Below are 57671 nucleotides of genomic sequence, written 5' to 3' on the forward strand. Positions count from 1 at the left end.
CTACTACCTCAAGCCCATGAACTGCCCGATGCACAACTTGATCTTCGACGCGCGCGGGCGTTCGTACCGTGAACTGCCGCTGCGTATGTTCGAGTTCGGGACCGTGTACCGGTACGAGAAGTCGGGCGTCGTGCACGGCCTGACCCGGGCCCGCGGCTTCACCCAGGACGACGCGCACATCTACTGCACCAGGGAGCAGATGGCGGACGAGCTCGACTCGACGCTGACCTTTGTGCTGAACCTGCTGCGCGACTACGGCCTCACCGACTTCTTTCTGGAGCTGTCCACCAAGGACCCGGAGAAGTTCGTCGGCTCCGACGAGGTGTGGGAGGAGGCCACCGAGACACTGCGCAAGGTCGCGGAGAAGCAGGGTCTCCCGCTGGTCCCCGACCCGGGTGGTGCCGCGTTCTACGGGCCGAAGATCTCCGTGCAGGCCAAGGACGCCATCGGCCGCACCTGGCAGATGTCGACCGTCCAGCTCGACTTCAACCTGCCGGAGCGCTTCGACCTGGAGTACACCGGTCCTGACGGCACCAAGCAGCGCCCGGTCATGATCCACCGTGCGCTCTTCGGGTCGATCGAGCGGTTCTTCGCGGTGCTCCTGGAGCACTACGCGGGCGCGTTCCCGGCCTGGCTCGCGCCGGTCCAGGCGCTCGGCATCCCGATCGGCGACGCGCACATCCCCTACCTCCAGGAGTTCGCCGCCAAGGCGAAGGCCAAGGGGCTGCGGGTCGAGGTGGACGCCTCTTCCGACCGGATGCAGAAGAAGATCCGCAACGCACAGAAGCAGAAGGTGCCCTTCATGGTCATCGCGGGCGACGAGGACATGGCCGCCGGCGCGGTCTCCTTCCGCTACCGCGACGGCTCGCAGGAGAACGGCATCCCGGTCGACGAGGCCATCGCGAAGATCGCGAAGGTCGTCGAGGAGCGGGTGCAGCTCTAGACGAGGCCCTGGCAGGGGAGCGGGTCCGGCTCCTGCCGGAAGCGGGACGGCGGCGGCGACACGGTCAGGGGCCCGGGGGGAACGATCATTCCCCCGGGGCCCCTTCCGCAGGTCCGCCGACGGTCGCGGGGACGGGCCCCGAGGGCACGTCCCGTAAGGGTGAAGTCATATGCTGCACAGCATGACGCTTGAGCCGGAGCAGCAGATCGGAGTGGGGACGCAGGACGCGTTCCAGCGCCTGTGGACGCCCCACCGCATGGCGTACATCCAGGGCGAGAACAAGCCGACCGGGCCGGGGGCCGAGGACGGCTGCCCCTTCTGCTCCATCCCCTCCATGTCGGACGAGGACGGGCTGGTCATCGCCCGCGGCTCGCGTGTCTACGCGGTGCTCAACCTCTACCCGTACAACGGCGGGCACCTGATGGTGGTGCCGTTCCGCCATGTCGCCGACTACACCGAGCTGGACGACGCGGAGAGCGCCGAGCTGGCCGTGTTCACCAAGCGGGCGATGACCGCGCTGCGCAAGGCGTCCGGCGCGCACGGCTTCAACATCGGCATGAACCAGGGGACCGTCGCAGGGGCCGGAATCGCCGCGCATCTGCACCAGCACGTCGTGCCGCGGTGGGGCGGGGACACCAACTTCATGCCGGTCGTCGGCCACACGAAGGTGCTGCCCCAGCTCCTCGCGGACACCCGCAAGATGCTGGCGGAGGCCTGGCCCGCATAACGCGGGCCAGGGCCGGCCGAGAGCCGCGGGCCGCCGGCCGGGTCGCCGCCCGTGAACTCACGCGTCGTACAGATAGGCCGCGCCCACGCGTCGTACGGACCGGCGTCGTACGGACCTGCCGCCGCCCACGCGTCGTACCGCCCGGCCTGCCGCCTACGCGTCGTACAGATCGGCCTTCCGCGGCGCCGCGTCCTGGACCATTCCGCTCACGATCATGGAGCGGTTGCCGAAGCGCTCGGTGTCCACGCCGTTCTCCTCCAGCACCTTCATCGCCGCCGCGTGCGTCACACGCAGCACCGGAGTGGCCGCGCGCATCGCGTCGTCCGCCATGAACCGGTGCCGCCAGGGCTTCTCGGCCCAGGCGTGGCGCAGCCCGAAGGGCTCCGGGAGCACCAGCTTGCCGCCGAGATAGTCCAGCAGCGGCGGGTACCAGGTGAAGGGCGCGCGCACCGCGAGCCGTACCACCTCCGGGGTCTCCACCAGCGGAAGCGCCCGCTCGGTCGTCTCCCAGAAACGGATCGTCTTGCTCACCGTGACCGTCTTCGGCGCGGGCTTGGTGGTGAACAGAGAGTGCACAGGGCCCAGTGCATGCCCCGTCACCTCGATGCGCAGGGTCTCGTGCAGCACGGTGACCGTGATCATCATGGTGATCACCAACTGGCCGTCCCAGAGCGTGAACTGGACGCCCAGATAGTGGCGGTTGCCTCCGCCGAACTGCTGGTGATTGCAGATCCGCTGTATCTCGTGGCCCTTGACCTGGTAGGTCTCCACGTCCTGGCCCTCCGGCCTGGACACCGCGGCGGCGTTCTCACCGACCGGCGACACGATCCAGTGTTTGACCGACGGGGTCGGGAAGCCGCCGGAGTTCAGCGGGCCGCGCTCCAGCATCTTGAGCTTGTCGTGGACCGCCCGTATGACGTCCCAGCTGCGGAACTGGTTGATCTCCTTGCCCGGCTCCTTGGAGACCAGTTCCTCGGCCAGCTGCCAGCTGCCCCAGCGGGTGCCCATGCCCAGTATCCCCTTGGGGCCCGCGTAGAAGACGGAGTTCGACTGCTGCTCGGCGGTGAGCTTCTCCAGCCCCTGGCGCAGTTGCTCGCGTGCCGTCTCGTTGGGGTGCCCCGGGACCGCCTCGGGCACCTTCGCGCCGATGCCGCCGCCCGAGAGCAGGGTGTCCCAGCTGGCGCGCATGTCCTTAGCGGTGGACTCGCAGATCCGCTTGGCCAGCAGCCAGCCGACGACCGGGGCGACGATCATGCCGCGGATGTAGTACGCCCACAAGCCGCCGAACGGCAGCCGGACCACGAGGATCACGGCCAGTACGCCGACGGCGGCGAGCAGCAGCGTGCCGATCGCCCCGGCGCGCTTGTCGGCCGCGCCGGCGATCGTCCGGCGGAGCTGGAAGACGCCCATCCAGAGAAACAGCCCCGGCAGGAAGAGCAGCCCGAAGACCGCCATCACGGCGGTGAGCTTCTTGTCCCGCTCCTTGCGGATGCGGGTGGCGGCCAGACAGTGCTCGACCACCGACTGGGGCTCGGTGCCGAAGGACTGGATGAGCGCCGCCCGCGCGCCGCCGAGCATCCGCACCTGCACGGCCCGCGAGAACGCCTCGCCCAGATTCGGCTCGAACAGCGAGATCTTGCCGGGCTTCACCTCCGACTTGTGCCACTCACTGTTGGCATTGAGCAGGTCCTTGACCGGGCTGTCGCGGTACGCGGCGGAGGCGAGCGCATGCGTCGCCGCCGTCTGTCCGGCCGAGCCCAGGAGCGGGACCTGTGCCCCGGGAGTGAAATCGAAACCGTCGTTCGCCACTACCGCCCCCATCGCCGCAAGCTTCCGCACTGCGGCCTGTTCCCAACTACCGCGCCCCGCACACCTTCTGAGCTGGGGCACCACAGCGTATCGGGGGTGCGGTGCCCACGTCCTGCGAGAAGGAAATGCCGCCCGCCACGCGGTGGCCGGGCGGGCGGCACCTCCAACTATGACCCCTGTCCCACCTGTTCACGGTGCTTCTCGGCCTGCTGCGGCGGCATCGCCTCATGGCGGGCGTAGGACCTGCTGAACTGCCCGGTCCCGTGCGAGATCGACCGCAGATCCACCGCGTAGCGCCCGATCTCGATCTCCGGCACCTCGGCCCGTACGAGCGTGCGCCCCCCGCCTGCCTGCTCGGTGCCGACCACTCGTCCGCGCCGCCCGGACAGGTCGCTCATCACGGGACCCACGTACTCGTCCGAGACCAGCACCCGCACCTCGGCCACCGGTTCCAGGAGATGGATCCGGGCATCGCCCGCCGCCTCGCGCAGCGCCAGCGCTCCGGCGGTCTGGAAGGCCGCGTCGGAGGAGTCCACCGAGTGCGCCTTGCCGTCGAGCAGCGTGATCCGCACGTCCACCAGCGGGTACCCGGCCGCGACCCCGCGTGCCGCCTGGGCGCGCACTCCCTTCTCCACGGACGGGATGAACTGCCGCGGGACCGCGCCGCCCACGACCTTGTCGACGAATTCGATTCCGGAGCCCGCGGGCAGCGGATCGACCTCGATCTCGCAGATCGCGTACTGGCCGTGCCCGCCGGACTGCTTCACATGCCGTCCGCGCCCGGCCGACCTCCCGCCGAAGGTCTCCCGCAGCGACACCCGGTGCGGGACGACGTCGACCTGGACGCCGTACCGGCTGCGCAGCCGCTCCAGCGCTACATCCGCATGCGCCTCGCCGAGGCACCACAGCACCACCTGGTGGGTCGCCTGGTTCTGTTCGAGACGCATCGTCGGATCCTCGGCGACCAGGCGCGCAAGCCCTTGGGAGAGCTTGTCCTCGTCCGCCTTGCTGTGCGCCTGGATGGCCAGCGGCAGCAGCGGGTCGGGCATGGTCCAGGGCTCCATCAGCAGCGGGTCGTCCTTCGCCGACAGGGTGTCCCCGGTCTCGGCGCGCGACAGCTTCGCCACACAGGCGAGATCTCCGGCGATGGCCTGGCCGAGCTGGCGCTGCTGTTTGCCGAAGGGTGTGGAGAGCGCGCCGATCCGCTCGTCGACGTCATGGTCCTCGTGGCCGCGGTCGGCCAGTCCGTGCCCGGACACATGCACGGTCTCGTCGGGGCGGAGGGTGCCGGAGAAGACCCGTACGAGCGAGATCCTGCCGACGTAGGGGTCGGAGGCCGTCTTGACCACCTCGGCCACCAGCGGACCGTCCGGATCGCAGCTGATCTGCGGGCGCGGCGCGCCCTGCGGGGTGGTGACGGCAGGGCAGGGGGGCTCCAGAGGGGTCGGGAAGCCGCCGGTGATCAGTTCCAGCAGTTCGACCGTGCCGAGGCCCTGCTTGGCGCCCTCGGGTGCGGGGGCGGCGGCGAGCACCGGGTGGAAGATGCCGCGTGCCACGGCTTTTTCGAGATCCTCGATCAGCGTCTTGAGGTCGATCTCCGCGCCGCCGAGGTAGCGGTCCATCAACGTCTCGTCCTCGCTCTCGGCGATGATCCCTTCGATCAGCCGGTTGCGGGACTCCTCGATCAGCGCGCTCTGCTCGGGATCGGGTGGGGTCTCTTTTCGCTCGCCGGAGGAGTAGTCGAAGATCTTCCGGGAGAGCAGTCCGACCAGACCGGTGACCGGGGCATGGCCGTCGGGGTGCTGCGCGCCGTACTGCGGCAGGTAGAGCGGGAGCACGGCATCGGGGTCGTCACCGCCGAAGATGCGACCGCAGACCCGGGTCAGCTCCTCGAAATCGGTGCGCGCCGTCTCCAGATGCGTGACGACGATCGCGCGCGGCATGCCGACGGCCGCACACTCCTCCCACACCATCCGGGTCGCGCCTGCGATGGCGTCGGCCTCCTGGGCGGCCGACACAACGAAAAGGGCCGCGTCCGCGGCTCGCAGACCGGCCCTGAGTTCCCCGACGAAGTCGGCGTATCCGGGGGTGTCCAACAGATTGATCTTGTACCCGCCCCATTCGACGGGGACCAGCGACAGCTGTACGGAACGTTGCTGGCGGTGTTCGATCTCGTCGTAGTCGGAGACCGTCCCGCCGTCCTCGACCCGGCCCGCCCGGTTGACCGCTCCGGCGGTCAGCGCGAGGGCCTCGATCAAGGTTGTCTTTCCCGATCCGCTGTGGCCGACCAGCACCACATTCCGTACGGATGAGGGCTGGTCGGCCGTAGCCGCCCTGCCGGCGGCTCCGGGGTGTGCATTCTTGTCGCCCATGATTCTTGCCTCCCGATCGAATTGCCCGGTGAGGAGAGTGGGGCCGCGGGGTGCGGGGGGAGCCATGAGGGAGGTGTCCCGGACGGCGTCCGGGGGCAGCTCCGTCGATGCCCCGCGGTCGTCTTTCGAGCTTTCCACTCTCGTCACGGTGCGTCCATACGTCGTACGCGGCGGCGGGAGTCGGGTGCCCGGCGGTGGAGCGCCCCGGTCCTGGCTACGATGGGCCAGCCGGTGGCCAGTGGGGCCGCGCGGCACCGACCCTCGGGAAGGCCATGCTGAACAAGTACGCGCGTGCATTCTTCACGCGTGTCCTCACACCGTTCGCCGCGTTTCTGCTCCGTCGTGGGGTGAGCCCCGACGCGGTCACCCTCATCGGCACAGCCGGGGTGATGGCGGGTGCGCTGGTCTTCTTCCCCAAGGGAGAGTTCTTCTGGGGCACGATCGTCATCACGCTGTTCGTCTTCTCCGACCTCATCGACGGCAACATGGCGCGCCAGGCCGGGATTTCGAGCCGTTGGGGGGCCTTCCTCGACTCGACGCTCGACCGGGTCGCCGACGGCGCGATCTTCGGCGGCTTCGCGCTCTGGTACGCGGGCACGGGGGACGACAACGTGCTGTGCGCCGTCGCGATCTTCTGTCTGGCGAGCGGCCAGGTCGTGTCGTACACGAAGGCGCGCGGCGAATCGATTGGCCTGCCGGTCGCCGTCAACGGTCTGATCGAACGGGCCGAGCGACTGGTGATCTCCCTGGTCGCCGCGGGGCTTGCGGGACTGCACGGCTTCGGGGTGCCCGGGATCGAGGTGCTGCTGCCGATCGCCCTGTGGATCGTCGCCGTCGGCAGCGCCGTGACGCTGGGGCAGCGGGTCGTGACCGTACGACGGGAGTCCGCGGAGGCCGACGCCGCCGCGGCACAGGGGAGCGAGGCTGAGGCGACGTGATGCGGGACCGGCTGACCGACCGGCTGTACGGACTTGGCTGGAGCACGGTCAAGAAACTGCCCGAGCCGGCCGCCGCCGTGCTCGGCAGGACCATCGCCGACATCGCGTGGAAGCGGCGTGGCAAGAGCGTGCTGCGGCTGGAGGCCAACCTTGCCCGCGTGGTGCCCGACGCGGGCCCCGAGCGCCTCGCCGAGCTCTCCAAGGCCGGAATGCGCTCGTACATGCGGTACTGGATGGAGTCCTTCCGGCTGCCCACCTGGAGCGCCGAGCGCGTGACCGACAACGTGCAGATCAAGGGCGCCCACCGCCTCACGGACGCGATGGCGTCGGGACGCGGCGTGATACTCGCGCTGCCGCACCTCGCGAACTGGGACCTCGCGGGCGTGTGGGTCACCAGGACCCTGGGCATCCCGTTCACGACCGTCGCCGAGCGGCTCAAGCCCGAGACGCTCTACGACCGCTTCGTGGCCTACCGCGAGAGCCTCGGCATGGAAGTGCTGCCGCACACCGGCGGCTCGGCCTTCGGCACGCTCGCCCGGCGGCTGCGCTCCGGCGGCCTCGTCTGCCTGGTCGCCGACCGTGATCTGTCCGCTTCGGGCATCGAGGTGTCGTACTTCGGCGAGACGGCCCGGATGCCGGCCGGACCGGCGATGCTGGCCCAGCAGACCGGCGCGCTGCTGCTTCCGGTGACGCTCTGGTACGACGAGGCACCGCTCATGCGGGGGCAGATCCACCCGCCCGTCGAGGTGCCCGAGTCGGGCACCAAGGCGGAGAGGACGTCCTCCATGACACAGGCGCTGGCGGATGCCTACGCCACGGGAATCGCCGAACACCCGGAGGACTGGCACATGCTCCAGCGGCTGTGGCTCGCGGACCTGGATCCGCGCGACGAACCGGACTCGACCGGGCAGCGGATCCCGCAGGGGGAACAGGCGTGAGGATCGGCATCGTCTGCCCCTACTCCTGGGACGTGCCGGGCGGCGTCCAGTTCCACATCCGGGACCTGGCGGAACATCTGATCCGGCTCGGCCACGAGGTGTCGGTCCTGGCTCCGGCGGACGACGAGACACCCCTGCCGCCGTATGTCGTCTCGGCCGGCCGTGCCGTGCCCGTCCCGTACAACGGCTCGGTCGCCCGGCTGAACTTCGGCTTCCTCTCAGCCGCTCGCGTACGGCGCTGGCTGCACGACGGCACCTTCGACGTGATCCACATCCATGAGCCGGCCTCGCCGTCGCTGGGCCTGCTGAGCTGCTGGGCGGCGCAGGGCCCGATCGTCGCGACGTTCCACACCTCGAACCCCCGCTCGCGGGCCATGATCGCCGCGTATCCGATTCTCCAGCCCGCGCTGGAGAAGATCAGCGCCCGCATCGCGGTGAGCGAGTACGCGCGGCGGACGCTGGTGGAGCACCTGGGCGGCGACGCGGTCGTCATCCCCAACGGCGTCGACGTCGGCTTCTTCGAACAGGCCGAGCCGAAGGCCGAGTGGCAGGGCGGCACCATCGGCTTCATAGGGCGCATCGACGAACCCCGCAAGGGTCTGCCCGTCCTCATGAAGGCGCTGCCGAAGATCCTCGCGGAGTGCCCGGACACACGGCTCCTGGTCGCGGGCCGCGGCGACGAGGAGGAGGCCGTCGCCTCCCTCCCCGTCGAGATGCGCAAACGCGTCGAATTCCTCGGCATGGTCAGCGATGAGGACAAGGCGCGACTGTTGCGCAGCGTCGATCTGTACGTCGCGCCCAATACGGGCGGCGAGAGCTTCGGCATCATCCTCGTCGAGGCGATGTCGGCGGGCGCGCCTGTCCTCGCCTCCGACCTCGACGCCTTCGCCCAGGTCCTCGACCAGGGCGCGGCGGGCGAACTCTTCGCCAACGAGGACGCGGACGCGCTGGCGTCGGCGGCGGTACGGCTGCTGGGGGACCCGGAGCGGCGGGCCGAACTGCATACGCGGGGCACCGCGCACGTACGCCGATTCGACTGGTCGACGGTCGGCGCGGACATCCTCGCGGTGTACGAGACGGTGACGGACGGCGCCGCGTCGGTCGCGGCGGACGAACGGTCGGGATTCCGGGCGCGGTTCGGACTGGCGCGGGACTGAGGCCGGCGGGCTCGCCCCGGGGCCGTCGGGCGTTTGAGGTGTGAGGCGAGCGGGCCGGACGTCCCGGCGCGCGGTGGGTGCGCGGGGCGTCCGGGGCGGGGGGCAGGGCCCGAGGTCCCCGTTGGGTAGCCTTGCCGCCCGTGACCGTAACCCTCATCTGGATCGTCGTCGCGCTGATCGCGATCGGCCTGTATCTGAGCTGGACCGCAGGCCGGCTCGACCGGCTGCACGCCCGTATCGACGCCGCCCGCGCCGCGCTCGACGCCCAACTCCTGCGCCGCGCCTCGGTCACCCAGGAACTCGCCACGTCGGGCGTGCTCGATCCGGCCGCGTCGATCGTGCTCTACGAGGCCGCGCACGCCGCCCGGCAGGCGGAGGAGGAGCAGCGCGAGGTCGCCGAGAGCGAGCTCAGTGCCGCGCTGCGGGCCGTCTTCGGGGAGGCGGCGCAGGTCGAGGCCGTACGCCAGGTGCCGGGCGGTGAGGACGCCGCAGGAGAGCTCGCGCAGGCCGTACGCCGTGTCCCGATGGCGCGCCGCTTCCACAACGACGCCGTGCGCGCGGCCCGTGCGCTCCGCCGCCACCGCAAGGTTCGCTGGTTCCGGCTGGCGGGCCACGCGCCGTTCCCTCTGGCCTTCGAGATGGACGACGAGCCGCCGATCGCGCTGGCCGACCGTCCCGGCAGCTGACCGAGGCCCTGACAGCGGTCAGCCGGCCGACCGTTCCGGCAGCTGACCGAAGTCCTGACAGCGGTCCGGGACCGGGAGGTCGAAGGTCCGCCCGGCGCCTGACCTTCGAAAACGATCCACCGGCTCCGCATTGGCCCTTGCTGTGGACTGGTGCCTGCCTGTCTCATCGGTGAGGCATCAACTTCTTTCACCGAGTGAGGTCTCTCCGTGTCCAGCATCCTTCCCACCACTCCGCAGGCCCCCGAGACCGGCACCGCGCGCGTCAAGCGCGGCATGGCCGAGCAGCTCAAGGGCGGTGTGATCATGGACGTGGTCAACGCAGAGCAGGCGAAGATCGCCGAGGACGCGGGCGCCGTGGCCGTCATGGCCCTGGAGCGGGTCCCCGCCGACATCCGCAAGGACGGCGGCGTGGCCCGGATGTCCGACCCCACCATGATCGAAGAGATCATCGAGGCGGTCTCCATCCCCGTCATGGCCAAGTCCCGGATCGGCCACTTCGTCGAGGCCCAGGTCCTGCAGTCCCTCGGCGTCGACTACATCGACGAGTCCGAGGTGCTCACCCCGGCCGACGAGGTCAACCACTCCGACAAGTGGGCCTTCACCACCCCCTTCGTCTGCGGCGCCACCAACCTCGGCGAGGCCCTGCGCCGCATCGCCGAGGGCGCGGCCATGATCCGCTCCAAGGGCGAGGCCGGCACCGGCAACGTCGTCGAGGCCGTCCGTCACCTGCGCCAGATCAAGAACGAGATCGCCAAGCTGCGCGGCTTCGACAACAACGAGCTGTACGCCGCCGCCAAGGAGCTTCGCGCCCCGTACGAGCTGGTCAAGGAGGTCTCCGAGCTCGGCAAGCTGCCGGTGGTCCTCTTCTCGGCCGGTGGTGTCGCCACCCCCGCCGACGCCGCGCTGATGCGCCAGCTCGGTGCCGAGGGCGTCTTCGTCGGCTCCGGCATCTTCAAGTCGGGCGACCCCGCCAAGCGCGCCGCCGCCATCGTGAAGGCCACCACCTTCTACGACGACCCCAAGATCATCGCGGATGCCTCCCGCAACCTGGGCGAGGCCATGGTCGGCATCAACTGCGACACGCTGCCCGAGGCCGAGCGCTACGCCAACCGGGGCTGGTAATGACCACTCCCGTCATTGGTGTCCTGGCTCTCCAGGGCGACGTACGGGAGCATCTGATCGCCCTGGCCGCGGCCGATGCCGTGGCCAGGCCGGTCAGGCGGCCCGACGAGCTCGCCGAGGTCGACGGCCTGGTGATCCCGGGCGGCGAGTCCACCACCATGTCCAAGCTCGCTGCGCTCTTCGGCATGCTGGAGCCGCTGCGCGAGCGGATCGCCGCGGGCATGCCCGTCTACGGCACCTGCGCCGGCCTGATCATGCTCGCCGACAAGATCCTCGACCCGCGCTCGGGCCAGGAGACGCTGGGCGGCATCGACATGATCGTCCGCCGCAACGCCTTCGGCAGGCAGAACGAGTCCTTCGAGGCGGCAGTCGAGGTCACGGACGTGCCCGGCGGACCCGTCGAGGGCGTCTTCATCCGCGCCCCCTGGGTGGAGTCGGTCGGCGCCCAGGTCGAGGTGCTCGCGGAGCACGACGGCCATATCGTCGCCGTCCGGCAGGCAAACGCCCTCGCCACCTCGTTCCACCCGGAGCTCACCGGCGATCACCGGGTGCACGGCCTCTTTGTGGACATGGTGCGCACAGCCGGGTGACCTGATCCCGGTAGGATCTCTGCCGAACGCAGCAGGAATGGGTTACGCGAAGGAGACAGGCAGATGTCCGGCCACTCTAAATGGGCTACGACGAAGCACAAGAAGGCCGTGATCGACGCCAAGCGCGGCAAGCTCTTCGCGAAGATGATCAAGAACATCGAGGTCGCTGCCCGCACGGGCGGCGCCGACGTGTCCGGCAACCCCACGCTCTTCGACGCCATCCAGAAGGCCAAGAAGAGCTCGGTCCCGAACAAGAACATCGACTCCGCCGTCAAGCGCGGTGCCGGTCTCGAGGCCGGTGGCGCCGACTACGAGACGATCATGTACGAGGGTTACGGCCCGAACGGTGTCGCGGTGCTCATCGAGTGCCTCACCGACAACCGCAACCGTGCCGCATCCGACGTGCGCGTCGCCATGACCCGCAACGGCGGTTCGATGGCCGACCCGGGCTCGGTCTCGTACCTCTTCAACCGCAAGGGCGTCGTGATCGTCCCCAAGGGCGAGCTGACCGAGGACGACGTGCTCGGCGCGGTGCTGGACGCGGGCGCCGAAGAGGTCAACGACCTCGGCGAGTCCTTCGAGGTCCTCAGCGAGGCCACCGACCTGGTCGCGGTCCGCACCGCGCTCCAGGACGCCGGCATCGACTACGACTCCGCCGAGGCCAACTTCGTCCCGACCATGCAGGTCGAGCTGGACGAAGAGGGCGCGCGCAAGATCTTCAAGCTGATCGACGCGCTCGAGGACAGCGACGACGTGCAGAACGTCTTCGCCAACTTCGACGTCTCGGACGAGGTCATGGAAAAGGTCGACGCCTGACCCGCGGACAGTGAACGGGCCGACGGGACCCGCCCACCCGTCGCCCGACCACCGCCCCTCAACGGGTGCTTCGCACGCCCTGTCCGCCCGTCGCCCGACCACCGCCCCTCAACGGGTGCTTCGCACGCCCTGTCCGCCCGTCGCCCGGCCACCGCCCCTCAACGGGTGCTTCGCACGCCCTGTCCGCCCGTCGCCCGACCACCGCCCCTCAACGGATGCTCCGCACACCCCTCCTGAGAGTCGGCCCGTCGCTTTGTCAGTGGCACCGGATAGCCTGCACAAACAGGCGATCGAAGGAGGGGCGGGGTGCGGGTGCTTGGCATCGACCCAGGACTGACGCGCTGCGGTGTTGGCGTGGTCGAGGGTGTCGCGGGCCGTCCCCTGACCATGCTCGGCGTCGGTGTCGTACGGACCCCTGCGGACGCGGAGTTGGGCAGTCGGCTGGTCGCCATCGAGCAGGGCATCGAGCAGTGGCTGGACGAGCACCGGCCCGAACTCGTCGCGGTGGAGCGCGTGTTCAGCCAGCACAATGTGCGTACGGTCATGGGCACGGCCCAGGCCAGCGCGATCGCCATGCTCTGCGCCTCCCGGCGCGGCATCCCCGTCGCCCTGCACACCCCCAGCGAGGTCAAGGCCGCCGTCACCGGCAGCGGTCGCGCCGACAAGGCGCAGGTCGGGGCCATGGTGACCCGGCTGCTGCGGCTCGACGCGCCGCCGAAGCCGGCCGACGCGGCGGACGCCCTGGCCCTGGCCATCTGTCACATCTGGCGGGCCCCCGCGCAGAACCGCCTCCAGCAGGCCGTAGCCCTGCACGCATCGAAAGGCCGTACCGCATGATCGCCTTTGTGAGCGGCCCGGTCGCCGCCCTCGCCCCCACCACCGCGGTCATCGAGGTCGGCGGTGTCGGCATGGCCGTCCAGTGCACGCCGAACACCCTCTCCGGACTCCGTATCGGCCAGGAGGCCAAGCTCGTCACCTCGCTCGTCGTGCGCGAGGACTCGCTCACGCTCTACGGCTTCCCGGACGACGACGAACGCCAGGTCTTCGAACTGCTGCAGACCGCGAGCGGTGTCGGACCGCGGCTCGCCCAGGCGATGCTGGCCGTGCACACCCCCGACGCCCTGCGCGTCGCCGTGGCCACCGGTGACGAGAAGGCGCTCACCGCCGTACCGGGCATCGGCAAGAGGGGCGCCCAGAAGCTCCTCCTCGAACTGAAGGACCGGCTCGGCGAGCCGGTCGGCGCGCACATCGGCCGGCAGGGCATCGGCACCCCCGTCTCCGCCTCCTGGCGGGACCAGCTGCACGCGGCCCTGATCGGCCTCGGCTATGCCACCCGCGAGGCCGACGAGGCGCTGGCCGCGGTCGCCCCGCAGGCCGAGGCCACCGTTGCCGCGGGCGGGTCACCGCAGGTCGGACAGCTGCTGAAGGCCGCGCTGCAGACCCTGAACCGCACCCGCTGACCCTCCGCACCCGACCTCGACCGCATCACGACCACGACGACGGCCGCACCGCACCCGACCACGACCGCATCCGACCGCACCCGCCGGGCCCGCCGCACCCACCTGCCGGCCCCGAACCCGCCGAACTCGCGAGGCACCGACTGTGAACTGGGACGACACCGCACCGACGACCGACGACATCGCCGCCGAGCGGCTCGTCGGCGCGTCCGCCGACGGCGAGGACCAGGCCGTCGAGTCGGCCCTGCGGCCGAAGTCGCTGGAGGAGTTCGTCGGCCAGGAGCGGGTCCGCGAGCAACTGGACCTCGTCCTCAAAGCCGCGCTCGCCCGTGGTGCTACCGCGGACCATGTGCTGCTCTCCGGAGCCCCGGGGCTGGGCAAGACCACCCTCTCCATGATCATCGCCGCGGAGATGAACGCCCCCATCCGCATCACCTCCGGCCCCGCCATCCAGCACGCCGGGGACCTCGCCGCGATCCTCTCGTCCCTCCAGGAGGGCGAGGTCCTCTTCCTCGACGAGATCCACCGGATGTCACGGCCCGCCGAAGAGATGCTCTACATGGCGATGGAGGACTTCAGGGTCGACGTCATCGTCGGCAAGGGTCCGGGCGCCACTGCCATCCCCCTGGAGCTGCCGCCCTTCACCCTGGTCGGGGCCACCACCCGCGCCGGGCTGCTGCCGCCCCCGCTGCGCGACCGCTTCGGCTTCACCGCGCATATGGAGTTCTACGATCCCGCCGAGCTGGAGCGCGTCATCCACCGCTCCGCCCAGCTCCTCGATGTCGAGATCGAGGCAGACGGTGCCGCCGAGATCGCCGGCCGCTCCCGCGGCACGCCCCGTATCGCCAACCGGCTGCTGCGCCGCGTCCGCGACTACGCCCAGGTCAAGGTGGACGGCGTGATCACCCGCGAGGTGGCCTCCGCGGCCCTCAAGGTGTACGAGGTCGACGCGCGCGGTCTCGACCGCCTCGACCGTGCCGTGCTCCAGGCGCTGCTCAAGCTCTTCGGCGGCGGTCCGGTGGGCCTGTCCACCCTCGCCGTGGCCGTGGGGGAGGAGCGTGAGACGGTCGAGGAGGTCGCCGAGCCCTTCCTGGTCCGCGAGGGACTGCTGGCCCGTACACCACGTGGCCGGGTCGCCACACCTGCCGCCTGGGCGCATCTCGGACTGGTGCCGCCGCAGCAGACCCCGGGGGCCGGCGGACAACAGGGCCTGTTCGGGGCGTGACGGCGCGGATACTCGCCGGGCCAGGAACACCGGTGGGATGCTGGGCGTTGTTCCATCGATGCGGACTCGCTTAGACTCCGCCGATGCCGCCCTTCCAGGTCGGCGTACCCACCCCCGTAGATAAGGCCGCCTCACCAGCGCGGTCGTGCGAAGGAAGTTCCGTCCCGTGAGTCTCGTGACCCTCCTCCCCTTCATTGTGCTCATCGGGGCCATGTTCCTGATGACCCGGTCCGCCAAGAAGAAGCAGCAGGCGGCTGCGCAGATGCGCAACGATATTCAGCCCGGCACCGGCGTCCGGACGATCGGGGGCCTGTACGCCACCGTCAAGGAAGTCAACGACGACACGGTTCTGCTCGAGGCTGCGCCCGGCGTGCACCTGATCTTCGCGAAGAACGCGATCGGCGCGGTCCTCTCCGACGAGGAGTACAACCGCATCGTGCACGGTGAGGACGAGTCCGAGGACGACCTCAAGACCGACGGCACGATCGTGCCGGACGACGCTTCCTCGCTGACCGAGGCCACCGGATCCGACGCTTCGGACGACGCGAAGATCGACCTGGGCAAGAAGCCCGAGGCCGACGACGCCGAGGCCGACTCCAAGGACGCCGAGCCCAAGGACACCGAGACCAAGGACGGCAAGGCCGACGGCGAGACCGACGCGAAGTAGCCATGATCGGGGACCGCGGCGGCGCCCACGGGCGCCGGGCGGTCCCCCGGTCGTGTTGAATTCTGCGGGGGCAGGTCCCCACAACACTTCGTGGCCGCCCCGGCGCACACCCGGCGCGGGACGGTTGGACAGGGAGAAACGAGAAGGTGGCAGCACCGAATAGGGGCCGAAAGCCCGCGGGGGCTCAGGGCAAGCCGGGGCGTGCCCTGGCCTTGATCCTGATCGCCATGGTCGCGCTCACGGGCGGGATGTTCTGGGCGGGACAGCTCACGCCGCGTCTGGGTATCGACCTGGCGGGCGGTACGACCATCACGCTCAAGGCCAAGAGCGAGCCCGGCAAGCCGGACGCCGTCAACGAGACCAATATGAACACCGCGGTCAGCATCATCGAGCGCCGTGTCAATGGTCTGGGTGTCTCCGAGGCCGAGGTCCAGACCCAGGGCAAAGAGAACATCATCGTCAACATCCCCAAGGGGACGAATTCTCAGCAGGCCCGTGAGCAGGTCGGCACCACCGCTCAGCTCTACTTCCGGCCGGTCCTGACCGTCGCCGCCGGCACTCCCACGGCCCCCAAGCCCAGCCCGAGCGCTTCGGCGTCCGGCAAGGACAAGGCGAAGGACAAGGCGCAGGACAAGGCGAAGGAGACGGCCAAGCCGTCGTCCTCCGGCTCGCCCTCGCCCTCATCGACCACCCAGGGCCGCGCGGTCACCGACGCCCTGAAGGCGCCGACGCCCACCCCCTCCGGTTCGGGCAAGCCCAAGACCCCCGAGTCGCCCAAGCCGACTCCTTCGGGTGACACGGCGGGAGCCGACAAGCTGCAGAAGCAGTTCCTCGCTCTCGACTGCACGAACAAGCAGTCCCGCGTCGCCGCCGGTGAGAACGTCAAGCCCACCGACCCCACCGTCGCCTGTGGCAAGGACTCCGCGGGCAACTGGGAGAAGTACGTCCTCGGCCCCGCCGAGGTCAACGGCAAGGACGTCGACGACGCCAACGCCACCATCGACCAGCGCAGCGGTCAGTGGATCGTCCAGATGGACTTCACCGACGGCGGCTCCAAGAAGTTCCAGAAGATCACGAGCCGGCTCTCGCAGCAGCAGCAGCCGATGAACCAGTTCGCGATCGTCCTCGACGGCGAAGTCGTCTCCGCGCCCTCGGTGCGGCAGACGCTGAGCGCCAACGCCGAGATCTCCGGAAGCTTCACCCAGCAGTCCGCCCAGGACCTGGGCAACATCCTGTCCTACGGCGCGCTCCCGCTCTCTTTCGAGGAGCAGAGCGTCCAGACCGTCACCGCCGCGCTCGGCGGCGAGCAGCTCAAGGCGGGTCTGATCGCCGGTGCGATCGGCCTCGCGCTGGTCATCATCTACCTGGTGGCCTACTACCGCGGCCTGTCGCTGATCGCGATCCTCAGCCTCATCGTCTCCGCGATCCTGACGTACACGATCATGGCTCTGCTCGGCCCGGGTATCGGCTTCGCCCTGAACCTGCCCGCGGTGTGTGGTGCGATCGTTGCGATCGGCATCACCGCGGACTCCTTCATCGTGTACTTCGAGAGAATCCGCGACGAGATCCGCGAGGGCCGCACGCTGCGGCCCGCGGTCGAGCGTGCCTGGCCGCGTGCCCGGCGCACGATCCTGGTCTCCGACTTCGTGTCGTTCCTCGCCGCGGCGGTGCTGTTCATCGTCACCGTCGGCAAGGTCCAGGGCTTCGCGTTCACGCTCGGTCTCACCACGGTCCTCGACGTGGTCGTGGTGTTCCTCTTCACCAAGCCGGTCATGACGATCCTCGCCCGCAAGAATTTCTTCGCGGAAGGTCATCCCTGGTCCGGACTGGACCCGAAGCGGCTCGGCGCCAAGCCGCCGCTGCGCCGCTCCCGCCGCGGCTCCGCCCCCATCGACCCGAAGGAGGCGTGAGATGTCGCGACTCGGCACCCTCGGCGCCCGGCTCTACCGCGGCGAGGTCGGCTACGACTTCGTCGCCAAGCGGAAGATCTGGTACGGGATCTCGATCCTGATCACGATCACGGCGATCGTCGGCCTGGCCGTGCGAGGACTGAACCTCGGCATCGAGTTCAAGGGCGGAGCGGTCTTCACCACCCCGAGCACGAGCGTCTCCGTCAGCAAGGCGCAGTCGTACGCCGAAGACGCGTCGGGCCATGAGGCGATCGTCCAGAAGCTGGGCAACGGCGGACTGCGCATCCAGGTCAGCGAACTCGACCAGGCACAGGCCAACAAGGTCAACGAGACCCTCTCCGACAAGATGGACATCCCGGCGCAGAAGATCAACGCCGAGATCGTCGGCCCCAGCTGGGGTGAGCAGATCGCCACCAAGGCATGGACCGGTCTCGCGGTCTTCATGCTGCTGGTGGTGATCTATCTCGCCATCGCCTTCGAGTGGCGGATGGCCGTCGCGGCCCTGATCGCGCTGATCCACGACCTCACGATCACCATCGGTGTGTACGCACTGGTCGGCTTCGAGGTCACTCCGGGCACCGTGATCGGTCTGCTGACCATTCTCGGCTACTCCCTCTACGACACCGTCGTCGTCTTCGACGGTCTCAAGGAGGGCTCGAAGGACATCACCAAGCAGACCCGCTACACCTACAGCGAGATCGCGAACCGCAGCCTCAACGGCACGCTGGTGCGCTCGATCAACACCACCGTCGTCGCCCTGCTGCCGGTGGCCGGTCTGCTCTTCATCGGTGGCGGTGTCCTCGGCGCGGGCATGCTCAACGACATCTCGCTGTCGCTGTTCGTGGGTCTCGCCGCCGGTGCGTACTCCTCGATCTTCATCGCCACACCGCTCGTCGCCGACCTCAAGGAGCGCGAGCCGCAGATGAAGGCCCTCAAGAAGCGGGTGCTCGCCAAGCGCGCGCAGGCCGCGGCCAAGGGCGAGCAGCCGGACGACTCCGACGAGCCGGATGACGGCCTGCACGACGACACCGCGACCGCCGGCGCATCCGGCGGCGTCGTGGGCCCGCGCAACCGGGGCAGGGGCCGTCCGTCCGGCTCGGGCAAGCGCCGATGACCGACGCGACGCAGGAGCTGCTGCTCAGCCGCATCCGTGACGTCCCCGACTATCCGAAGCCGGGGGTGATGTTCAAGGACATCACGCCCCTGCTCGCGGACCCGAAGGCCTTCACGGCCCTCACCGACACACTCGCCGGGCTGTGCGCGCGGCACGGGGCCACGAAGGTCGTCGGTCTGGAGGCGCGCGGCTTCATCCTGGGCGCGCCGGTCGCCGTCCGGGCCGGGCTGGGCTTCATCCCCGTGCGCAAGGCGGGCAAGCTCCCCGGAGCGACGCTCGCGCAGTCGTACGAGCTGGAGTACGGCAGCGCCGAGATCGAGGTGCATGCCGAGGACCTTCAGGCGGGCGACCGCGTCATGGTCATCGACGATGTGCTCGCCACCGGCGGCACCGCTGGGGCCTCGCTGGAGCTCATCCGGCGGGCCGGGGCCGATGTGGCGGGAGTCGCCGTCCTCATGGAGCTCGGCTTCCTCGGTGGCCGCGCCCGTCTGGAGCCGGCGCTGCGAGGGGCTCCGCTGGAGGCTCTGATCACGCTCTGAACAACTGGTCGACCGACGACGGGCGCCCCGGGACTCTCCCGGGGCGCCCGTCGCCGCATGCGCGGCTGCCGATGCGGCCCCCTGGGCGCCGCGTACCTCGGCGCAGTCGTCCGCAAGCGCCGTGTGACGAACGGGCTCCCGGCGGGATCCGGGCACCCTCTCCTGTCCGGTCCGGACCTCAGGCCTCGTGAGCACCGGAACTCCGAGGTCGATACCATGGCCTCTCCGGGCCTGACCGGGGGACCCGGAACCGCACGAGGAGCGCTCTTGCCAGACGAGGCCCAGCCCGCCGCCGCGCAGCCCGACCAGCAGGCCGAAAAGGCCGCGGCAGCCCCTGTCACGCCCGAGAAGACGCCGGCCGAGAAGCCGGCGCCTGTGGCGCCCGAGCGTGCGAACGGCGCGGCCCCCGCCTCCACCCCCCGGCCGACGCCCGCTCAGCGGCCCACCCCCGCCGCCGTCCCACGGACCGGCGGCTCCTCGAACCGGGTGCGCGCCCGGCTGGCCCGCCTCGGCGTCCAGCGCTCGTCCCCGTACAACCCGGTCCTGGAACCGCTGCTGCGGATAGTGCGCAGCAACGACGCCAAGATCGAGACGTCGACGCTGCGCCAGATCGAGCGCGCCTACCAGGTCGCCGAGCGCTGGCACCGCGGCCAGAAGCGCAAGAGCGGCGACCCGTACATCACGCATCCGCTCGCCGTGACCACGATCCTCGCCGAGCTCGGCATGGATCCGGCGACGCTGATGGCGGGTCTGCTGCACGACACCGTCGAGGACACCGAGTACGGCCTGGACACCCTGCGCCGTGACTTCGGCGACCAGGTCGCCCTGCTCGTCGACGGCGTCACCAAGCTGGACAAGGTCAAGTTCGGCGAGGCCGCGCAGGCCGAGACCGTGCGCAAGATGGTCGTCGCCATGGCCAAGGACCCCCGCGTTCTGGTCATCAAGCTCGCCGACCGGCTGCACAACATGCGCACCATGCGCTACCTGAAGCGCGAGAAGCAGGAGAAGAAGGCCCGCGAGACGCTGGAGATCTACGCTCCGCTCGCCCATCGGCTGGGCATGAACACCATCAAGTGGGAGCTGGAGGACCTCGCCTTCGCGATCCTCTACCCCAAGATGTACGACGAGATCGTGCGGCTCGTCGCCGAGCGGGCTCCCAAGCGCGACGAGTATCTCGCCATAGTGACCGACGAGGTCCAGTCCGATCTGCGCGCGGCCCGGATCAAGGCCACCGTCACGGGACGGCCCAAGCACTACTACAGCGTCTACCAGAAGATGATCGTCCGCGGCCGGGACTTCGCGGAGATCTACGACCTGGTGGGCATCCGCGTCCTGGTCGACACCGTCCGCGACTGCTACGCGGCGCTCGGCACGGTCCATGCGCGATGGAATCCGGTCCCCGGCCGGTTCAAGGACTACATCGCGATGCCCAAGTTCAACATGTACCAGTCGCTGCACACGACGGTGATCGGACCCAACGGCAAGCCCGTCGAGCTGCAGATCCGCACCTTCGACATGCACCGTCGCGCCGAGTACGGCATCGCCGCGCACTGGAAGTACAAGCAGGAGACCGTCGCCGGAGCCTCCAAGATCCGTACCGATGTCCCGAGAGCGGGCAAGGGCACCGCGGGCCAGGACACGGTCAACGACATGGCGTGGCTGCGCCAGCTCCTCGACTGGCAGAAGGAGACCGAGGACCCCAGCGAGTTCCTGGAGTCGCTGCGCTTCGACCTCTCGCGCAACGAGGTCTTCGTCTTCACGCCGAAGGGCGACGTCATAGCGCTCCCGGCGGGCGCCACTCCCGTCGACTTCGCCTATGCCGTCCATACGGAGGTCGGCCACCGGACCATAGGAGCGAGGGTCAACGGGCGGCTCGTACCGCTCGAATCGACCCTCGACAACGGCGACCTCGTCGAGGTCTTCACCTCCAAGGCCGAGGGCGCAGGCCCCTCGCGCGACTGGCTCGGCTTCGTCAAGTCGCCGCGGGCACGCAACAAGATCCGGGCCTGGTTCTCCAAGGAGCGCCGCGAGGAGGCGATCGAGCACGGCAAGGACGCCATCGCGCGGGCCATGCGCAAGCAGAACCTGCCGATCCAGCGCATCCTCACCGGCGACTCGCTCGTCACGCTGGCACACGAGATGCGCTACCCCGACATCTCGTCCCTGTACGCGGCGATCGGCGAAGGCCATGTGGCCGCGCAGGGCGTCGTGCAGAAACTGGTGCAGGCCCTCGGTGGCGAGGAAGCCGCCAACGAGGACATCGCCGAGAGCACCCCGCCCTCGCGCAGCCGCGCCAAGCGCCGTGCCAACGCCGACCCCGGCGTGGTCGTCAAGGGCGTCGAAGACGTCTGGGTGAAGCTCGCCCGCTGCTGTACGCCCGTGCCCGGCGACCCGATCATCGGCTTCGTCACGCGCGGCAGCGGCGTGTCCGTTCACCGCGCGGACTGCGTCAACGTCGACTCGCTCTCGCAGCAGCCCGAGCGGATCCTCGATGTCGAGTGGGCGCCCACCCAGTCCTCGGTCTTCCTGGTGGCCATCCAGGTCGAGGCGCTGGACCGCTCCAGGCTTCTGTCGGACGTCACGCGCGTGCTGTCCGACCAGCACGTGAACATCCTCTCGGCGGCCGTCCAGACCTCGCGGGACAGGGTGGCCACCTCGCGCTTCACCTTCGAGATGGGCGACCCGAAGCACCTCGGGCACGTGCTGAAGGCTGTGCGGGGCGTGGAGGGCGTCTACGACGTGTACCGCGTGACCTCGGCACGCCGCCCGTAGCGGCGACCACGAGGAGCGCGCACTCCGGCGGCATACGAAGAGGTCCCCTGTACATCACGTACAGGGGACCTCTTTCGTATGCCGCCGGAGCTGTCAGCCGCCGAACTCCTCCAGGCCCTTCAGCGCCTGGTCGAGCAGCGCCTGCCGGCCCTCGAGCTCCTTGGCGAGCTTGTCGGCCTTGGCGTTGTTGCCCGCAGCGCGCGCCGCGTCGATCTGCCCGCGCAGCTTGTCCACGGCGGCCTGCAGCTGTCCGGTCAGACCCTCGGCACGCGCGCGTGCCTCAGGGTTCGTCCGGCGCCACTCCTTCTCCTCGGACTCCTGAAGCGCCCGCTCCACCGTGTGCATCCGGCCCTCGACCTTGGGACGGGCGTCCCGCGGCACATGGCCGATGGCCTCCCAGCGCTCGTTGAGGGCCCGGAAGGCGGCACGCGCGGCCTTCAGGTCCGTCACCGGCACCAGCTTCTCGGCCTCGGTGGCGAGCTCCTCCTTGAGCTTGAGGTTCTCGCCCTGCTCGGCGTCCCGCTCGGCGAAGACCTCGCCGCGCGCGGCGAAGAAGACGTCCTGCGCCCCGCGGAAACGGTTCCACAGGTCGTCCTCGGCCTCACGCTGGGCGCGCCCCGCGGACTTCCACTCCGCCATCAGCTCGCGGTAGCGGGCGGCCGTGACACCCCAGTCGGTGGAGCCGGACAGCGACTCGGCCTCGGCGACCAGCTTCTCCTTGGCCTTACGGGCCTCCTCGCGCTGCGCGTCCAGCGAGGCGAAGTGCGCCTTTCGGCGCTTGGAGAACGCCGAGCGGGCGTGCGAGAAACGGTGCCACAGCTCGTCGTCGGACTTGCGGTCGAGCCGGGGAAGGCCCTTCCACGTGTCCACGAGCGCCCGCAGCCGCTCGCCGGCCGCGCGCCACTGCTCGCTCTGCGCCAGCTCCTCGGCCTCGGTAACCAGAGCCTCCTTGGCGTGCCGCGCCTCGTCGCTCTGCTTCGCCTTCTGGACCTTGCGCTCCTCGCGGCGCTTGTCGACCGTCGTGACCAGCGCGTCCAGACGCTTGCCCAGCGCGTCGAGGTCACCCACGGCGTGATGCTCGTCCACCTGCTGACGCAGATGGTCGATGGCGGTCTGGGCGTCCTTGGCCGACAGATCGGTGGTCTTCACCCGCCGCTCGAGGAGGCCGATCTCGACCACCAAGCCCTCGTACTTGCGCTCGAAATAGGCCAGGGCCTCCTCGGGAGTCCCCGCCTGCCACGATCCGACGACCTTCTCGCCGTCGGCGGTACGCACGTACACGGTGCCCGTCTCATCGACACGGCCCCACGGGTCGCTGCTCACAGCGCCTCCTCCACCTGATGCCTTCGAGGGGGTTCGCCCCCGGGCATCGTCCACAGTTTCCTGGACGGGCCTCGCCCGCCAACCACAGCGCGACCTACGCCCGCGCTGCACAACGCCAATCTAGGCGACCGGCCGCCCGGCTGTCCGCACTCAGCGCGGCCGAAATTCCCCGGCTCACACCTTCGGGACTGCCGCTTTCTCAATGGTGACGGCCTTCTTCGGCGCTCCGTCCTTGGCCCCGCCCGCGACTCCGTCCTTCGCCACGTCCGCCACGACCCTCAGGCTCGCCGCGTCCATCTTTCCGAACGGTGTGTAGGTGGGAGGCAGCTTCGTCTCCTTGTACACGAGGAAGAACTGGCTGCCGCCGGAGTGCGGCTGACCGGTGTTGGCCATCGCCACGGTCCCGGCGGGGAACGTCACCGTGCCGTCGGCGCCCGCCTTGCCGAGAGCCGTCAGATTCTCGTCCGGGATGGTGTACCCGGGCCCGCCCGTGCCGTCGCCCTTGGGATCGCCGCACTGGAGGACGAAGATTCCCTGCGTGGTCAGCCGGTGACACTTGGTGCCGTTGAAATAGCCCTTGTCCGCGAGGGACTTGAAGGAGTTCACGGTGTGCGGGGTCTTGGCCGCATCCATCGCGAACTTGATGTCGCCCTGGTTCGTCGTGAGCGCCATCGAGTACTTCGCCTTCGTGTCCACCTTCATGGCGGGCTCGGGAGAGGCGCTCTCGCTCTTGGACGGGGCAGGGCTGGGGGACTCGCTGTCGCGGCCCGCCGAGCTGTCGCCCTTGGATCCGTCGGACAGGCCGATGGAGGCGTAGGCAGCGGCGCCCGCGGCGAGCACCACGGCGAGCGTGGCCGCGATGATCGTGTAGCGCTGCTTCTTCTTCCGGGACTGGGCCCGACGCTGCTGCTGGCGCTCGAACTTCTCCCTGGCGAGCTGCCGCCGCCGCTGATCGCTGGTGACCACCGGGTCTTCTCCTTGTACGTCGCGTGATGCCGACCGGTCGAGTGTGCCCCGTACCGTATACGGGTTGGCTGTGACAGGAGCAGCGCCGGTAGGCTCTGATCTGCTCCTCTCCGACCACCACACCAAGGACGATCGTGCTTATTGCCGGGTTCCCCGCCGGGGCCTGGGGGACCAACTGTTACCTGGTCGCCCCGGCCGCAGGTGAGGAGTGCGTGATCATCGACCCTGGCCACCAGGCCACCGAAGGCGTCGAGGAAGCACTCAAGAAGCATCGGCTCAAGCCCGTCGCCGTCGTCCTCACCCACGGCCACATCGACCATGTCGCCTCCGTCGTTCCGGTGTGCGGAGCCCATGACGTACCGGCGTGGATCCACCCCGCGGACCGCTACATGATGAGCGACCCGGAAAAGGCGCTGGGGCGCTCGATCGGGATGCCGCTCATGGGCGAGCTGACCGTGGGGGAGCCCGACGACGTCAAGGAACTGGCCGACGGCGCCGAGCTGCGCCTCGCCGGCCTCGACTTCTCGGTCGCACACGCACCCGGCCATACCAAGGGGTCGGTGACCTTCCGGATGCCCGAGTCCGCGGACATTCCGTCCGTGTTCTTCTCGGGTGACCTCCTGTTCGCCGGCTCCATCGGACGCACGGACCTGCCCGGCGGCGACCACGCCGAGATGCTCGAGTCGCTGGCGCGTGTGTGCCTGCCCCTCGACGACTCGACCGTGGTGCTCTCCGGCCACGGTTCCCAGACGACCATCGGCCGTGAGCGCGCCTCCAACCCGTATCTGCGGGAAGTGGCCGCCGGCCTCGGGAGCGTCGACGCTCCCCGACGAGGAATGTGACGAGAGTTTCCCGTGAGCACCTTTCAGGCCCCCAAGGGCACGTACGACCTGATCCCGCCGGACTCCGCGAAATTCCTGGCGGTGCGCGAGGCGATCTCCGCGCCGCTGAAGAGCTCCGGCTACGGCTACATCGAGACGCCCGGCTTCGAGGACGTCGAGCTCTTCGCGCGCGGTGTCGGTGAGTCCACCGACATCGTGACCAAGGAGATGTACGCCTTCGAGACCAAGGGCGGCGACCGGCTGGCGCTGCGCCCCGAGGGCACGGCGTCCGTGCTGCGCGCGGCGCTGGAGGCCAATCTGCACCGGCTGGGGAATCTGCCGGTCAAGCTCTGGTACTCCGGCTCGTACTACCGCTACGAGCGCCCGCAGAAGGGCCGCTACAGGCACTTCTCCCAGGTCGGTGCCGAGGCGATCGGCGCGGAGGACCCGGCGCTGGACGCCGAGCTGATCATCCTGGCCGACCAGGCGTACCGCTCGCTCGGCCTGAGCCGGTTCCGTATCCTGCTGAACTCGCTGGGCGACAAGGAGTGCCGTCCCGTCTACCGCGACGCGCTGCAGGACTTCCTGCGCGGTCTCGACCTCGACGAGGACACCAGGCGCCGGATCGAGATCAACCCGCTGCGGGTCCTCGACGACAAGCGTCCGGAGGTCCAGAAGCAGCTCGTGGGCGCGCCGATGCTGCGCGACTACCTGTGCGACGCGTGCAAGGCGTACCACGAGGAGGTGCGCGTGCTGCTGACCGCGGCGGGCGTGGCCTTCGAGGACGACGAGAAGCTGGTGCGCGGGCTCGACTACTACACCCGGACCACCTTCGAGTTCGTCCACGACGGTCTCGGTTCGCAGTCCGCGGTGGGCGGCGGGGGCCGTTACGACGGCCTCTCCGAGATGATCGGCGGACCCGCGCTGCCGTCGGTCGGCTGGGCCCTCGGTGTGGACCGTACGGTCCTGGCGCTGGAGGCGGAGGGGATCGAGCTCGAACTCCCCGCCACCACCAGCGTGTTCGCCGTCCCGCTGGGCGAGGAGGCGCGCCGCGTGCTGTTCGCTCTCGTCACCGAACTGCGCAGGGCGGGTGTCGCGACCGACTTCTCGTACGGCGGGAAGGGGCTGAAGGGCGCGATGAAGAGCGCGAACCGGTCGGGGGCCCGGTACACGCTCGTGGCCGGTGAGCGGGACCTCGCCGAGGGTGTGGTCCAGCTCAAGGACATGGAGAGCGGCGAGCAGTCACCCGTGGCGCTGACCGCGGTACTCGACGAGCTCCGCGCCCGCCTGGCCTGACGCGGCCTGTCCCGGACCCGCTCCCCGGGGCCTTGCCCCGGACCCGGCACCACCTCTCGCCGGCCGGCCCGGATCGCTCGGGCCGGCCGGCGGAACCTCTACAGCAGTCCGTGCCGCATCGCGCTCGTCACCGCGCGAGGGCGAGCCGCAGCCGCAGCACCATCAAGCACTGGGGGACCAGCGCGAACGTCGCGATACGCGTCTCGCCCACCAGAATCGCCGGAGCGAGGAAGAGCAGCACCGCCCCGCCGATGTAGCGCAGCGCGCACCGCTCATCCACCCCCTGCCTCAGCAGCTCGGCCCGCCCGACCCAGACGTACCGGGGAGCGGGCAGGACGAACAGCGCGGCGGCGATCATCCGCACGGGCTCGCCGGGGCTCGAAGCGCCGAGCGTGAAGACCAGCGTCGCCACCCACACGACCCCGAAGTACACGTCCCAGGGCAGGAAACCGCGGTCCCACACATCCGAGTCACGCGCCCCGGCCGGCTCGCTCAGCCGTCTCGACGGCTCTTCCAGCGGAAGGTCAGCAGACACAGCACCAATCCTCCGATGCACCAGGCGCCCAGCACCAGGGCGATGCGGCCGTACCCCCAACTGCCCGCCTGTTCCAGCACGGAGGCCGACTCGGGCAGGAACACCCCGCGCAGGCCCAGGCACATCCACTTCAGCGGGCACACCGCGCTGACGTTCAGCATCCAGTCCGGGATGGTGTTGATCGAGATGTAGACCCCGGAGATGAACTGCAGGACCAGGAAGGGAAGGACGACCACGGAGGTCGCGCTCGCCCCGGACTTCGGCAGACTGCTGATCGCGATGCCGAGAAGGGCGCAGCCGGTGATCCCGAGGGCGAAGATCCAGCCGAAGGTGAGCCATTCGCCGACCGCGCCCGGAAGGTCGATGTCGTAGAAGACCGTGCCGACGACCAGCAGCGCCACCGTCTCCAGCAGCCCGGTGACCAGAACCAGCCACACCTTGCCGAGGAAGTACGCGGCGGGTGGCATCGGTGTTCCGCGCAGCCGCCGCAGTGCTTCTCGTCCCGCTCGATCGCGACGCCGGTCGGAGAGGACCTCGGCCTCCTCCAGGTAGTGCGTGGTCAGCACGATGGTGGTGCCGTCGTCGGCCAGCCGCTTGATCAGGTCCCAGAACCGGCGGCGGGCGCCCGGGTCGAAGCCCGTGGTCGGCTCGTCGAGCAGCAGCAGTTCGGGATCGCCGATGACACCCAGCGCCACATCGAGCCGGCGCCGCTGCCCTCCGGAGAGCGCCTTGATCCGACTGGTCGCCTTCCGCTCCAGGCCCACCAGCGCGATGACCTCCTCGGGGTCGCGCGGCTTCGGGTAGTAGCGGGCGAAATGGGACACCGTCTCGCGGACCGTCAACTCCGCGGGTGCGGATTCGTCCTGCCAGACAATGCCGATCCGGGACCGCCACTGGCGATTTCCGGTCGCGGGATCCGAGCCGAGGACGCTCACCTCGCCCGCGTCCCGGCTCCGGTGGCCCTGGAGTATCTCCACCGTGGTGCTCTTGCCCGCGCCGTTGGGGCCGAGGATGCCGAAGATCTCACCGCGGGCAATGCCCAGGTCGAGGCCGTCCACCGCTGTCACATCGCCGTACCGCTTGCGCAGTCCGCGTATGTTCACCGCGAGTTCTGTCATGCCCTCAGACTGCTCGCCGCGATGAGTCACCAGGGACGACCGTCCGTACATCCTTATGTCCATCGAACGGTGGACACGGGTGCGCGTGCGGCAGAATGACCATGCCCCGCACAACGACCGAGTGATGGAACGGCGATATGACGACTGCAGCGGCCCACGACGCGTCCTCCGAGCGCACGAACGGCTCCAAGGGGACGATCGGCGGCAGTCGCGCGCTGGCCTGGCTTCTGGTGATCACGGGTGCGGCGGGGCTGCTGGCCTCGTGGGTGATCACGATCGACAAGATCAAGCTGGCCGAGGATCCGACGTTCACTCCGGGGTGCAGTCTCAATCCGGTGGTGTCCTGCGGGAACATCATGAAGAGCGATCAGGCGCAGGCGTTCGGGTTCCCGAATCCGCTGATGGGTCTGGTCGCGTACTCGATGGTGATCGCGATCGGGGTGGCGCTGCTCGCGGGTGCGCGGTACCGGCGCTGGTACTGGCTGGGGCTGAACGCGGGCTGTCTGTTCGGGGTCGGGTTCTGTACCTGGCTGCAGTACCAGTCGCTGTACAACATCAACGCGCTGTGCCTGTGGTGTTCGCTGGCCTGGGTCGCCACCATCGTCATGTTCTGTTACGTCACGGGGCACAACATCAAGCACCGGGCCATCAAGGTCCCGGAGGGTCTGCGCAGGACCCTGATGGAGTTCCACTGGATGCCGCCGGTGCTGTGGATCGGCATCATCGGCATGCTGATCCTGACCCGCTGGTGGGACTTCTGGACCGGCTGACCGGGCCGGGGGGTGCTGTCAGAGCTCTGGCATAGGCTTCACCGCGTGGAGCCCGACCTCTTTACCGCCGCGGCCGAAGAACGCCAGGAGAAAGATCCGTCCAGCAGCCCCCTTGCTGTCCGGATGCGACCGCGCACCCTCGACGAAGTCGTCGGCCAGCGGCATCTGCTGAAGCCCGGATCGCCGTTGCGCCGGCTCGTGGGCGAAGGCGGCGGAGGGCCCGCCGGTCCCTCGTCGGTGATCCTCTGGGGCCCGCCCGGCATTGGCAAGACGACCCTCGCCCATGTCGTCTCAAGAGCCACCAACAAGCGTTTCGTCGAGCTCTCCGCGATCACCGCGGGCGTGAAGGAAGTGCGGGCCGTCATCGACGGCGCCCGCAGGGCCGTCGGCGGCTTCGGCAAGGAGACCGTCCTCTTCCTCGACGAGATCCACCGCTTCTCCAAGGCCCAGCAGGACTCCCTGCTGCCCGCCGTGGAGAACCGCTGGGTGACGCTGATCGCCGCGACCACCGAGAATCCCTACTTCTCGGTGATCTCGCCGCTTCTGTCCCGCTCGCTGCTGCTCACCCTGGAGTCGCTCACCGACGAGGACCTGAGCGGACTGCTGCACCGGGCGCTGAAGGAGGAGCGGGGGCTGGGCGGGGTCGTCGGACTTCCCGAGGACGCCGAAGCGCATCTGCTGCGGATCGCGGGCGGCGACGCCCGCAGGGCCCTGACCGCACTGGAGGCGGCGGCCGGCGCGGCGATCGACAAGGGCGAGCAGGAGATCAGCCTCCAGACCCTGGAGGAGACCGTCGACCGCGCGGCGGTGAAATACGACCGCGACGGAGATCAGCACTACGACGTCGCGAGCGCCCTGATCAAGTCCATCCGCGGGTCAGACGTGGACGCCGCGCTGCACTATCTGGCCCGGATGATCGAGGCGGGGGAAGACCCGCGGTTCATCGCGCGCCGACTGATGATCTCCGCGAGCGAGGACATCGGCCTCGCGGATCCGACAGCGCTGCCGACCGCGGTCGCCGCCGCCCAGGCCGTTGCCATGATCGGTTTCCCGGAGGCCGCGCTCACCCTCAGCCACGCCACGATCGCGCTGGCGCTCGCGCCGAAGTCCAATGCCGCCACGACTGCCATCGGCGCGGCTCTCGCCGATGTGCGCGCGGGGCTCGCGGGCGCGGTGCCGCCGCATCTGCGCGACGGCCACTACAAGGGCGCGGCCAAGCTCGGCCATGCCCAGGGCTATGTCTATCCGCACGACGTGCCGGGCGGGATCGCGGCCCAGCAGTACGCCCCCGACACTGTGCACGGCAAGCGCTACTACGAACCGACGCGGTACGGCGCGGAGGCGCGGTACGCCGACGTGGTGGAGAAGGTCCGCGAACGGCTGCGCGGGACGTAGGCCCGGTCCCTCCCGCCCGCCGCGAGCGGTCGGGCGTGGTCCATGTCAGTGCGCGGCGGCCTCGAAGAGCCTGTGCATGGCCCGGCGCAGTTCCACGGCATCGCGCACCGGCGTGGGGAAGTCGAACCGCGCGTCGAAGTGCCGCTCGCCGACGAACCGCACCCGCAGCCCGAAGCGGTCCAGTGCCAGGGGCACCGCCCGCAGACCCTGCGTGCCCGCCCCTTCCGTCTTCTCCCCGCCCTCGTCAGGGGCGACCGGCGCCCCGCCCCGCTCGCCCAGCAGCCCGCACAGCTCCTGCACCTGCTCACTGTGGACGGAGTGAAGATGCTGGAGCACCTCGGTCTCGTGCGCGACGAGAGGGTCGCAGGCCGCCCGTGCGAAGTCCTCCGGTTCGACCTCGCAGGCGCCCCACAGATCGTCCACGTACGCCTCGCCCACCTCCAGGCGCAGCATCATGGCGCCGGGCTCGGCGACGCCCGGGGTGCACGTGAGCCAGCCGGAGACCCAGGCACGGCCGCGGATACGGTGGGGGACCGAGACCGGTGCGACATCGGTGATCTCCAGCACGGCGGCGAGCTCGTCGTGCTGCGCGTGGGTGGCGGCGCGTACCGCCGGGGAGTCCGCGGGAAACAGCAGGAAGACCTCGCCGTCGGTCCCCACGACCCGTGCCTGAGGAGTCAGCTGCTCGGGACGGGCGGCCTCGACCCCCGGGATGAGCAGCACCGCGGAGCATGTACTCTGTACGAGAGTTCGTGTGCGCTCGGCTGCTGACGGCATCCGAGTGATTTCAAGCCCGCTGGGACGCGGCTGACCATGAGCTGATCGGACCTCCGTCGCCTCGACGCTCGATGAAGCGTCGACGTTCTTTGTGCTGTCCGTGATGCGCTTGGTGTTCCCAGGGCGAGACATGCGATCTCCTTGAGTAAGGTGAGCCTAACCTAACCTACAACGGAGGTCTGGAGAACGTGCCTAACCAGTCGCGTCCCAAGGTCAAGAAGTCTCGCGCGCTCGGTATCGCGCTGACGCCGAAGGCTGTCAAGTACTTCGAAGCCCGCCCCTACCCGCCGGGCGAGCACGGCCGTGGTCGCAAGCAGAACTCGGACTACAAGGTCCGTCTGCTCGAGAAGCAGCGTCTGCGCGCCCAGTACGACATCAGCGAGCGCCAGATGGCGCGCGCCTACGACCGCGCCAAGAAGGCCGAGGGCAAGACCGGCGAGGCGCTGGTCATCGAGCTCGAGCGTCGCCTCGACGCCCTGGTCCTGCGTTCGGGCATCGCCCGCACCATCTACCAGGCCCGTCAGATGGTCGTCCACGGCCACATCGAGGTCAACGGCGGCAAGGTCGACAAGCCGTCCTTCCGTGTGCGTCCCGACGACGTCGTGATGGTCCGCGAGCGCTCCCGCGAGAAGAGCCTCTTCCAGGTCGCGCGTGAGGGTGGCTTCGCCGCCGACGGCGAGACCCCGCGCTACCTGCAGGTCAACCTGAAGGCCCTGGCGTTCCGCCTGGACCGTGACCCGCAGCGCAAGGAAGTTCCGGTCATCTGCGACGAGCAGCTGGTCGTCGAGTACTACGCCCGCTGATCACGGTCACGGTGTAGCGCTTCGCGCTTCAGCCCGCCGCTTCCCCGCCCTTGCCGGTGGGGGAGCGGCGGGCTCTCGCTTTTCCAGGGACGGCGGCGGCACCGGGGCTGCTCCAGACCGTCCAGGACGATCAGGAGCCGGCGTCCGCGGAGATGCTCGACGAGGACGTCGCGCGGCGGTCTGCTGGTCTGGTCGGTGATACCGAGAGCCTCCACCAGCGCGTGCGGCACCAGTGAGGGGTCGCGCAGGGCAGAGAGCTCGGCGAGCCAGGCGCCGTCGCCGTACCGATTCTGCAGAGCCGCGGCGGCCCGGGTCGCGAGTCGTGACTTGCCGACGCCACCCGTCCCGGTCACGGTGACGAGACGGGAGCAGTCCAAGAGGCGGCGGAGTTCGGCCAGTTCTTCGGCCCGACCCACGAACCGGTTCAGTTCTGCCGGGAGATTGCCCCGGACCAGCGGGCGTTCGTCGGAGGAAGAGCAGGAGCGATGGCCGCGTCGCATGAGACACGCAGCGTACTCGTGCGTGTGCACTCCGTACAATCGCCCTGCGTAACTCCCCGCCTGCCCGGCGGTAATGCGGTATGGGGCGCGACCCTGGGCGCGATAGGGTCGGAGGGCGATTTCCGTGGTGTCCGTCGACGAGCAGAGAGCGGTGCAGAGTGACCGGTGGAGAGGTTGCCGGGATCCTGGTGGCCGTCTTCTGGGCGATCTTGGTCTCGTTCCTCGCCGTGGTGCTGGTGAGGCTGGCCCAGACGCTCAGGGCGACCACCAAACTCGTGGCGGACGTAACCGAGCAGGCGGTTCCCCTGCTGGCCGACGCCTCGGCGACCGTGCGCTCCGCGCAGACCCAGCTCGACCGGGTCGACGCCATCGCGACGGACGTCCAGGAAGTCACCTCCAACGCGTCGGCGCTGTCCACGACGGTCGCATCGACCTTCGGAGGTCCGCTCGTCAAGGTCGCGGCGTTCGGTTACGGCGTACGCCGGGCCATGAGCCGCAAGAGCGAGGACGTCCCGGCCGCGCCCACCCGCCGTAAGGTCATCGTCGGCCGGACCGTGCCGGCCGCCCGACGCAAGAAGCGGAAAGGCTGACGCACGATGTTCCGCCGCACGTTCTGGTTCACCGCGGGCGCCGCCGCCGGCGTCTGGGCCACCACCAAGGTCAATCGCAAGCTCAGGCAGCTGACCCCCGAGAGCCTCGCGGCACAGGCCGCGAACAAGGCCGTCGACGCGGGCCACCGGATCAAGGACTTCGCACTCGACGTCCGGGCCGGGATGATCCAGCGCGAGGCCGAACTGGGCGAAGCACTCGGCATCGAGGCCCCGGCCGACCCCGAACTTCCCGCGCAGCGACGCCTCGCCGCGATCGACCGCCCCAGGCCTTCCTACGACAAGCACTCCTACAACTCGTACAACCGGAATGAGGACCACTGATGGAGTCGGCTGAAATCCGCCGCCGCTGGCTGAGCTTCTTCGAGGACCGCGGGCACACCGTCGTCCCTTCGGCGTCGCTCATCGCGGACGACCCGACTCTGCTGCTGGTCCCGGCGGGCATGGTGCCGTTCAAGCCGTACTTCCTGGGCGAGGCCAAGCCGCCCGCCCCGCGGGCCACCAGCGTCCAGAAGTGCGTCCGTACGCCGGACATCGAAGAGGTCGGCAAGACCACCCGCCACGGCACGTTCTTCCAGATGTGCGGCAACTTCTCCTTCGGCGACTACTTCAAGGAAGGCGCCATCACCTACGCCTGGGAGCTGCTCACCAGCTCCGTGGCCGACGGTGGTTACGGCCTGGACCCCGAGCGGCTGTGGATCACGGTCTACCTGGACGACGACGAGGCCGAGCAGATCTGGCGCGACAGGATCGGCGTCCCCGCCGAGCGTATTCAGCGCCTCGGCAAGAAGGACAACTTCTGGTCCATGGGAGTCCCCGGACCCTGCGGCCCCTGCTCCGAGATCAATTACGACCGAGGCCCGGAGTTCGGCGTCGAGGGCGGCCCGGCCGTCAACGACGAGCGCTACGTGGAGATCTGGAACCTGGTCTTCATGCAGTACGAGCGCGGTGCCGGCGACGGCAAGGAGGATTTCCCGATCCTCGGTGACCTGCCGTCGAAGAACATCGACACCGGCCTCGGTCTTGAGCGGCTCGCCATGATCCTTCAGGGCGTGCAGAACATGTACGAGACCGACACCCTGCGCGTCGTCATGGACAGGGCCACCGAGCTCACGGGTGTCCGGTACGGCGCCGACCGCACGTCGGACGTCTCCCTGCGCGTGGTCGCCGACCACATCCGTACGTCCGTCATGCTCATCGGCGACGGCGTCACCCCCGGCAACGAGGGCCGCGGCTACGTGCTGCGTCGCATCATGCGTCGCGCCATCCGCAACATGCGCCTCCTCGGCGCCACCGGACCGGTCGTCGCCGAGCTCGCCGACGTGGTGATCAAGACCATGGGCGAGCAGTACCCCGAGCTGATCACGGACCGCAAGCGCATCGAGACCGTGGCCGTCGCCGAGGAGGCCGCGTTCCTCAAGGCCCTCAAGGGCGGTACCAACATCCTCGACACCGCCGTCACCGAGACCAAGGCCTCCGGCGGCACGGTCCTCGCCGGCGACAAGGCCTTCCTGCTCCACGACACCTGGGGCTTCCCGATCGACCTCACCCTGGAGATGGCCTCCGAGCAGGGCCTGTCGGTGGACGAAGAGGGCTTCCGCCGGCTGATGAAGGAGCAGCGGGACCGGGCCAAGGCCGACGCCAAGGCCAAGAAGACCGGCCACGCCGACCTCTCCGCCTACCGTGCCGTCGCCGACGGCTCCGGCGCCACCGAGTTCACCGGCTACACCTCCACCGAGGGCGAGTCGACCATCGTCGGCCTGCTCGTCGACGGTGTGCCCTCCCCGGCCGCCTCCGAGGGCGACGAGGTCGAGATCGTCCTCGACCGCACCCCCTTCTACGCCGAGGGCGGCGGCCAGCTCGCCGACCAGGGCCGCATCAGGCTCGACACCGGTGCCGTCATCGAGGTCCGCGACGTCCAGCAGCCGGTCCCCGGTGTCTCCGTGCACAAGGGTTCGGTCCAGGTCGGCGAAGTGACCGTCGGTGCCCCCGCGTATGCCGCCATCGACATCAAGCGCCGTCGCGCCATCGCCCGCGCCCACAGCGCCACGCACCTCACGCACCAGGCGCTGCGTGACGCCCTCGGGCCGACGGCCGCCCAGGCCGGCTCCGAGAACTCTCCCGGCCGCTTCCGCTTCGACTTCGGCTCGCCCAACGCCGTCCCGGGCACGGTCCTCACCGATGTCGAGCACAAGATCAACGATGTGCTCGGCAGGGAGCTCGACGTCCAGGCCGAGGTCATGAGCATCGACGAGGCCAAGAAGCAGGGCGCCATCGCCGAGTTCGGCGAGAAGTACGGCGAGCGAGTCCGGGTCGTCACCATCGGCGACTTCTCCAAGGAGCTGTGCGGCGGCACGCATGTGCACAACACCGCCCAGCTGGGCCTGGTGAAGCTGCTCGGCGAGTCCTCGATCGGTTCCGGTGTGCGCCGTATCGAAGCCCTCGTCGGCGTCGACGCCTACAACTTCCTGGCCAGGGAGCACACGGTCGTGGCCCAGCTTCAGGAGCTGGTCAAGGGCCGTCCCGAGGAGCTCCCCGAGAAGATCTCCGGCATGCTCGCCAAGCTGAAGGACGCCGAGAAGGAGATCGAGAAGTTCCGTGCGGAGAAGGTGCTCCAGGCCGCCGGCGGTCTCGCCGAGGGCGCCAAGGACGTACGCGGAGTGGCTGTCGTGACCGGTCAGGTGCCGGACGGCACCTCCGCCGACGACCTGCGCAAGCTGGTCCTCGACGTGCGAGGCCGCATCCAGGGTGACCGCCCGGCTGTCGTCGCCCTGTTCGCCACGGCCAACGGTCGCCCGCTGACGGTCATCGCCACCAATGAAGCCGCCCGTGAGCGCGGTCTCAAGGCCGGCGAGCTGGTCCGCACGGCCGCCAAGACCCTCGGCGGCGGAGGTGGCGGCAAGCCGGACGTCGCCCAGGGCGGTGGCCAGAACCCGGACGCGATCGGCGACGCCGTGGCTGCCGTCGAGCGCCTCGTGGCCGAGACCGCCTGATGCGCAGAGGCCGCCGCCTCGCGATCGATGTCGGGGACGCCCGGATCGGGGTCGCCTCGTGCGACCCCGACGGGGTCCTCGCCACCCCGGTGGAGACCGTGCCGGGACGCGATGTCCCGGCGGCCCACCGGCGGCTGAAGCAGCTCGTCGAGGAGTACGAACCGATCGAGGTCGTCGTCGGCCTGCCCCGCTCGCTCAGTGGCGGGGAAGGCCCGGCCGCGGTCAAGGTCCGTGGCTTCGCCCAGGAGCTCGCGCGTGGAATCCTCCCCGTTCCGGTCCGGTTGGTCGACGAGAGGATGACCACAGTGACGGCCAGTCAGGGACTGCGCGCTTCGGGTGTTAAGTCCAAAAAGGGCCGTTCGGTCATTGATCAGGCTGCCGCTGTGATCATCCTCCAGAACGCTCTGGAGTCCGAACGGGCGTCTGGACGTCCGCCAGGTGAGGGCGTCGAAGTGGTTGTCTGATCGCGATACGGTAACGTTCCGCGCGATGCGGCTTTGTTCGAACAGCTGCCGCACAGCAAGAGGCCGGCACGATCCGCGCCTGCCTCGCGGCCCTAGGGGATCGATGACCGAGAATGGCCGGAGCCCAGGCTCCGAACCGTGGCATCCCGAGGACCCCTTGTACGGGGACCAGGGATGGGGAGGACAGCAGGCCGAAGCCGGCCAGACTCCGTACGGCGGCCAGCCGCAGCAGCAGTACCCGCAGCAGCACGGCACCCAGCAGCAGCAGTACCCGCAGCAGTACGGCACCCAGCAGGACCCGTACCAGCAGCAGTACGGCAACCAGCAGGACCCGTACCAGCAGCAGTACGACGAACAGCAGCGCCAGTACGACGAACAGCAGCGCCAGTACGAAGAGCAGCAGCGCCGGCAGTACGAGCAGCAGCAACAGCAGCAGTACAACCAGCAGCAGTACAACGGTGGCTGGGACACCGGCCAGTACTCCGCCATGCCCTACGGAACTGCTGGCGCGGACACCTACGGCGGTCAGCAGCCCGGCTACGGCAGCCCGCAGGAGGCCGACTACTACGCCACTCCCGAGGCCTACCCGCCGCCGCAGCCCCCCGGCCGGCGCCAGGCCGAGCCGGAGCCCGCCCCCACGGAGTGGGAGGCCGAGGCACCGCAGGAGGAGACGCACCCCTTCTTCACCGGCGAGGACGGCGGTGACGACGACGGCGAGGACGACAACGACCCCGGCGAGTCGCGCCGTGGCGGCGAACTCCGCGGAAAGACCAAGACCAAGAAGAAGAACCGTAACGGCTGCGCCTGCCTGGTGGTTTCCCTCGTGCTGGCGGGCGGTCTCGGCGGTGTCGGCTACTTCGGCTACCAGTTCTGGCAGGGCCAGTTCGGCGCGCCCGAGGACTACTCGGGCGCCGGCAGCGGCACGGCCCAGGTCGAGATCCCCAAGGGGGCCGGTCTCGGCGAGATCGGCAACATCCTGAAGGAGGCCGGTGTCGTCAAGAGCGCCGGCGCGTTCGTCTCGGCGGCCAACGGCAACCCCAAGGGCAAGACCATTCAGGACGGCGTCTACCTCCTCAAGAAGGAGATGTCGGGGGTCAGTGCGTTCGAAATGATGCTCAACCCGATCAGCCGCGACAACCTGATCATCCCCGAGGGCAAGCGCAATATCTGGGTCTACGAGCAGATCGACAAACGTCTCAAGATCAAAGCGGGCACCACCAAGAAGGCCGCCGAGGCGAATGCCAAGAAGCTCGGCCTGCCGGCCTGGGCAGACGACAACAAGGACATCAAGGATCCGCTTGAAGGTTTCCTCTTCCCCGCGAGCTATCCCGTCGCGAAGGGAATGAAGCCGGAGGCCGTCCTCCAGAAGATGGTCGCCAGGGCCAACCAGGAATTCACCAAGAAGGACATCCAGGGCCAGGCCGCGAAGCTCGGCCTGAAGTCGCCGCTCCAGGTCCTCACCGTCGCGAGCCTCGTGCAGGCCGAAGGCAAGTACCAGCACGACTTCGACAAGGTCTCGCGGGTCGTCTACAACCGCCTCAAACCGAACAACGCCGAGACGGTCGGCCGCCTGGAGTTCGACTCGACGATCAATTACATCAAGGGCGACAGCAAGCTCGACCTCGGTGCCGTCGACGAACTGCGCAAGATCAACGACCCGTACAACACGTACGACATCAAGGGCCTCCCGCCGGGACCGATCGCGAACCCGGGTCTGGCCGCCGTGAACTCGGCGCTCCATCCCGCGGCCGGACCCTGGTACTACTTCGTGTCGATCACCGAGGACAGGACGCTGTTCGCGGTCACCAACGCGGAGCACGAGCGGAACCGAAAGAAGTACGAGGAAGAGCAGGAGAAGCAGGACCAGTGAGCACGACGAAGCGGCGGGCCGCGGTCCTGGGGTCGCCGATCGCCCACTCGCTCTCCCCGGTGCTGCACCGCGCCGCCTATGCCGAGCTCGGCCTCACCGACTGGTCGTACGACCGGTTCGAGGTGGACGAGGAGGCGCTCGCGGGGTTCGTGGAGGAGCTCGATGGCTCCTGGGCCGGTCTGTCGCTGACCATGCCCCTCAAGCGCGCGATCCTGCCGCTGCTCGACGGCATCAGCGACACCGCCGCATCGGTCGAGGCCGTGAACACGGTGGTGCTCACCGAGGACGGCCGGCGTCTCGGCGACAACACCGACATCCCCGGCATGATCGCCGCCCTGCGCGAGCGGGGCGTCGACGAGGTCGAGTCGGCCGCGGTGCTCGGGGCGGGCGCGACCGCCTCGTCCGCGCTCGCCGCTCTCGCGCGGATCTGCACCGGACCCGTCGTCGCGTGCGTACGCAGCGCCGCACGGGCTGCCGAGATGCGCGGCTGGGGCGAACGCCTCGGCGTCGACGTGGTCATCGCCGACTGGGCCGAGGCCCCGGAGGCGCTGCGGGCGCCCCTCGTGATCGCGACCACCCCGGCAGGTGCCACGGACGCGCTCGCGGCCGAGGTGCCCGAGCGGCCGGGGACGTTGTTCGACGTGCTGTACGAGCCCTGGCCGACGGCCCTCGCCGCGGCCTGGACCAAAGCCGGCGGAGCCGTCGTGGGCGGCCTCGACCTCCTGGTCCACCAGGCGGTCCTCCAGGTCGAACAGATGACGGGCAGGAGCCCGGCCCCGCTCGCGGCGATGCGGGCCGCGGGGGAGCAGGCGCTCGGCGCTCGCTGAGGCGATTCTCCGGATCGGGCCCGGTCAGCGGACCGGTGTGCGCCGGCAGGCACGGACCGTCCGGTTGCTGGACCGGAGGCCGGGTCACGGCGGCGGACGTGGGAGGATCGGGGGAGGCGGGCCAGGGCCGCGCACCCGGCCGTGCCGTCGCAGTTCCAGGCGCGAGCAGGAGGAGCACCGTTGAGCAGGTTGCGTTGGCTGACGGCGGGGGAGTCGCACGGCCCCGCACTGGTGGCGACGCTGGAGGGTCTTCCCGCCGGTGTGCCGGTCAGCACGGAGATGGTGGCGGACCACCTGGCCCGGCGCCGTCTCGGCTACGGCCGCGGTGCCCGGATGAAGTTCGAGCGTGACGAGGTCACCTTCCTCGGCGGTGTGCGCCACGGCCTGACGATGGGCTCGCCGGTCGCCGTCATGGTCGGAAACACCGAGTGGCCCAAGTGGGAAAAGGTCATGGCGGCCGACCCCGTCGACCCCGACGAGCTGGCCCAGCTTGCCCGCAACGCCCCCCTCACGCGCCCGCGCCCGGGTCACGCGGACCTGGCGGGCATGCAGAAGTACGACCTGGACGAGGCCCGGCCGATCCTTGAGCGCGCGAGCGCCCGGGAGACGGCCGCCCGTGTCGCGCTGGGCGCGGTCGCCCGCTCGTACCTGAAGGAGACGGCCGGGATCGAGATCGTCTCGCACGTCGTCGAACTGGCCTCGGCGAAGGCTCCCTACGGGGTCTACCCGACCCCCGCCGACGTCGAGAAGCTGGACGCGGACCCGGTGCGCTGCCTGGACGCGGACGCGTCGAAGGCGATGGTCGCGGAGATCGACCAGGCCCACAAGGACGGCGACACCCTCGGCGGCGTCGTCGAGGTGCTCGCCTACGACGTGCCGGTCGGCCTCGGCTCCCACGTCCACTGGGACCGGCGCCTCGACGCCCGGCTCGCGAGCGCGCTCATGGGCATCCAGGCCATCAAGGGTGTCGAGGTCGGCGACGGCTTCGACCTCGCCCGGGTACCCGGATCCAAGGCGCACGACGAGATCGTGCCGACCGCGGACGGCATCCGGCGCTCCACGGGCCGCTCCGGCGGCACGGAGGGCGGCATGTCCACCGGCGAGCTGCTGCGGGTACGGGCCGCGATGAAGCCGATCGCGACCGTGCCGCGCGCCCTGGCCACGGTGGATGTCGCCACCGGCGAGGTTGCCGCGGCCCACCACCAGCGCTCCGACGTGTGCGCCGTCCCGGCGGCGGGCATCGTCGCCGAGGCGATGGTGGCTCTGGTGCTGGCGGACGCGGTCGCGGAGAAGTTCGGCGGCGACAGCGTCGGCGAGACGCGCCGCAACGTCCGCTCCTACCTCGACCACCTCCGTATCCGGTGAGCGTCCCGCTGATCGTCCTGGTCGGGCCCATGGGCTCGGGCAAGTCGACCGTCGGCGAACTGCTCGCCGAGCGGCTCGGCGTGCCCTACCGGGACACCGACGCCGACATCGTCGCGGCCCAGGGCCGTGAGATCTCGGACCTGTTCGTCGACGAGGGCGAGCCGTACTTCCGCGAACTGGAGCGGGCGGCCGTCGCCGCCGCGGTCGCCGAGCACCCGGGCGTGCTCGCCCTGGGCGGCGGCGCGATCCTCGACGAATCGACCCGTGGGCTGCTGGCCGGCCTGCCCGTCGTCTATCTGTCGATGGAGGTGGAGGAGGCGGTCCGGCGGATCGGCCTCAACCGGGCTCGGCCGCTGCTCGCGGTCAACCCGCGCCGCCAGTGGCGCGAACTCATGGACGCGCGCCGCCATCTGTACACGGACGTGGCGCGGGTCGTCGTCACCACCGACGACCGAACCCCCGAAGAGGTCGCACAGGCGGTCCTCGACGCTTTGGAGCTGAAGGACGTATGACGGACCAGGCAGTGACCCGTATCCAGGTCGGCGGCACGGAAGGCTCCGATCCGTACGAGGTGCTGGTCGGCCGGCAGCTCCTCGGTGAGCTGCCCGGACTCATCGGCCGCTCCCAGAGGGTGGCCGTCCTGCACCCCGAGGCGCTCGCCGGGACCGGTGACGCGATCCGTGAGGACCTCACCTCCCAGGGGTACGAGGCCATCGCGATCCAGCTGCCGAACGCGGAGGAGGCCAAGACCGTCGAGGTCGCGGCGTACTGCTGGAAAGCGCTCGGCCAGAGCGGCTTCACCCGCTCCGACGTCATCGTCGGGGTGGGCGGCGGCGCGACCACCGACGTCGCCGGGTTCGTCGCGGCGACCTGGCTTCGCGGGGTGCGCTGGATCGCGCTGCCGACGACCGTGCTCGGCATGGTCGACGCGGCCGTCGGGGGCAAGACCGGCATCAACACCGCCGAGGGCAAGAACCTCGTCGGCGCCTTCCACCCGCCCGCCGGGGTGCTCTGCGACCTTGCCGCACTCGACTCGCTGCCCGTGAACGACTACGTCAGCGGCATGGCCGAGATCATCAAGGCCGGCTTCATCGCCGACCCCGCGATCCTCGACCTCGTCGAGTCCGACCCGCAGGGCGCGCGCACTCCCGCGGGACCCCACACGGCCGAGCTGATCGAGCGCTCGATCCGGGTCAAGGCCGAGGTCGTCTCCAACGACCTCAAGGAGTCCGGCCTGCGCGAGATCCTCAACTACGGTCACACGCTGGCTCACGCGATCGAGAAGAACGAGCGCTACAAGTGGCGTCACGGCGCCGCCGTGTCGGTCGGCATGGTGTTCGCGGCCGAACTGGGGCGCCTGGCAGGGCGGCTGGACGATGCCACCGCCGACCGGCACCGCTCCGTCCTGGAGTCCGTCGGGCTGCCGCTGACCTACCGCGGCGACCAGTGGCCCAAGCTGCTGGAGACCATGAAGGTCGACAAGAAGTCCCGGGGCAATCTGCTGCGGTTCATCGTCCTGGACGGTCTCGCCAAGCCGACCGTACTGGAGGGCCCCGACCCGGCGGTGCTGCTCGCCGCGTACGGAGAGGTGTCCGCGTGACCCGTCAGGTGCTGGTCCTCAACGGTCCCAATCTCGGACGCCTCGGCTCTCGCGAGCCGGACGTCTATGGCGCGACCTCCTACGCCGGCCTGGTGGAGACCTGCCAGGCACTGGGCAAGGAGCTCGGCTTCGACGTCGACGTGCGCGAGACCAACGACGAGGGCGAGATGATCCGCTGGCTGCACGAAGCAGCGGACGGCTCGGTTCCGGTCGTTCTCAACCCCGGTGCCTTCACGCACTACTCGTACGGGATGCGCGACGCCGCCGCCCAGCGGACCGCCCCGCTGATCGAGGTGCACATCTCCAACCCGTACACCCGTGAGGCATTTCGGCATACGTCGGTCGTCGCCGCGGTCGCCAGCGGAACGATCGCGGGCTTCGGTATCGGCTCCTACCGGCTCGCACTGCGGGCGCTGGCCGAGGAACTGACCGGCTGACAGGGCACTTCGGGGCGTCCCCGGCCGTTCCCACTGTGGTGGCAGGGGGAGGTACCGTTCGGTAGCACGGCGGCCCGATTGCCGCCTGACCAGCGTCAGTCGTACGAGACGGAGTGGCACCGGATGCAGGACGCAGTGGGGGCTCCGCCGCCGCCCCACGGACCGGGGCACGGACCGGCCGGATGGACACACGGTGCCCAGCACCCGGGCCCGCCGCCCGGCGTGCCCGTAGGACCTCCGCAGCACCAGCCGCCCGTCGCGCCGCATCCCGCGGCTCCCGCGGGAGGGCCCCCGGGTGCTCCCGCCGGGCCTCTGCCGCCCCAGCGCCGCCCGTCGGCGCCGCATCCGTCGGCCCCCGCCGGACCGCCGCAGACGCACGGCTCGCGCCCCGCCCCCGGCTGGAGCGGTCCGGGGCCGCAGCACCCCTCGGCGCCGCCCTCCCGCGACACGACCGGACACGTCCCGCTGCCGCCCGGCGGGCCGGTTCCCATACCCGCCCCGCCCCAGGCCGACGCCGGCACCGGCGCGGCCACCCTCGCCGTCCTGCTGATCGGTCCGGCCGGCGCCGGAAAGACGACCGTGGCCCGCCACTGGGCCGCAGGCCGCCGCGTGCCCACGGCGCACATCAGCCTCGACGACGTCCGTGAATGGGTCTGCTCCGGCTTCGCCGACCCCCAGTCCGGATGGAACGACCACTCCGAGGCCCAGTACCGCCTGGCCCGCCGCACCTGCGGCTTCGCCGCCCGCAACTTCCTCGCCAACGGCATCTCCTGCATCCTCGACGACGCCGTCTTCCCCGACCGCCCGGTCGTCGGTCTCGGCGGCTGGAAGCGCCATGTCGGCCCCGGCCTGCTGCCCGTCGTCCTGCTCCCCGGTCTGGAGATCGTGCTGGAGCGCAACGCGGAGCGCAGCGGAAACCGACGCCTCTCGGACGAGGAGGTCGCCAGCATCCATGGCCGGATGGCCGGCTGGTACGGCTCGGGGCTGCCGATCATCGACAACTCCAAGTACGACGTGGAGACCACCGCCCGGGTGCTCGACGACGTGCTCGCGCGCTCCATAGCCAGCCCGCCGAGCTGGTAGCCCGCAGAGCGGCCGGGAGCCGGCAGCCGCCGGTCCGAGCGCCGGAATCCTGTGGGCCGCGAGCCTGCGCGCCTGGACCCCCTGCGGGACCCCGAAGGCGCCCCCCGGACCCACCCCGGTCGGACGCGCTGACCAGGCCGGGTCGCGCGGACGCTCGTAGGCTCGTGACATGTCAGAGGTGTATGGGGTCCGACGCGACCGGTTGCGCGACCGGTGCGCGGCCACCGGCAGCGCCGGGGTCCTGGTCTCCCGTCCCGCCAACGTCCGTTACCTCGCGGGCGGAGCGCCGGCCGGAGCCGTCCTGCTGATCGGCCCCGGCGAGGACATCCTGCTCTGCCCCGGGGCCCCCACCGGTGACCCCGCCGAAGGCCGCGCCGACGACCGGCTGCGACTGACCGTGCTGCCCACGTCGGCCGGCGACGCCGCGGTCGCCGCCGCCGAGCTGGCGCGTACCGCGGGGGTCGAGTCCCTCGCCGTCGAGGAACACCATCTGACCGTCGCCCGGCACCGGGCCCTGGGCTCCGTCGCGCCCCGGCTGCGCCTCGCCGACCTCGGTCTCGCCGTCGAACAGCAGCGGATCGTCAAGGACGAGGAGGAGATCGCCTGTCTGCGGATCGCGGCCGAGATCGCCGACCAGGCGCTCGGCGAGCTGCTGGAATCGATCCTGGTGGGCCGTACCGAGCGTCATCTCGCCCTGGAGCTGGAGCGGCGGCTCGTCGACCACGGCGCCGACGGCGCTGCCTTCCCCACCTCGGTCGCCACCGGCCCGAACTCGGGCCGCGGCGGTCACCGGCCCACGGACCGCAGAGTCGAGGAGGGTGATTTCCTCTCGGTGTGCGTCGGTGCGAACTACCGCGGCTACCGCTGCGAGATCGGCCGCACATTCGTCATAGGGACCACTCCCGCGGACTGGCAGATCGAGCTGTACGACCTTGTCTTCGCCGCTCAGAGGGCTGCCCGTGAGTCTCTCTCACCGGGCGCCGCGTACCGCGATGTGGACCGTGCGGCCCGCCAGATCCTGGACTCCGCGGGCCACGGAGAGGGGCTCGCGGCCCTCACCGGGCACGGCGTCGGGCTCGAAATCGACGAGGACCCGCAGCTGGCCCCCGCGGCCATGGGTAAACTGGACGCTTGTGTGCCGGTCACCGTCGAACCGGGGGTCCACCTCCCGGGCCGGGGCGGGGTCCGGATCGATGACACGCTCGTCGTGCGCCAGGAGGCGGACGGCGGACCCGAGCTACTCACCATCACGACCAAGGAGCTGCTCGCGCTCTAGCTCCGCCTGAGCGCGCGTCCTCGGTCGTCCACCAGCGTCAGTCCAGGAGATTCCGCAACCGTGGCTTCCACGAACGACCTCAAGAACGGCATGGTGCTCAAGCTCGACGGAGGCCAGCTCTGGTCCGTCGTCGAGTTCCAGCACGTCAAGCCCGGCAAGGGCCCTGCCTTTGTGCGCACCAAGCTGAAGAACGTGCTCTCCGGCAAGGTCGTCGACAAGACCTTCAACGCCGGAGTGAAGGTCGAGACGGCCACCGTCGACCGCCGCGACATGCAGTTCTCGTACATGGACGGCGAGTACTTCGTCTTCATGGACATGCAGACGTACGACCAGCTGCACATCGACCGCAAGTCCGTCGGTGACTCGGCCAACTTCCTGATCGAGGGCTTCACCGCCAGCGTCGCCCAGCACGAGGGCGAGGTGCTCTACGTCGAGCTGCCCGCCGCCGTCGAGCTGACCATCCAGCACACGGACCCGGGCGTCCAGGGCGACCGTTCCACCGGTGGCACCAAGCCCGCCACACTGGAGACCGGCTTCGAGATCGGCGTCCCGCTCTTCATCACCACCGGTGAGAAGATCAAGGTCGACACCCGCTCCGGCGACTACCTCGGCCGGGTGAACAGCTAACCGTGGCTGCCCGGAACAAGGCCCGCAAGCGCGCCTTCCAGATCCTCTTCGAGGCCGACCAGCGCGGGACGTCCGTGCAGACGGTCCTCGCGGACTGGGTGCGGCACTCGCGGACCGACGACCGGCAGCCGCCGGTGGGCGAGTACACGATGGAACTCGTCGAGGGGTACGCGCAGCACGCGGACCGGATCGACGACCTCATCGCCACCTATGCGGTTGGCTGGACCCTGGACCGGATGCCGGTCGTCGACCGCAACCTCATCCGGCTCGGCGCGTACGAGCTGGTGTGGGTGGACGAGACCCCCGACGCCGTGGTGATCGACGAGGTGGTGCAGCTCGCCAAGGAGTTCTCCACCGAGGAGTCCCCGTCGTTCGTGAACGGCCTGCTCGGCCGCTTCAAGGACCTCAAGCCGAGCCTGCGCCGCGACTAGGGCCTCTCGTCTGGATCAGGCGAAAGACCCTAGGGTCTCTCGTCTGGGTCCTGCCGGGCTCGTGTGCCCTGGCACCGCGCCTCGCGGGCTCCGGCCCGATCCAGACGAAAGACCCTAGGTCCCGCCCGGCTCCACCAGGCCCGAAGCTGAAGATGAACAATCTTCTGCTTCGGGCCTGGTGCATAACGTCGGGCGTGCCCTAGGGTTTCGGCGCATGTCCGAGACCAGCCCGGGTGCCAGGGTCCGTATCGGCTACGCGCCGGGATCGGCTGCGCGGGCACGCAGATGCCGCCGATGGCCATGCTCGGCGCCGCGATCGCGGCGGACGCCTGTGTCCCGGCCCGACGCCGGGCCGGTGTCCTCACCGGGCTGTGGACGGCGGGGGAAGACCCTGGGACTCGCCGTCGGGCCGGTCCTGTTCGGACTCGTCCTCGCCCGCGGCGGCTTCGTGCCCTCCGGCGCCGCGCACCGCGTCGATGCAGCCCCACTCCGCGCCGACGGCCGTGGTCATCGGCTCCGGCGCGCTCCCCGCCGTACTGCTGATGCTCAGCCTTCCGCCGCTCGCGTGGTACGACCTCACCGAAGAGCGGCCGAACCGCCTGCGCGACGCCGCCCCAGCAACCCCAGTGGAGTCCGGATGAACGACGACATCCTCAGCAGGCTCGAGACGCTGCGGGCGGGCGACCTCCCCGTCCGCGGGGGCCGCACCATGGCGTACGTGTACGACTGCGGGCTCGACGGGATCGAGGAGCTCGCCGCCGCCGCGGCCGCGCGCTTCGCCGGCGTCAATGGTCTGGACATGACGGCGTTTCCCAGTGTCGTGGCCCTGGAGAACGACGTCGTCGCGTGGGCGAAACGTTTGCTCAGGGGAGCCGGACAAACAGCGGGCACCTTCACCGGCGGCGGGACCGAGAGCTGTCTGCTGGCGGTGCTCACCGCACGCGAGCACGCGCGCCGCACCCGAGGCGTCAACGAGCCCGAACTGGTGCTGCCCAGCACCGCGCACGCCGCGTTCCACAAGGCCGCACAGCTCTTCGGACTGCGGCCCGTGGTGGTTCCGGTCGATCCCATGACGTACAAGGTGCGATCCGACGACATCGCCGCGGCGATCACCGACGACACGGCTCTGGTGGTCGTCTCTGCACCTTCGTACGCCCACGGGGTCATCGACCCGGTCGCCGACGTGGCCGCCGAGGCGGCACGGCGCGGTGTGCTCTGCCACGTGGACGCCTGTATCGGGGGCTGGCATCTGGGCCATCTGAGGCTCGCGGGGCGGGAGTTGCCCGCCTTCGATCTGTCCGTGCCGGGAGTCACCTCGCTCTCGGTGGACCTGCACAAGTACGCGTACACGGCGAAGGGCGCGTCGGTGCTGCTGTTCCGGGACGCCGAGCTGCGGCGGTACGGCTGGTTCGCGCACGCCTCCTGGCCCGGCTGTCCGGTGGGCAGCACCACGCTTCAGGGGACCAGGTCGGCGGCCCCGCTCGCCGCCGCCTGGGCCGTGCTCGAACGCATCGGCACCGACGGGTACAAGGATCTTGCCCAGCGGGTGCATCACGCCACGGCTGCTCTCGCGGCCGGGATAGCCGCGATCGACGGGATACGGCTGCTGGCCAGGCCGGAGGCGTCGCTGATCGCGCTGGCCGCCGCCGATCCGTGCGTCGACCCGTTCGTGGTCGGCGACGAAATGCGGGCCATGGGGTGGTATCTCCAGCCGCAGCCCGCCTTCGGCGGTTCTCCGGCGAATCTGCATCTGACGGTGACCGCGGCGGCGGCGGACGAGGAGACCGTGAGACTGCTCCTGGAAGCCCTGGAGAAGGCCGTGGCGGCCGCCCGTGCGCTCGGGCCCGCGCGGGTCGATCCGGCGCTGGTGGAGGCCGCCGCACGGCTCGACCCGGACCGGCTCACGGCCGAGGACGCGGACCTCGCCCTGGAGCTCGCGGGCGTCGGCGCGGACGGCGCCCTCCCGGAGCGTATGGCGCCCGTGCTCGCGGTGTTCCAGGCGCTGCCGCCCCGGCTCGGGGAACGGCTGTTGGCCGAGGTCGTCGGCCGTCTCTACAACAGCTGACCGCGCGGGCGAGGGACCGAGCGCCCGGCGGCCGGAAACAGCGGCGGAAACATCGGAGGGCGAACCCTCGGAAACATCGGAGGGCGAACCCGTACATGACGGGTTCGCCCTCCGATGTGACGTTTCTCCTGAAGTGGCGTCAGGCCTCTTCGTGGGTGACCGCGCGACGCGCGTCCGCGTCCAGGACACCCCAGCTGATGAGCTGCTCGGTGAGGACCGACGGGGACTGGTCGTAGATGACGGCAAGCGTGCGCAGGTCGTCCTGGCGGATCGACAGCACCTTGCCGTTGTAGTCGCCGCGCTGGGACTGGATCGTGGCGGCGTAGCGCTGGAGGGGCCCGGCCTTCTCCTGCGGCACATGGGCCAGCCGCTCCAGGTCGAGCACGAGCTTCGGCGGCGGCTCGGCGGCCCCGCCCGGCGTGGTGCCGGGAAGTAGTTCCTGCACCGGGACGCCGTAGAAGTCCGCCAGCTCGGCAAGGCGCTGCACGGTCACGGCCCGGTCGCCGCGCTCGTACGAGCCGACTACAACGGCCTTCCAGCGGCCCTGGGACTTCTCTTCCACGCCGTGGAGGGAAAGCCCCTGCTGGGTGCGGATGGCGCGGAGCTTGGCCCCGAGCTGTTTTGCGTATTCGCTGGACATATAGCTCCCCGGACGAAGTCTGGTAACTCACTGTGAGGTTACGCAGCGTTACTTGGATGCGTCAAGCCGAAATGGTCCGACCGGTCTCTCGCGGGGGTGTGCCCCAGGGCCCGACAGTGCCCTGGTAACGTGGGTGGCGCAATTCCGACGTCCTTTAAGATCCGTCCCGTGAGGCGGAGAAGGAGGTCCGTTTCATATGGACGCACAGAACAGTTCCGACAGGGCACGCCCCGTTCTCGAGGCCCCCGACATCGCGCGGGTACTGACCCGCATCGCCCACGAGATCGTCGAACGCGCCAAGGGCGCCGACGACGTGGTGCTTCTCGGCATTCCGACCCGCGGCGTCTTCCTCGCCGGCAGGCTGGCCGACAAGCTCGAAGAGATCACCGGCCGCAAGATCCCCGTCGGCTCGCTCGACACCACCATGTACCGCGACGACCTGCGCCTGCGGCCCGCCCGCACGCTGGCCCGCACCGAGATCCCCGGTGACGGCGTCGACGGCCGCCTGGTCGTGCTCGTCGACGACGTGCTCTTCTCCGGCCGCACCATCCGCGCCGCACTCGACGCCCTCGGCGACATCGGCCGGCCCCGCGCCGTGCAGCTCGCCGTCCTCGTCGACCGCGGTCACCGCGAACTCCCGATCCGAGCCGACTATGTCGGAAAGAACCTCCCGACGTCGCTGCGGGAGACGGTCAAGGTCCTGCTCGCCGAAGAGGACGGTCGCGACACCGTGCTGCTCGGCTCGCGAAGCGAGATGGGGGTCCCCCCGGCCGAGGGCCGGGGGAGCGAGACCGCCCCGTCCGGCGAGCAGTAGCGCCGCTCCGTACGCCCACCGTCCCGTACGGACGTGCCACCCGCGCGCCCGCATGCCGCCGTGCGTGTCCGCGGCGCCCCGGACCCCGACCTCCAGACAACGGAGCACACCCAGATGAAGCGCCACCTCATCTCGGCCGCAGACCTCACCCGCGACGACGCCGTGCTGATCCTCGACACCGCCGAGGAGATGGCCCGGGTCGCCGACCGGCCGATCAAGAAGCTGCCCACCCTGCGCGGCCGTACCGTCGTCAACCTCTTCTTCGAGGACTCGACGCGCACCCGGATCTCCTTCGAGGCAGCCGCCAAGCGCCTGTCCGCCGATGTCATCAACTTCTCCGCCAAGGGCTCCTCGGTCTCCAAGGGCGAGTCGCTCAAGGACACCGCGCTGACCCTGGAGGCGATGGGCGCGGACGCCGTCGTCATCCGGCACGGCGCCTCCGGTGCCCCCTACCGCCTCGCCACCTCGGGCTGGATCGACGGAGCGGTCGTCAACGCCGGTGACGGCACCCACGAGCACCCCACCCAGGCCCTCCTCGACGCGTTCACCATGCGCCGCCGCCTGGTCGGCGCGGACGCCGGGATCGGGCGCGGGCTCGACGGCCGCCGCATCACGGTCGTCGGCGACATCCTGCACAGCCGCGTCGCCCGCTCCAACGTCCTGCTGCTCAACACCCTCGGCGCCCAGGTCACCCTGGTCGCCCCGCCGACCCTGGTCCCCATCGGCGTCGAGGAATGGCCCTGCGAGGTGTCGTACGACCTCGACGAGGTGCTGCCGAAGTCCGACGCCGTGATGATGCTGCGGGTGCAGCGCGAGCGGATGAACGCCGCGTTCTTCCCCACCGAGCGGGAGTACTCGCGCCGCTACGGCCTGGACGGCGACCGCATGGCGCGGATGCCCGAGCACGCCATCGTCATGCACCCCGGCCCGATGAATCGCGGCATGGAGATCACCGCCCAGGTCGCCGACTCCGATCGCTGCACGGCCGTCGAGCAGGTCGCCAACGGCGTCTCGACCCGTATGGCCGTGCTCTACCTGCTTCTGGGCGGCAACGAGCCCGCAGTCAGCCCCACCCACGCGCGCACCGAGGAGAACAAGTAACCATGAGCAAGATCCTTATTCGCGGCGCGAAGGTGCTGGGCGGCGAGGCCCAGGACGTCCTGATCGACGGCGAGACCATCGCCGAGGTCGGCACGGGCCTGAGCGCGGAGGGCGCCACCGTCATCGAGGCCGGGGGACAGGTCCTGCTGCCCGGTCTCGTGGATCTCCACACCCATCTGCGCGAGCCCGGCCGCGAGGACTCCGAGACGGTCCTGACCGGCACCAAGGCAGCTGCCGTGGGCGGCTTCACCGCAGTGCACGCCATGGCCAACACCTTCCCGGTCGCCGACACGGCCGGTGTGGTCGAGCAGGTCTACCGACTCGGCAAGGAGTCCGGCTACTGCGACGTCCAGCCCGTCGGCGCGGTCACCGTGGGCCTGGAGGGCAAGAAGCTCGCCGAGCTCGGCGCGATGCACGACTCCGCCGCTGGAGTGAAGGTCTTCTCCGACGACGGCAAATGCGTCGACGACGCCGTGATCATGCGCCGCGCGCTCGAGTACGTGAAGGCTTTCGACGGAGTCGTCGCCCAGCACGCCCAGGAGCCCCGCCTCACCGAGGGCGCCCAGATGAACGAAGGTGTCGTCTCCGCCGAGCTCGGCCTCGGCGGCTGGCCTGCCGTCGCCGAGGAGTCGATCATCGCCCGCGATGTCCTCCTCGCCGCCCACGTCGGCTCCCGCGTGCACATCTGCCACCTCTCCACCGCCGGCTCCGTCGAGATCGTCCGCTGGGCCAAGTCCAAGGGCTGGGACGTCACCGCCGAGGTCACCCCGCACCACCTGCTCCTGACCGACGAGCTGGTGCGTACCTACAACCCCGTCTACAAGGTCAACCCGCCGCTGCGCACCGAGGCCGACGTGCTCGCACTGCGCGAGGCCCTCGCCGACGGCACCATCGACTGCGTCGCCACCGACCACGCGCCCCACCCGCACGAGGACAAGGACTGCGAGTGGGCCGCAGCCGCCATGGGCATGGTCGGCCTGGAGACCGCCCTGTCCGTCGTGCAGCAGACGATGGTCGACACCGGCCTCATCGACTGGGCGGGCGTCGCCGACCGGATGTCCTTCCGCCCCGCGCAGATCGCCCGTCTCGAAGGCCACGGACGACCCGTCTCGGCTGGTGAGCCCGCGAACCTCACCCTCGTCGATCCGGCATACCGTGGAGCAGTGGACCCCGCGGGCTTCGCCTCCCGCAGCCGCAACACCCCCTACGAGGGTCGTGAGCTGCCGGGACGCGTCACCCACACCTTCCTGCGGGGCCGCGCCACGGTCGTCGACGGGAAGCTCGCGTGACAACTCCTCTCCACCTCGCCGCCGAACAGAAGTCGGCGGAGGTCACCGACTGGGCCGCCCGCGCCGGCTGGGTCGTCGGACTGCTGCTCTTCATCGCCTTCGTCTACTGGCTGATGCGCCAGGGATGGAAGTGGCGTATCAGCCTCCAGTCCGACCTGCCCGCGCTGCCTGCCGTGCCCGACTCGCCGGGCGAGGCGAAACTGAAGCTGGGGGGCCGCTACCACGGCTCGACCACGGCCGGACAGTGGCTCGACCGGATCGTGGCCCACGGGCTCGGGACCCGCAGCCGGGTCGAGCTCACCCTCACGGACGAGGGCCTCGCGGTGGTACGCCCCGGGGCGCAGGACTTCTTCGTCCCCGGGCCGGCGCTGCGCGGTGCCAGGCTCGACAAGGGCATCGCGGGCAAGGTCCTCGCCGAGGGCGGGCTGCTGGTCGTCACCTGGGAGCACGGCGGCAAGCAGATCGACTCCGGTTTCCGCTCCGACCACGCGGCCGAGCACGCCGCCTGGGTCGAGGCGATCAACAACCTGAACACGAACAGCACGACGGAAGGCGCACGATGACGACCTCCAATCCGGGGAACGCCTCGCAGAGGAAGGGGGCGTCTGCTGCCGTACTCGTCCTGGAGGACGGCCGCACCTTCCGTGGCCGCGCCTACGGGGCCGTGGGGGAGACCTTCGGCGAGGCGGTCTTCAACACCGGTATGACCGGCTACCAGGAGACCCTGACCGACCCGTCGTACCACCGCCAGGTCGTCGTGATGACCGCCCCCCACGTCGGCAACACCGGTGTGAACGACGAGGACGACGAGTCCCGCCGGATCTGGGTCGCCGGTTACGTGGTCCGCGACCCCGCACGGGTTCCCTCCAACTGGCGCTCCCGCCGTTCACTCGACGACGAGCTCACCGCCCAGGGCGTCGTCGGCATCAGCGGCATCGACACCCGCGCCCTCACCCGCCATCTGCGCGAGCGCGGCGCGATGCGCGTCGGCATCTTCTCGGGCGACGCCCTCGCCGACGACGCGGCGCTCCTCGCCCGGGTGCAGGAAGCCCCGCAGATGAAGGGCGCGAACCTCTCCGCCGAGGTGGCCACCACCGAGACGTACGTCGTCCCGGCCACAGGGACCAAGAAGTTCACCGTCGCCGCCATCGACCTCGGCATCAAGGGGATGACCCCGCACCTGATGGCCGAACGCGGCATCGAGGTGCACGTCCTGCCCGCCACCGCCACGGTCGAGGAGGTGTACGCGGTCGAGCCCGACGGCGTGTTCCTCTCCAACGGCCCCGGCGACCCGGCCACCGCCGACCTCACGCTCATCAAGGCCGTACTGGAGCGCAAGACCCCGCTCTTCGGCATCTGCTTCGGCAACCAGCTCCTCGGCCGCTCGCTCGGCTTCGGAACGTACAAGCTGAAGTACGGCCACCGGGGCATCAACCAGCCCGTACAGGACCGCTCGACCGGCAAGGTCGAGGTCACCGCGCACAACCACGGATTCGCCGTCGACGCTCCGCTCGACAAGGTCTCCGACACGCCCTACGGGCGCGCCGAGGTCTCCCACGTCTGTCTCAACGACAACGTGGTCGAGGGCCTGCGGCTGCTCGACCAGCCGGCCTTCAGCGTCCAGTACCACCCCGAGGCGGCCGCCGGCCCGCACGATGCCGCGTACCTCTTCGACCGCTTCACAACCCTGATGGAGGGCCAGCGTGCCTAAGCGCTCCGATATCCAGTCCGTCCTGGTCATCGGCTCCGGCCCGATCGTCATCGGCCAGGCCGCCGAGTTCGACTACTCCGGCACCCAGGCCTGCCGCGTCCTCAAGTCCGAGGGCCTGCGCGTCATCCTGGTGAACTCCAACCCGGCCACGATCATGACCGACCCGGAGATCGCCGACGCGACCTACGTCGAGCCGATCACGCCGGAGTTCGTCGAGAAGATCATCGCCAAGGAGCGCCCGGACGCGCTGCTGCCCACCCTCGGCGGTCAGACCGCGCTCAACACCGCGATCTCCATGCACGAGCAGGGGGTGCTGGACAAGTACGGCGTCGAGCTCATCGGCGCCAACGTCGAGGCCATCAACAAGGGCGAGGACCGCGACCTGTTCAAGGGCGTGGTCGAGGCCGTCCGCGCCAAGATCGGCCATGGCGAGTCCGCCCGCTCGGTCATCTGCCACTCCATGGACGACGTCATCAAGGGTGTCGACGAGCTCGGCGGCTACCCCGTCGTCGTCCGCCCGTCCTTCACCATGGGCGGCGCCGGCTCCGGCTTCGCCCACGACGAGGACGAGCTGCGCAGGATCGCCGGACAGGGCCTCACGCTCTCCCCGACCACCGAGGTGCTCCTGGAGGAGTCCATCCTCGGCTGGAAGGAGTACGAGCTGGAGCTGATGCGCGACAGGCACGACAACGTCGTGGTCGTCTGTTCCATCGAGAACTTCGACCCGATGGGCGTGCACACCGGCGACTCCATCACCGTCGCCCCCGCGATGACGCTCACCGACCGCGAATACCAGCGGCTGCGTGACGTCGGTATCGCGATCATCCGCGAGGTCGGCGTCGACACCGGCGGCTGCAACATCCAGTTCGCCGTCAACCCGGACGACGGCCGGATCATCGTCATCGAGATGAACCCGCGCGTCTCGCGCTCCTCCGCTCTCGCGTCGAAGGCCACCGGCTTCCCGATCGCCAAGATCGCCGCGCGGCTCGCCGTCGGCTACACCCTCGACGAGATCCCCAACGACATCACCGAGAAGACCCCGGCGTCCTTCGAGCCCACGCTCGACTACGTCGTCGTCAAGGTGCCGCGCTTCGCCTTCGAGAAGTTCCCCTCCGCCGACGCCACCCTCACCACCACCATGAAGTCGGTGGGCGAGGCCATGGCGATCGGCCGGAACTTCACCGAGGCGCTCCAGAAGGCGCTGCGCTCCCTGGAGAAGAAGGGCTCGCAGTTCTCCTTCACCGGCGACCCGGGCGACAAGGCCGAGCTGCTGGTCACCGCCAAGGTCCCCACCGACGGCCGGATCAACACCGTCATGCAGGCCGTCCGCGCGGGCGCCACGCCCGAGGAGATCTTCGAGGCCACGAAGATCGACCCCTGGTTCGTCGACCAGCTGTTCCTGATCAAGGAGCACGCCGACGAGCTCGCCGCCGCCGAGAAGCTCGGCCCCGAGCTGCTCGCGGAGGCCAAGCGCCACGGCTTCTCCGACGCCCAGATCGCCGAGATCCGCGGGCTGCGCGAGGACGTCGTCCGCGAGGTCCGGCACGCGCTCGGCATCCGCCCGGTCTACAAGACGGTCGACACCTGCGCCGCGGAATTCGCCGCCAGGACGCCGTACTTCTACTCCTCCTACGACGAGGAGAGCGAGGTCGCGCCGCGCGAGAAGGCCGCCGTGATCATCCTCGGCTCGGGCCCGAACCGCATCGGCCAGGGCATCGAGTTCGACTACTCGTGCGTCCACGCCTCCTTCGCGCTCAGTGACGCCGGCTACGAGACCGTCATGGTCAACTGCAACCCGGAGACCGTCTCCACCGACTACGACACCTCCGACCGGCTCTACTTCGAGCCGCTCACCCTGGAGGACGTCCTGGAGATCGTCCACGCCGAGTCGCTGGCCGGGCCGATCGCCGGTGTCATCGTCCAGCTCGGCGGCCAGACCCCGCTGGGTCTCGCCCAGGCGCTCAAGGACAACGGCGTGCCGATCGTCGGCACCTCGCCCGAGGCCATCCACTCGGCCGAGGACCGGGGCGCCTTCGGCCAGGTGCTCGCCGAGGCCGGACTCCCGGCCCCCAAGCACGGCACCGCGACCACCTTCGCCGGGGCCAAGGCCATCGCCGACGAGATCGGCTACCCCGTCCTCGTACGCCCGTCGTATGTCCTGGGCGGGCGGGGCATGGAGATCGTCTACGACGAGACGCGCCTGGAGGCGTACATCGCCGAGTCCACCGAGATCAGCCCCACCCGGCCGGTCCTGGTCGACCGCTTCCTCGACGACGCCATCGAGATCGACGTCGACGCGCTCTACGACGGCACCGAGCTCTACCTCGGCGGCGTCATGGAGCACATCGAGGAGGCCGGTATCCACTCCGGCGACTCGGCCTGCGCGCTGCCGCCCATCACCCTCGGCGGTTTCGACATCAAGCGGCTTCGGGCCTCCACGGAAGCCATCGCCAAGGGCGTCGGCGTGCGCGGACTGATCAACATCCAGTTCGCGATGGCCGGGGACATCCTGTACGTCCTGGAGGCCAACCCGCGCGCCTCGCGGACCGTCCCCTTCACCTCGAAGGCGACCGCCGTGCCGCTCGCGAAGGCCGCAGCCCGCATCTCCCTGGGCGCGACCATCGCCGAGCTGCGCGCCGAGGGCCTGCTCCCGAGCAACGGCGACGGCGGCACGCTCCCGATGGACGCGCCGATCTCCGTCAAGGAGGCCGTGATGCCGTGGTCGCGCTTCCGCGACATCCACGGCCGCGGCGTCGACACCGTCCTCGGCCCGGAGATGCGCTCCACCGGCGAGGTCATGGGCATCGACACGGTGTTCGGCACCGCGTACGCCAAGTCCCAGGCGGGCGCGTACGGCCCGCTGCCGACCAAGGGCCGCGCGTTCATCTCCGTCGCCAACCGCGACAAGCGCTCGATGATCTTCCCGGCGCGCGAACTGGTCGCGCACGGCTTCGAACTGCTCGCCACCTCCGGCACGGCCGAGGTGCTCAAGCGCAACGGCATCAACGCCACGATCGTGCGCAAGCAGAGCGAGGGCACGGGCCCCGACGGAGAGCGGACCATCGTCCAGCTCATCCACGACGGCGACGTCGACCTCATCGTCAACACCCCGTACGGCACCGGCGGCCGTCTCGACGGCTACGAGATCCGTACGGCGGCCGTGGCGCGCTCCGTACCGTGCCTGACGACGGTCCAGGCGCTCGCCGCCGCCGTCCAGGGCATCGACGCGCTCAACCGCGGCGACGTGGGTGTCCGCTCGCTCCAGGAACACGCGGAACACCTGACCGCGGCCCGCGACTAGCAAACGGCGAGGGGGACACCGGAAACGGTGTCCCCCTCTTCGTGAGGACCCACATGTACAAGTTCTTCTTCGATCTCGTCTTCAAGCGGATGGACCCCGAGCAGGCGCACCACCTGGCCTTCCGCTGGATCCGTGCCGCCGCCCGCGTCCCCGTGCTGCGCACCTTCCTCGCCGCGGTCCTCGCCCCCCGCCACAAGGAGCTGCGCACCGAGGCGCTCGGTCTGCGGATGCACGGCCCGTTCGGCCTCGCCGCCGGCTTCGACAAGAACGCCGTCGCCATCGACGGCATGTCGATGCTCGGCTTCGACCACGTCGAGATCGGCACGGTCACCGGCGAGGCACAGCCCGGCAACCCCAAGAAGCGACTCTTCCGGCTGGTGCCCGACCGCGCGCTGATCAACCGCATGGGGTTCAACAACGACGGCTCCGCAGCGGTCGCCGCCCGCCTCCACGCGCGCGTGCCGGTGTTCAACACCGTCGTGGGCGTCAACATCGGCAAGACCAAGGTGGTCCCGGAGGCGGACGCGGCAGCCGACTACGTGAAGTCGACCGAGCGGCTCGCCCGACACGCCGACTACCTGGTCGTCAACGTCTCCTCGCCGAACACCCCCGGGCTGCGCAACCTCCAGGCCACCGAGTCACTGCGCCCGTTGCTCACCGCCGTACGCGAGGCGGCCGACCGCAGCGTCACCGGCCGGCGTGTCCCGCTCCTGGTCAAGATCGCGCCCGATCTCGCGGACGAGGACGTCGACGCGGTCGCCGACCTGGCCCTGGAGCTGGGTCTGGACGGCATCATCGCCACCAACACCACCATCGCGCGGGAGGGCCTCGGGCTGAAGTCCTCGCCCGAGCTGATCAAGGAGACCGGCGGCCTGTCCGGCGCGCCCGTCAAACAGCGCTCCCTGGAGGTCCTCAGGCGGCTGTACGCGCGCGTGGGCGACCGGATCACCCTGGTGGGTGTCGGGGGCGTCGAGAGCGCCGAGGACGCCTGGCAGCGCATTCTGGCGGGCGCCACCCTCGTCCAGGGGTACAGCGCGTTCATCTACGAGGGCCCGTTCTACGCCCGCTCGATCCACAAGGGGC

52 protein-coding genes and 3 pseudogenes (2 of these 55 only partly in view) are annotated in these 57671 nt (G+C 70.0%); 44 read left to right on the forward strand and 11 right to left on the reverse strand.

The genetic code is table 11. The features are described 5' to 3' along the window. Both thrS and OG293_RS30235 read left to right on the forward strand, forming a co-directional pair. Positions 1–943, forward strand: the final stretch of a protein-coding gene (gene thrS / locus OG293_RS30230; RefSeq protein WP_406001942.1) for a threonine--tRNA ligase. The gene continues 1034 nt to the left of window position 1, outside the view; only the last 943 of its 1977 coding nucleotides appear in the window; its start codon lies off the left edge, out of view; the stop codon is at positions 941–943. A gap of 169 nt (positions 944–1112) precedes the next feature. Next, a complete protein-coding gene (locus OG293_RS30235) occupies positions 1113–1670 on the forward strand; it encodes an HIT family protein (RefSeq protein ID WP_406001943.1) in 558 nt (185 codons plus the stop codon). Positions 1671–1823: 153 nt separating this feature from the next. Here the strand turns inward: OG293_RS30235 and OG293_RS30240 are convergent, their stop codons facing one another. Further along, positions 1824–3479 (reverse strand): hypothetical protein, encoded by a 1656-nt coding sequence (locus OG293_RS30240; RefSeq protein ID WP_406003758.1) that lies wholly within the window; start codon positions 3477–3479, stop codon positions 1824–1826. A gap of 167 nt (positions 3480–3646) precedes the next feature. Next, positions 3647–5851: an elongation factor G-like protein EF-G2 gene (locus OG293_RS30245; RefSeq protein ID WP_406001944.1), complete on the reverse strand. Its 2205-nt coding sequence runs from the start codon at positions 5849–5851 to the stop codon at positions 3647–3649. Between the two features lie 272 nt (positions 5852–6123). Here OG293_RS30245 and pgsA point away from each other — a divergent pair, with 272 nt between their 5' ends. The 15 genes from pgsA to OG293_RS30320 all read left to right on the forward strand — a co-directional run bounded on the left by pgsA (position 6124) and on the right by OG293_RS30320 (position 21782). After that, positions 6124–6789 carry a phosphatidylinositol phosphate synthase gene (gene pgsA / locus OG293_RS30250; RefSeq protein WP_406001945.1) on the forward strand — a complete coding sequence of 222 codons (666 nt, stop codon included), beginning with the start codon at positions 6124–6126 and terminating at the stop codon, positions 6787–6789. After that, the gene (locus OG293_RS30255) at positions 6789–7727 is read left to right on the forward strand and encodes a phosphatidylinositol mannoside acyltransferase (RefSeq protein WP_406001946.1); all 939 of its coding nucleotides are present in this window, start codon (positions 6789–6791) and stop codon (positions 7725–7727) included. The genes pgsA and OG293_RS30255 overlap by 1 nt, the downstream gene beginning before the upstream one ends. After that, positions 7724–8884, forward strand: coding sequence for a glycosyltransferase family 4 protein (locus tag OG293_RS30260; RefSeq protein WP_406001947.1), 1161 nt, complete (start codon positions 7724–7726; stop codon positions 8882–8884). Before OG293_RS30255 ends, OG293_RS30260 begins: the two co-directional genes overlap by 4 nt. Positions 8885–9024: 140 nt before the next feature. Continuing rightward, on the forward strand, positions 9025–9570 hold the full coding sequence (locus OG293_RS30265) for a hypothetical protein (protein WP_406001948.1): 546 nt from the start codon (positions 9025–9027) through the stop codon (positions 9568–9570). A 273-nt stretch (positions 9571–9843) separates the two neighbouring features. Next, positions 9844–10692, forward strand: a complete 849-nt coding sequence (gene pdxS / locus OG293_RS30270; RefSeq protein ID WP_406003759.1) for a pyridoxal 5'-phosphate synthase lyase subunit PdxS — start codon at positions 9844–9846, stop codon at positions 10690–10692. Further along, positions 10692–11282: a pyridoxal 5'-phosphate synthase glutaminase subunit PdxT gene (gene pdxT / locus OG293_RS30275; RefSeq protein WP_406001949.1), complete on the forward strand. Its 591-nt coding sequence runs from the start codon at positions 10692–10694 to the stop codon at positions 11280–11282. The genes pdxS and pdxT overlap by 1 nt, the downstream gene beginning before the upstream one ends. Positions 11283–11345: 63 nt before the next feature. Continuing rightward, a complete protein-coding gene (locus OG293_RS30280) occupies positions 11346–12098 on the forward strand; it encodes a YebC/PmpR family DNA-binding transcriptional regulator (protein WP_406001950.1) in 753 nt (250 codons plus the stop codon). 306 nt (positions 12099–12404) lie between these two features. After that, positions 12405–12935: a crossover junction endodeoxyribonuclease RuvC gene (gene ruvC, locus OG293_RS30285; protein ID WP_406001951.1), complete on the forward strand. Its 531-nt coding sequence runs from the start codon at positions 12405–12407 to the stop codon at positions 12933–12935. Beyond that, positions 12932–13558, forward strand: a complete 627-nt coding sequence (gene ruvA / locus OG293_RS30290; protein ID WP_406001952.1) for a Holliday junction branch migration protein RuvA — start codon at positions 12932–12934, stop codon at positions 13556–13558. The genes ruvC and ruvA overlap by 4 nt, the downstream gene beginning before the upstream one ends. Before the next feature lie 142 nt (positions 13559–13700). After that, entirely contained in the window at positions 13701–14780 is a 1080-nt protein-coding gene (ruvB, locus tag OG293_RS30295) for a Holliday junction branch migration DNA helicase RuvB (RefSeq protein ID WP_406001953.1), read from the forward strand. A gap of 166 nt (positions 14781–14946) precedes the next feature. After that, entirely contained in the window at positions 14947–15447 is a 501-nt protein-coding gene (gene yajC, locus OG293_RS30300) for a preprotein translocase subunit YajC (protein ID WP_406001954.1), read from the forward strand. Between the two features lie 146 nt (positions 15448–15593). Next, a complete protein-coding gene (gene secD, locus OG293_RS30305) occupies positions 15594–17357 on the forward strand; it encodes a protein translocase subunit SecD (RefSeq protein WP_406001955.1) in 1764 nt (587 codons plus the stop codon). A gap of 1 nt (position 17358) precedes the next feature. Beyond that, positions 17359–18471, forward strand: a complete 1113-nt coding sequence (gene secF, locus OG293_RS30310; protein WP_406001956.1) for a protein translocase subunit SecF — start codon at positions 17359–17361, stop codon at positions 18469–18471. Beyond that, positions 18468–19010 (forward strand): adenine phosphoribosyltransferase, encoded by a 543-nt coding sequence (locus OG293_RS30315; RefSeq protein ID WP_406001957.1) that lies wholly within the window; start codon positions 18468–18470, stop codon positions 19008–19010. Before secF ends, OG293_RS30315 begins: the two co-directional genes overlap by 4 nt. 267 nt (positions 19011–19277) lie before the next feature. After that, positions 19278–21782, forward strand: coding sequence for a RelA/SpoT family protein (locus OG293_RS30320; protein WP_406001958.1), 2505 nt, complete (start codon positions 19278–19280; stop codon positions 21780–21782). 93 nt (positions 21783–21875) lie between these two features. On the opposite strand, the gene OG293_RS30325 is transcribed toward OG293_RS30320, so the two are convergent. Further along, positions 21876–23105 (reverse strand): DUF349 domain-containing protein, encoded by a 1230-nt coding sequence (locus OG293_RS30325; protein ID WP_406001959.1) that lies wholly within the window; start codon positions 23103–23105, stop codon positions 21876–21878. A gap of 174 nt (positions 23106–23279) precedes the next feature. Further along, complete coding sequence (locus OG293_RS30330) at positions 23280–24071, reverse strand: peptidylprolyl isomerase (protein ID WP_406001960.1); 792 nt, start codon at positions 24069–24071, stop codon at positions 23280–23282. Between the two features lie 134 nt (positions 24072–24205). Between OG293_RS30330 and OG293_RS30335 the strand changes: the two genes are divergently transcribed. Together OG293_RS30335 and hisS are read left to right on the forward strand one after the other, a co-directional pair. Continuing rightward, positions 24206–24913: an MBL fold metallo-hydrolase gene (locus tag OG293_RS30335; RefSeq protein ID WP_406001961.1), complete on the forward strand. Its 708-nt coding sequence runs from the start codon at positions 24206–24208 to the stop codon at positions 24911–24913. Between the two features lie 12 nt (positions 24914–24925). Beyond that, entirely contained in the window at positions 24926–26188 is a 1263-nt protein-coding gene (hisS, locus tag OG293_RS30340) for a histidine--tRNA ligase (RefSeq protein WP_406001962.1), read from the forward strand. A 127-nt stretch (positions 26189–26315) separates the two neighbouring features. Here hisS and OG293_RS30345 read toward each other — a convergent pair whose 3' ends face one another. The 3 genes and pseudogenes from OG293_RS30345 to OG293_RS30355 all read right to left on the reverse strand — a co-directional run. After that, positions 26316–26723, reverse strand: coding sequence for a hypothetical protein (locus OG293_RS30345; RefSeq protein ID WP_406003864.1), 408 nt, complete (start codon positions 26721–26723; stop codon positions 26316–26318). After that, a pseudogene (locus OG293_RS30350) lies at positions 26681–27240 on the reverse strand (ABC transporter permease); the annotation flags it as partial. The pseudogene OG293_RS30350 and the gene OG293_RS30345, both read right to left, overlap by 43 nt. A 1-nt stretch (position 27241) precedes the next feature. After that, positions 27242–27841, reverse strand: a pseudogene (locus OG293_RS30355) (ABC transporter ATP-binding protein); the annotation flags it as partial. Positions 27842–27978: 137 nt separating this feature from the next. Here OG293_RS30355 and OG293_RS30360 point away from each other — a divergent pair. Together OG293_RS30360 and OG293_RS30365 are read left to right on the forward strand one after the other, a co-directional pair. After that, on the forward strand, positions 27979–28611 hold the full coding sequence (locus OG293_RS30360) for a vitamin K epoxide reductase family protein (protein ID WP_406001963.1): 633 nt from the start codon (positions 27979–27981) through the stop codon (positions 28609–28611). A 45-nt stretch (positions 28612–28656) separates the two neighbouring features. Continuing rightward, positions 28657–30006, forward strand: a complete 1350-nt coding sequence (locus OG293_RS30365) for a replication-associated recombination protein A (protein WP_406001964.1) — start codon at positions 28657–28659, stop codon at positions 30004–30006. Between the two features lie 45 nt (positions 30007–30051). Here OG293_RS30365 and OG293_RS30370 read toward each other — a convergent pair whose 3' ends face one another. Further along, entirely contained in the window at positions 30052–30783 is a 732-nt protein-coding gene (locus OG293_RS30370) for a DUF2470 domain-containing protein (protein ID WP_406001965.1), read from the reverse strand. 188 nt (positions 30784–30971) lie between these two features. On the opposite strand from OG293_RS30370, the gene rpsD reads away from it, so the two are divergent. Beyond that, positions 30972–31586, forward strand: coding sequence for a 30S ribosomal protein S4 (rpsD, locus tag OG293_RS30375; protein WP_398508241.1), 615 nt, complete (start codon positions 30972–30974; stop codon positions 31584–31586). A gap of 110 nt (positions 31587–31696) precedes the next feature. Here rpsD and OG293_RS30380 read toward each other — a convergent pair. After that, positions 31697–32086, reverse strand: a pseudogene (locus OG293_RS30380) (AAA family ATPase); the annotation flags it as partial. 158 nt (positions 32087–32244) lie between these two features. On the opposite strand from OG293_RS30380, the gene OG293_RS30385 reads away from it, so the two are divergent. The 14 genes from OG293_RS30385 to nusB all read left to right on the forward strand — a co-directional run bounded on the left by OG293_RS30385 (position 32245) and on the right by nusB (position 45667). Next, positions 32245–32676 (forward strand): DUF948 domain-containing protein, encoded by a 432-nt coding sequence (locus tag OG293_RS30385; protein ID WP_406001966.1) that lies wholly within the window; start codon positions 32245–32247, stop codon positions 32674–32676. A gap of 6 nt (positions 32677–32682) precedes the next feature. Beyond that, positions 32683–33018, forward strand: a complete 336-nt coding sequence (locus OG293_RS30390) for a DUF6167 family protein (protein WP_406001967.1) — start codon at positions 32683–32685, stop codon at positions 33016–33018. Beyond that, positions 33018–35687 (forward strand): alanine--tRNA ligase, encoded by a 2670-nt coding sequence (alaS, locus tag OG293_RS30395; protein ID WP_406001968.1) that lies wholly within the window; start codon positions 33018–33020, stop codon positions 35685–35687. The genes OG293_RS30390 and alaS overlap by 1 nt, the downstream gene beginning before the upstream one ends. Next, positions 35687–36151: a Holliday junction resolvase RuvX gene (gene ruvX, locus OG293_RS30400; protein ID WP_406001969.1), complete on the forward strand. Its 465-nt coding sequence runs from the start codon at positions 35687–35689 to the stop codon at positions 36149–36151. Before alaS ends, ruvX begins: the two co-directional genes overlap by 1 nt. Before the next feature lie 103 nt (positions 36152–36254). Then, positions 36255–38021 (forward strand): endolytic transglycosylase MltG, encoded by a 1767-nt coding sequence (gene mltG / locus OG293_RS30405; protein WP_406001970.1) that lies wholly within the window; start codon positions 36255–36257, stop codon positions 38019–38021. Continuing rightward, on the forward strand, positions 38018–38848 hold the full coding sequence (locus OG293_RS30410; protein ID WP_406001971.1) for a shikimate dehydrogenase: 831 nt from the start codon (positions 38018–38020) through the stop codon (positions 38846–38848). Before mltG ends, OG293_RS30410 begins: the two co-directional genes overlap by 4 nt. Positions 38849–39028: 180 nt before the next feature. Beyond that, complete coding sequence (aroC, locus tag OG293_RS30415) at positions 39029–40213, forward strand: chorismate synthase (protein WP_406001972.1); 1185 nt, start codon at positions 39029–39031, stop codon at positions 40211–40213. Positions 40214–40242: 29 nt separating this feature from the next. Next, the gene (locus tag OG293_RS30420) at positions 40243–40725 is read left to right on the forward strand and encodes a shikimate kinase (RefSeq protein WP_406003760.1); all 483 of its coding nucleotides are present in this window, start codon (positions 40243–40245) and stop codon (positions 40723–40725) included. Then, positions 40722–41813, forward strand: coding sequence for a 3-dehydroquinate synthase (gene aroB, locus OG293_RS30425; protein ID WP_406001973.1), 1092 nt, complete (start codon positions 40722–40724; stop codon positions 41811–41813). The genes OG293_RS30420 and aroB overlap by 4 nt, the downstream gene beginning before the upstream one ends. After that, positions 41810–42250 (forward strand): type II 3-dehydroquinate dehydratase, encoded by a 441-nt coding sequence (gene aroQ / locus OG293_RS30430; RefSeq protein ID WP_406001974.1) that lies wholly within the window; start codon positions 41810–41812, stop codon positions 42248–42250. Before aroB ends, aroQ begins: the two co-directional genes overlap by 4 nt. A 123-nt stretch (positions 42251–42373) precedes the next feature. After that, complete coding sequence (locus tag OG293_RS30435) at positions 42374–43333, forward strand: AAA family ATPase (protein ID WP_406001975.1); 960 nt, start codon at positions 42374–42376, stop codon at positions 43331–43333. A 169-nt stretch (positions 43334–43502) separates the two neighbouring features. Beyond that, the gene (locus OG293_RS30440; RefSeq protein ID WP_406001976.1) at positions 43503–44609 is read left to right on the forward strand and encodes an aminopeptidase P family protein; all 1107 of its coding nucleotides are present in this window, start codon (positions 43503–43505) and stop codon (positions 44607–44609) included. 60 nt (positions 44610–44669) lie between these two features. Then, positions 44670–45236, forward strand: coding sequence for an elongation factor P (efp, locus tag OG293_RS30445; protein WP_406001977.1), 567 nt, complete (start codon positions 44670–44672; stop codon positions 45234–45236). Between the two features lie 2 nt (positions 45237–45238). Then, positions 45239–45667 (forward strand): transcription antitermination factor NusB, encoded by a 429-nt coding sequence (gene nusB, locus OG293_RS30450; protein WP_406001978.1) that lies wholly within the window; start codon positions 45239–45241, stop codon positions 45665–45667. A gap of 361 nt (positions 45668–46028) precedes the next feature. On the opposite strand, the gene OG293_RS30455 is transcribed toward nusB, so the two are convergent. Further along, positions 46029–46178 (reverse strand): hypothetical protein, encoded by a 150-nt coding sequence (locus OG293_RS30455; protein WP_406001979.1) that lies wholly within the window; start codon positions 46176–46178, stop codon positions 46029–46031. A 126-nt stretch (positions 46179–46304) separates the two neighbouring features. Here OG293_RS30455 and OG293_RS30460 point away from each other — a divergent pair, with 126 nt between their 5' ends. Beyond that, on the forward strand, positions 46305–47732 hold the full coding sequence (locus OG293_RS30460; RefSeq protein ID WP_406001980.1) for a pyridoxal phosphate-dependent decarboxylase family protein: 1428 nt from the start codon (positions 46305–46307) through the stop codon (positions 47730–47732). A 139-nt stretch (positions 47733–47871) separates the two neighbouring features. Here the strand turns inward: OG293_RS30460 and bldD are convergent, their stop codons facing one another. After that, positions 47872–48372, reverse strand: coding sequence for a transcriptional regulator BldD (gene bldD, locus OG293_RS30465; RefSeq protein WP_282512924.1), 501 nt, complete (start codon positions 48370–48372; stop codon positions 47872–47874). 196 nt (positions 48373–48568) lie between these two features. On the opposite strand from bldD, the gene pyrR reads away from it, so the two are divergent. The 7 genes from pyrR to OG293_RS30500 all read left to right on the forward strand — a co-directional run. Further along, the gene (pyrR, locus tag OG293_RS30470) at positions 48569–49186 is read left to right on the forward strand and encodes a bifunctional pyr operon transcriptional regulator/uracil phosphoribosyltransferase PyrR (protein ID WP_406001981.1); all 618 of its coding nucleotides are present in this window, start codon (positions 48569–48571) and stop codon (positions 49184–49186) included. A 114-nt stretch (positions 49187–49300) separates the two neighbouring features. Beyond that, entirely contained in the window at positions 49301–50287 is a 987-nt protein-coding gene (locus tag OG293_RS30475; RefSeq protein WP_406003761.1) for an aspartate carbamoyltransferase catalytic subunit, read from the forward strand. Between the two features lie 2 nt (positions 50288–50289). Beyond that, on the forward strand, positions 50290–51576 hold the full coding sequence (locus OG293_RS30480) for a dihydroorotase (protein ID WP_406001982.1): 1287 nt from the start codon (positions 50290–50292) through the stop codon (positions 51574–51576). Continuing rightward, positions 51573–52139, forward strand: coding sequence for a hypothetical protein (locus OG293_RS30485; protein WP_406001983.1), 567 nt, complete (start codon positions 51573–51575; stop codon positions 52137–52139). The genes OG293_RS30480 and OG293_RS30485 overlap by 4 nt, the downstream gene beginning before the upstream one ends. After that, entirely contained in the window at positions 52136–53287 is a 1152-nt protein-coding gene (gene carA / locus OG293_RS30490; protein ID WP_406001984.1) for a glutamine-hydrolyzing carbamoyl-phosphate synthase small subunit, read from the forward strand. The genes OG293_RS30485 and carA overlap by 4 nt, the downstream gene beginning before the upstream one ends. Continuing rightward, positions 53280–56588 (forward strand): carbamoyl-phosphate synthase large subunit, encoded by a 3309-nt coding sequence (carB, locus tag OG293_RS30495; RefSeq protein ID WP_406001985.1) that lies wholly within the window; start codon positions 53280–53282, stop codon positions 56586–56588. Before carA ends, carB begins: the two co-directional genes overlap by 8 nt. Positions 56589–56641: 53 nt before the next feature. Then, on the forward strand, positions 56642–57671 hold the 5' portion of the coding sequence (locus OG293_RS30500) for a quinone-dependent dihydroorotate dehydrogenase (protein ID WP_406001986.1). It continues 74 nt past the right edge of the window; the window shows 1030 of its 1104 coding nt (coding positions 1–1030); it begins with the start codon at positions 56642–56644; its stop codon lies off the right edge, out of view.

It is taken from the genome of Streptomyces sp. NBC_00829 (assembly GCF_045161795.1).
Taxonomy (GTDB): Bacteria; Actinomycetota; Actinomycetes; order Streptomycetales; family Streptomycetaceae; genus Streptomyces.

Excerpts from the sequence above, each read along its gene's own strand:
- OG293_RS30235 (WP_406001943.1), top strand. The coding sequence starts at position 1,113 with ATGCTGCACAGCATGACGCTTGAGCCGGAGCAGCAGATCGGAGTGGGG.
- OG293_RS30245 (WP_406001944.1), bottom strand. The coding sequence starts at position 5,851 with ATGGGCGACAAGAATGCACACCCCGGAGCCGCCGGCAGGGCGGCTACG.
- pgsA (WP_406001945.1), top strand. The coding sequence starts at position 6,124 with ATGCTGAACAAGTACGCGCGTGCATTCTTCACGCGTGTCCTCACACCG.
- OG293_RS30255 (WP_406001946.1), top strand. The coding sequence starts at position 6,789 with ATGCGGGACCGGCTGACCGACCGGCTGTACGGACTTGGCTGGAGCACG.
- pdxS (WP_406003759.1), top strand. The coding sequence starts at position 9,844 with ATGGCCGAGCAGCTCAAGGGCGGTGTGATCATGGACGTGGTCAACGCA.
- pdxT (WP_406001949.1), top strand. The coding sequence starts at position 10,692 with ATGACCACTCCCGTCATTGGTGTCCTGGCTCTCCAGGGCGACGTACGG.
- OG293_RS30280 (WP_406001950.1), top strand. The coding sequence starts at position 11,346 with ATGTCCGGCCACTCTAAATGGGCTACGACGAAGCACAAGAAGGCCGTG.
- ruvA (WP_406001952.1), top strand. The coding sequence starts at position 12,932 with ATGATCGCCTTTGTGAGCGGCCCGGTCGCCGCCCTCGCCCCCACCACC.
- secF (WP_406001956.1), top strand. The coding sequence starts at position 17,359 with ATGTCGCGACTCGGCACCCTCGGCGCCCGGCTCTACCGCGGCGAGGTC.
- OG293_RS30315 (WP_406001957.1), top strand. The coding sequence starts at position 18,468 with ATGACCGACGCGACGCAGGAGCTGCTGCTCAGCCGCATCCGTGACGTC.
- OG293_RS30360 (WP_406001963.1), top strand. The coding sequence starts at position 27,979 with ATGACGACTGCAGCGGCCCACGACGCGTCCTCCGAGCGCACGAACGGC.
- OG293_RS30370 (WP_406001965.1), bottom strand. The coding sequence starts at position 30,783 with ATGCCGTCAGCAGCCGAGCGCACACGAACTCTCGTACAGAGTACATGC.
- OG293_RS30390 (WP_406001967.1), top strand. The coding sequence starts at position 32,683 with ATGTTCCGCCGCACGTTCTGGTTCACCGCGGGCGCCGCCGCCGGCGTC.
- alaS (WP_406001968.1), top strand. The coding sequence starts at position 33,018 with ATGGAGTCGGCTGAAATCCGCCGCCGCTGGCTGAGCTTCTTCGAGGAC.
- ruvX (WP_406001969.1), top strand. The coding sequence starts at position 35,687 with ATGCGCAGAGGCCGCCGCCTCGCGATCGATGTCGGGGACGCCCGGATC.
- mltG (WP_406001970.1), top strand. The coding sequence starts at position 36,255 with ATGACCGAGAATGGCCGGAGCCCAGGCTCCGAACCGTGGCATCCCGAG.
- OG293_RS30420 (WP_406003760.1), top strand. The coding sequence starts at position 40,243 with ATGGGCTCGGGCAAGTCGACCGTCGGCGAACTGCTCGCCGAGCGGCTC.
- aroB (WP_406001973.1), top strand. The coding sequence starts at position 40,722 with ATGACGGACCAGGCAGTGACCCGTATCCAGGTCGGCGGCACGGAAGGC.
- OG293_RS30435 (WP_406001975.1), top strand. The coding sequence starts at position 42,374 with ATGCAGGACGCAGTGGGGGCTCCGCCGCCGCCCCACGGACCGGGGCAC.
- OG293_RS30440 (WP_406001976.1), top strand. The coding sequence starts at position 43,503 with ATGTCAGAGGTGTATGGGGTCCGACGCGACCGGTTGCGCGACCGGTGC.
- OG293_RS30455 (WP_406001979.1), bottom strand. The coding sequence starts at position 46,178 with ATGACCACGGCCGTCGGCGCGGAGTGGGGCTGCATCGACGCGGTGCGC.
- OG293_RS30460 (WP_406001980.1), top strand. The coding sequence starts at position 46,305 with ATGAACGACGACATCCTCAGCAGGCTCGAGACGCTGCGGGCGGGCGAC.
- bldD (WP_282512924.1), bottom strand. The coding sequence starts at position 48,372 with ATGTCCAGCGAATACGCAAAACAGCTCGGGGCCAAGCTCCGCGCCATC.
- pyrR (WP_406001981.1), top strand. The coding sequence starts at position 48,569 with ATGGACGCACAGAACAGTTCCGACAGGGCACGCCCCGTTCTCGAGGCC.
- OG293_RS30475 (WP_406003761.1), top strand. The coding sequence starts at position 49,301 with ATGAAGCGCCACCTCATCTCGGCCGCAGACCTCACCCGCGACGACGCC.
- OG293_RS30480 (WP_406001982.1), top strand. The coding sequence starts at position 50,290 with ATGAGCAAGATCCTTATTCGCGGCGCGAAGGTGCTGGGCGGCGAGGCC.
- carA (WP_406001984.1), top strand. The coding sequence starts at position 52,136 with ATGACGACCTCCAATCCGGGGAACGCCTCGCAGAGGAAGGGGGCGTCT.